The organism is Desulfatitalea alkaliphila (assembly GCF_022968795.1).
Lineage (GTDB): Bacteria > Desulfobacterota > Desulfobacteria > Desulfobacterales > Desulfosarcinaceae > Desulfatitalea > Desulfatitalea alkaliphila.
In genome coordinates, this window is sequence record NZ_JALJRB010000007.1 from 57,672 (window position 1) to 115,342 (window position 57,671).

General features: G+C 60.7%; 48 protein-coding genes and 1 tRNA gene (2 of these 49 cut by a window edge). 35 read left to right on the plus strand and 14 right to left on the minus strand.

Going from position 1 to position 57,671, the window contains the following annotated elements:
- On the minus strand, positions 1–1,406 hold the 5' portion of the coding sequence (cls, locus tag MRX98_RS08175; protein WP_246905237.1) for a cardiolipin synthase. It extends 106 nt beyond the left edge of the window; only the first 1,406 of its 1,512 coding nucleotides appear in the window; the start codon lies at positions 1,404–1,406; its stop codon lies beyond the left edge, outside the window.
- Between the two features lie 51 nt (positions 1,407–1,457).
- Positions 1,458–4,175 (minus strand): cation-translocating P-type ATPase, encoded by a 2,718-nt coding sequence (locus MRX98_RS08180; RefSeq protein ID WP_246905241.1) that lies wholly within the window; start codon positions 4,173–4,175, stop codon positions 1,458–1,460.
- Positions 4,176–4,881: 706 nt separating this feature from the next.
- Between MRX98_RS08180 and glgX the strand changes: the two genes are divergently transcribed.
- From glgX to malQ, 6 genes are all read left to right on the plus strand, one after another.
- Positions 4,882–6,987, plus strand: a complete 2,106-nt coding sequence (gene glgX, locus MRX98_RS08185) for a glycogen debranching protein GlgX (protein ID WP_246905242.1) — start codon at positions 4,882–4,884, stop codon at positions 6,985–6,987.
- 17 nt (positions 6,988–7,004) lie between these two features.
- On the plus strand, positions 7,005–8,249 hold the full coding sequence (locus tag MRX98_RS08190) for a glycosyltransferase (protein ID WP_246905244.1): 1,245 nt from the start codon (positions 7,005–7,007) through the stop codon (positions 8,247–8,249).
- Between the two features lie 79 nt (positions 8,250–8,328).
- Complete coding sequence (gene treY, locus MRX98_RS08195) at positions 8,329–11,007, plus strand: malto-oligosyltrehalose synthase (protein ID WP_246905247.1); 2,679 nt, start codon at positions 8,329–8,331, stop codon at positions 11,005–11,007.
- A gap of 4 nt (positions 11,008–11,011) precedes the next feature.
- Complete coding sequence (treZ, locus tag MRX98_RS08200; protein ID WP_246905250.1) at positions 11,012–12,805, plus strand: malto-oligosyltrehalose trehalohydrolase; 1,794 nt, start codon at positions 11,012–11,014, stop codon at positions 12,803–12,805.
- Positions 12,802–13,371, plus strand: coding sequence for a glycogen-binding domain-containing protein (locus tag MRX98_RS08205; protein WP_246905253.1), 570 nt, complete (start codon positions 12,802–12,804; stop codon positions 13,369–13,371). The genes treZ and MRX98_RS08205 overlap by 4 nt, the downstream gene beginning before the upstream one ends.
- A 9-nt stretch (positions 13,372–13,380) precedes the next feature.
- Positions 13,381–14,892, plus strand: coding sequence for a 4-alpha-glucanotransferase (gene malQ / locus MRX98_RS08210; protein WP_246905255.1), 1,512 nt, complete (start codon positions 13,381–13,383; stop codon positions 14,890–14,892).
- On the opposite strand, the gene recD is transcribed toward malQ, so the two are convergent.
- The 4 genes from recD to fliK are packed head-to-tail and all read right to left on the minus strand — an operon-like array spanning position 14,877 to position 21,886.
- Positions 14,877–16,712 (minus strand): exodeoxyribonuclease V subunit alpha, encoded by a 1,836-nt coding sequence (gene recD / locus MRX98_RS08215; RefSeq protein ID WP_246905259.1) that lies wholly within the window; start codon positions 16,710–16,712, stop codon positions 14,877–14,879. The two genes, malQ and recD, sit on opposite strands and share 16 nt — an antisense overlap.
- Positions 16,705–20,298: an exodeoxyribonuclease V subunit beta gene (recB, locus tag MRX98_RS08220; RefSeq protein WP_246905260.1), complete on the minus strand. Its 3,594-nt coding sequence runs from the start codon at positions 20,296–20,298 to the stop codon at positions 16,705–16,707. Before recB ends, recD begins: the two co-directional genes overlap by 8 nt.
- Positions 20,295–20,564: an EscU/YscU/HrcU family type III secretion system export apparatus switch protein gene (locus tag MRX98_RS08225; protein ID WP_246905273.1), complete on the minus strand. Its 270-nt coding sequence runs from the start codon at positions 20,562–20,564 to the stop codon at positions 20,295–20,297. The genes recB and MRX98_RS08225 overlap by 4 nt, the downstream gene beginning before the upstream one ends.
- Entirely contained in the window at positions 20,561–21,886 is a 1,326-nt protein-coding gene (fliK, locus tag MRX98_RS08230; protein ID WP_246905276.1) for a flagellar hook-length control protein FliK, read from the minus strand. The genes MRX98_RS08225 and fliK overlap by 4 nt, the downstream gene beginning before the upstream one ends.
- A 316-nt stretch (positions 21,887–22,202) precedes the next feature.
- Here fliK and MRX98_RS08235 point away from each other — a divergent pair, with 316 nt between their 5' ends.
- On the plus strand, positions 22,203–22,607 hold the full coding sequence (locus tag MRX98_RS08235; RefSeq protein WP_246905279.1) for a helix-turn-helix domain-containing protein: 405 nt from the start codon (positions 22,203–22,205) through the stop codon (positions 22,605–22,607).
- A gap of 134 nt (positions 22,608–22,741) precedes the next feature.
- On the opposite strand, the gene MRX98_RS08240 is transcribed toward MRX98_RS08235, so the two are convergent.
- The 4 genes from MRX98_RS08240 to MRX98_RS08255 form a co-directional block, all read right to left on the minus strand.
- Positions 22,742–23,791 carry a hypothetical protein gene (locus tag MRX98_RS08240; RefSeq protein ID WP_246905282.1) on the minus strand — a complete coding sequence of 350 codons (1,050 nt, stop codon included), beginning with the start codon at positions 23,789–23,791 and terminating at the stop codon, positions 22,742–22,744.
- Between the two features lie 162 nt (positions 23,792–23,953).
- Positions 23,954–24,379, minus strand: a complete 426-nt coding sequence (locus MRX98_RS08245; protein WP_246905285.1) for a hypothetical protein — start codon at positions 24,377–24,379, stop codon at positions 23,954–23,956.
- Positions 24,380–24,826: 447 nt separating this feature from the next.
- Positions 24,827–25,546: an enoyl-CoA hydratase/isomerase family protein gene (locus tag MRX98_RS08250; RefSeq protein ID WP_246905288.1), complete on the minus strand. Its 720-nt coding sequence runs from the start codon at positions 25,544–25,546 to the stop codon at positions 24,827–24,829.
- A gap of 36 nt (positions 25,547–25,582) precedes the next feature.
- Complete coding sequence (locus tag MRX98_RS08255; protein ID WP_246905289.1) at positions 25,583–26,197, minus strand: acyl carrier protein phosphodiesterase; 615 nt, start codon at positions 26,195–26,197, stop codon at positions 25,583–25,585.
- A gap of 174 nt (positions 26,198–26,371) precedes the next feature.
- Here MRX98_RS08255 and MRX98_RS08260 point away from each other — a divergent pair, with 174 nt between their 5' ends.
- The gene (locus MRX98_RS08260; protein ID WP_246905292.1) at positions 26,372–27,130 is read left to right on the plus strand and encodes an N-acyl homoserine lactonase family protein; all 759 of its coding nucleotides are present in this window, start codon (positions 26,372–26,374) and stop codon (positions 27,128–27,130) included.
- Positions 27,131–27,158: 28 nt separating this feature from the next.
- Positions 27,159–27,359 (plus strand): glycosyltransferase family 9 protein, encoded by a 201-nt coding sequence (locus MRX98_RS08265; protein ID WP_246905294.1) that lies wholly within the window; start codon positions 27,159–27,161, stop codon positions 27,357–27,359.
- Between the two features lie 233 nt (positions 27,360–27,592).
- On the opposite strand, the gene MRX98_RS08270 is transcribed toward MRX98_RS08265, so the two are convergent.
- The gene (locus MRX98_RS08270) at positions 27,593–28,546 is read right to left on the minus strand and encodes a threo-3-hydroxy-L-aspartate ammonia-lyase (protein ID WP_246905297.1); all 954 of its coding nucleotides are present in this window, start codon (positions 28,544–28,546) and stop codon (positions 27,593–27,595) included.
- Between the two features lie 268 nt (positions 28,547–28,814).
- Here MRX98_RS08270 and MRX98_RS08275 point away from each other — a divergent pair, with 268 nt between their 5' ends.
- From MRX98_RS08275 to MRX98_RS08290, 4 genes are all read left to right on the plus strand, one after another.
- A complete protein-coding gene (locus MRX98_RS08275) occupies positions 28,815–29,846 on the plus strand; it encodes a TAXI family TRAP transporter solute-binding subunit (RefSeq protein WP_246905300.1) in 1,032 nt (343 codons plus the stop codon).
- Positions 29,847–29,988: 142 nt separating this feature from the next.
- Positions 29,989–31,962: a TRAP transporter large permease subunit gene (locus tag MRX98_RS08280; protein WP_246905303.1), complete on the plus strand. Its 1,974-nt coding sequence runs from the start codon at positions 29,989–29,991 to the stop codon at positions 31,960–31,962.
- Between the two features lie 3 nt (positions 31,963–31,965).
- Complete coding sequence (locus tag MRX98_RS08285) at positions 31,966–33,750, plus strand: gamma-glutamyltransferase family protein (RefSeq protein WP_246905315.1); 1,785 nt, start codon at positions 31,966–31,968, stop codon at positions 33,748–33,750.
- 23 nt (positions 33,751–33,773) lie between these two features.
- Positions 33,774–34,319, plus strand: a complete 546-nt coding sequence (locus tag MRX98_RS08290; protein ID WP_246905318.1) for a nuclear transport factor 2 family protein — start codon at positions 33,774–33,776, stop codon at positions 34,317–34,319.
- Positions 34,320–34,445: 126 nt separating this feature from the next.
- Here the strand turns inward: MRX98_RS08290 and MRX98_RS08295 are convergent.
- Positions 34,446–34,532: transfer RNA gene (locus MRX98_RS08295), tRNA-Leu, on the minus strand.
- Positions 34,533–34,638: 106 nt separating this feature from the next.
- Between MRX98_RS08295 and MRX98_RS08300 the strand changes: the two genes are divergently transcribed.
- The 21 genes from MRX98_RS08300 to aroQ all read left to right on the plus strand — a co-directional run bounded on the left by MRX98_RS08300 (position 34,639) and on the right by aroQ (position 55,134).
- Entirely contained in the window at positions 34,639–35,580 is a 942-nt protein-coding gene (locus tag MRX98_RS08300) for a bifunctional riboflavin kinase/FAD synthetase (RefSeq protein WP_246905320.1), read from the plus strand.
- A gap of 28 nt (positions 35,581–35,608) precedes the next feature.
- On the plus strand, positions 35,609–36,727 hold the full coding sequence (locus MRX98_RS08305; protein WP_246905322.1) for a lysylphosphatidylglycerol synthase transmembrane domain-containing protein: 1,119 nt from the start codon (positions 35,609–35,611) through the stop codon (positions 36,725–36,727).
- Positions 36,714–37,232, plus strand: coding sequence for a peptide deformylase (gene def, locus MRX98_RS08310; protein WP_246905324.1), 519 nt, complete (start codon positions 36,714–36,716; stop codon positions 37,230–37,232). The genes MRX98_RS08305 and def overlap by 14 nt, the downstream gene beginning before the upstream one ends.
- Entirely contained in the window at positions 37,229–38,170 is a 942-nt protein-coding gene (gene fmt / locus MRX98_RS08315; protein ID WP_246905326.1) for a methionyl-tRNA formyltransferase, read from the plus strand. The genes def and fmt overlap by 4 nt, the downstream gene beginning before the upstream one ends.
- Positions 38,167–39,528, plus strand: coding sequence for a 16S rRNA (cytosine(967)-C(5))-methyltransferase RsmB (gene rsmB / locus MRX98_RS08320; RefSeq protein WP_246905328.1), 1,362 nt, complete (start codon positions 38,167–38,169; stop codon positions 39,526–39,528). Before fmt ends, rsmB begins: the two co-directional genes overlap by 4 nt.
- A 55-nt stretch (positions 39,529–39,583) precedes the next feature.
- Positions 39,584–40,816, plus strand: coding sequence for a type II secretion system inner membrane protein GspF (gene gspF / locus MRX98_RS08325; RefSeq protein WP_246905333.1), 1,233 nt, complete (start codon positions 39,584–39,586; stop codon positions 40,814–40,816).
- A gap of 131 nt (positions 40,817–40,947) precedes the next feature.
- Complete coding sequence (gspG, locus tag MRX98_RS08330) at positions 40,948–41,394, plus strand: type II secretion system major pseudopilin GspG (protein WP_246905335.1); 447 nt, start codon at positions 40,948–40,950, stop codon at positions 41,392–41,394.
- A 179-nt stretch (positions 41,395–41,573) separates the two neighbouring features.
- Complete coding sequence (locus MRX98_RS08335; protein ID WP_246905341.1) at positions 41,574–42,131, plus strand: pilus assembly FimT family protein; 558 nt, start codon at positions 41,574–41,576, stop codon at positions 42,129–42,131.
- Positions 42,116–42,547 carry a type IV pilus modification PilV family protein gene (locus tag MRX98_RS08340; RefSeq protein ID WP_246905343.1) on the plus strand — a complete coding sequence of 144 codons (432 nt, stop codon included), beginning with the start codon at positions 42,116–42,118 and terminating at the stop codon, positions 42,545–42,547. Before MRX98_RS08335 ends, MRX98_RS08340 begins: the two co-directional genes overlap by 16 nt.
- A complete protein-coding gene (locus MRX98_RS08345; protein WP_246905345.1) occupies positions 42,537–43,244 on the plus strand; it encodes a prepilin-type N-terminal cleavage/methylation domain-containing protein in 708 nt (235 codons plus the stop codon). Before MRX98_RS08340 ends, MRX98_RS08345 begins: the two co-directional genes overlap by 11 nt.
- Before the next feature lie 5 nt (positions 43,245–43,249).
- The gene (gspK, locus tag MRX98_RS08350) at positions 43,250–44,371 is read left to right on the plus strand and encodes a type II secretion system minor pseudopilin GspK (RefSeq protein WP_246905347.1); all 1,122 of its coding nucleotides are present in this window, start codon (positions 43,250–43,252) and stop codon (positions 44,369–44,371) included.
- Positions 44,372–44,495: 124 nt separating this feature from the next.
- Positions 44,496–45,938, plus strand: coding sequence for a type II secretion system protein GspL (gene gspL / locus MRX98_RS08355; RefSeq protein ID WP_246905351.1), 1,443 nt, complete (start codon positions 44,496–44,498; stop codon positions 45,936–45,938).
- A complete protein-coding gene (gspM, locus tag MRX98_RS08360) occupies positions 45,935–46,507 on the plus strand; it encodes a type II secretion system protein GspM (RefSeq protein ID WP_246905365.1) in 573 nt (190 codons plus the stop codon). Before gspL ends, gspM begins: the two co-directional genes overlap by 4 nt.
- A gap of 40 nt (positions 46,508–46,547) precedes the next feature.
- Positions 46,548–47,420, plus strand: a complete 873-nt coding sequence (gene gspN / locus MRX98_RS08365) for a type II secretion system protein GspN (protein ID WP_246905368.1) — start codon at positions 46,548–46,550, stop codon at positions 47,418–47,420.
- A 4-nt stretch (positions 47,421–47,424) separates the two neighbouring features.
- Positions 47,425–48,309, plus strand: a complete 885-nt coding sequence (gspC, locus tag MRX98_RS08370) for a type II secretion system protein GspC (RefSeq protein ID WP_246905371.1) — start codon at positions 47,425–47,427, stop codon at positions 48,307–48,309.
- Positions 48,310–48,483: 174 nt separating this feature from the next.
- Complete coding sequence (gspD, locus tag MRX98_RS08375) at positions 48,484–50,817, plus strand: type II secretion system secretin GspD (RefSeq protein ID WP_246905384.1); 2,334 nt, start codon at positions 48,484–48,486, stop codon at positions 50,815–50,817.
- A 4-nt stretch (positions 50,818–50,821) separates the two neighbouring features.
- Positions 50,822–52,549: a type II secretion system ATPase GspE gene (gene gspE / locus MRX98_RS08380; RefSeq protein ID WP_246905386.1), complete on the plus strand. Its 1,728-nt coding sequence runs from the start codon at positions 50,822–50,824 to the stop codon at positions 52,547–52,549.
- A gap of 50 nt (positions 52,550–52,599) precedes the next feature.
- Positions 52,600–53,019 (plus strand): membrane protein insertion efficiency factor YidD, encoded by a 420-nt coding sequence (yidD, locus tag MRX98_RS08385; protein WP_246905399.1) that lies wholly within the window; start codon positions 52,600–52,602, stop codon positions 53,017–53,019.
- 1 nt (position 53,020) lies between these two features.
- Positions 53,021–53,965 (plus strand): tetratricopeptide repeat protein, encoded by a 945-nt coding sequence (locus MRX98_RS08390; RefSeq protein WP_246905402.1) that lies wholly within the window; start codon positions 53,021–53,023, stop codon positions 53,963–53,965.
- 25 nt (positions 53,966–53,990) lie between these two features.
- Entirely contained in the window at positions 53,991–54,650 is a 660-nt protein-coding gene (gene rpe, locus MRX98_RS08395) for a ribulose-phosphate 3-epimerase (RefSeq protein ID WP_246905408.1), read from the plus strand.
- A 10-nt stretch (positions 54,651–54,660) separates the two neighbouring features.
- Positions 54,661–55,134, plus strand: a complete 474-nt coding sequence (aroQ, locus tag MRX98_RS08400; protein WP_246905419.1) for a type II 3-dehydroquinate dehydratase — start codon at positions 54,661–54,663, stop codon at positions 55,132–55,134.
- A 7-nt stretch (positions 55,135–55,141) separates the two neighbouring features.
- On the opposite strand, the gene MRX98_RS08405 is transcribed toward aroQ, so the two are convergent.
- Complete coding sequence (locus MRX98_RS08405) at positions 55,142–55,342, minus strand: cold-shock protein (protein WP_246905422.1); 201 nt, start codon at positions 55,340–55,342, stop codon at positions 55,142–55,144.
- Positions 55,343–55,372: 30 nt separating this feature from the next.
- Positions 55,373–57,025 (minus strand): FAD-dependent oxidoreductase, encoded by a 1,653-nt coding sequence (locus MRX98_RS08410; RefSeq protein WP_246905424.1) that lies wholly within the window; start codon positions 57,023–57,025, stop codon positions 55,373–55,375.
- Between the two features lie 580 nt (positions 57,026–57,605).
- On the opposite strand from MRX98_RS08410, the gene MRX98_RS08415 reads away from it, so the two are divergent.
- Positions 57,606–57,671, plus strand: the beginning of a protein-coding gene (locus MRX98_RS08415) for a gluconeogenesis factor YvcK family protein (protein ID WP_246905427.1). The gene runs 948 nt beyond the window's last position; the window shows 66 of its 1,014 coding nt (coding positions 1–66); the start codon lies at positions 57,606–57,608; its stop codon lies beyond the right edge, outside the window.

Consider the following 57,671-nt stretch of genomic DNA (forward strand, 5'->3'; position numbering starts at 1 on the left):
TCCAGAAACATCGCCTCCACCTCTTTGGCGAAAGCGGCATCGCGCACCAGCAGTGTCAATTCGAAATTGAGGCGGAAAGAGCGGTTGTCGAAGTTGGCCGTGCCGACGGCACTCACATCCTCGTCCACCAGCATGGCCTTGTGGTGTAGAAAGCCGTTGCCATGGCGGAATATTTGCACACCCACCATTTCCAATGGCGCCACGAAGGACCATCCCGCCAATCGCACCAGCATGTGATCGCAATCCTCGGGCACCAGGATGCGCACATCCACGCCCCGCATGGCCGCCAGTTGCAATGCGCTGACGATCTGTTGGTCGGGCACGAAGTAGGGGCTGGCGATCCAGAGCCGACGCTCGGCCCGTTGAATGGCGTTCATGAAGAACAAGGCGCAGGTGTCGTAGCGATCGGCCGGACCGGTGGGCAGGCTCAGCACGGCACTGGAATCGCCGGAGGGCGCGGTTTGCACCGTCCAGTCCAGATCCAACAGCTGGCCGCTTGCCCAGAACCAGTCCTCCAAAAAGGGCACCTGGACCATCTGCACCGCCGGTCCCGTCACCTTGACCATGGCGTCCAGCCACGGGGTCAGACGCGGGTGGCGCCCCATGTATTCATCGCCCACGTTGGCGCCGCCGACCCAGGCATGCCGACCATCGGCCACCACGATCTTGCGATGATTGCGAAAATTGATCTGGAAGCGATTGGCGCGCCCCTGGGTGCTGTTGAAGGCGTGGACCACCACCCCCGAGCGGCGCAAATCTTCCAGGTAGCGACGGGGTAGTTGGTAACAGCCGATTTCGTCATACAGAAAGTGCACCTTGACCCCACGCGCGGCGGCGGCCGTGAGACGCTTGTGAAACTCCCGACCCAGGGCATCGTCGCGCACGATATAGAATTGGGCCAGCAGATAGTGCTCCGCCGCGTCGATCCCTTCAAAAATCGATGCAAAGATGGCCTCGCCGTTGCGCAATAAAGCAACCGCATTGCCCATGGTGGCCGGCAATTTGGCCAGGCTCTCCATCAAGGGCATGGCCAGCGGTTCGGGCACCACCAGCTGAGCCGCCCGCAGCTGATCGACCAGATCGCGCACCAATGGATCGGTCTCTTCGATCTTGTCTTGCCGTTTCTTGACGTAACCGTTGAACTTGGAACGGCCGAAGGTGAGGTAAAGGGGCACGGCGACATAGGGGATGGTGTTGAGGGAAACCGCCCAGGCCACGGCGCCCTGGGGGGTGCGAGTCTCCAGGACGGCGTGGACCGACGCCAGGCCGCCGGAGATGTGCGCCACGATCACCAGCAAGGCCACAAACCGTTTGCGACGCGGCCGCACATAGGCGGCACACCGATCAAGCGGCGAGGTCCCCCGCGGTTTATTGTCTTTTCGGAAACGTGACAAGAGCTTGCGCATTCGGCACCTGGACCTCGTGTTCGGAGTGGTGCGATACCGGGGTGGTTGAAATTACCGGGCCTTCCGCCAACGCCGCACCACCGCCTTTTCCAACTCCACGATAAAGAAAACCGCCACTCCCGCACCCAATATCAATAGCCAATCCACCGGTCGGATGGCTTCGGTGCCGAACCAAAGTTGAAAAGGCGGTAGATAGGTGAACATCAGTTGGAAAAGGGTCAACAGACCGACCGCCATTAAAGCCGCCCGGTTGCTCAACAAACCCTTGAGGGACAGGGAGGATTGCATGATGAAACGACTGTTGAACAGGTAAAAGAGCTGACCGGCCACCAACACGTTGACGGCCATGGTGCGGGCCGACAGCAACGAAACGCCGTTGTCCAGCTCATAGAAGAAAAGACCGATGGCAAAACAGGCCACCAACACCGAAACGAAGCCGATGCGCCAGAGCAGATAGCCCGACACGATGGGTTCGTTGGGATCCCGCGGGGGCCGCCGCATGATACCCGGTTCCGAAGGCTCGAACGCCAGGGCCAGCGCCAGGGTGACCGCCGTGATCATGTTGACCCACAGGATTTGCACCGGCGTGATGGGCAACTGGTTGAAAGCGAACAACACCGTGGCCAATACGATCAGTGCCTCGGCACCATTGGTCGGCAGAATGAAAAGAATGGTCTTCTTCAGGTTGTCGTAGATGGTGCGGCCCTCTTCCACCGCATGTTTGATGGTCGCGAAGTTGTCGTCGGCCAAGACCATGGCGGCGGCCTCCTTGGAGGCCTCGGACCCCTTGATCCCCATGGCCACACCCACGTCGGCCCGCTTGAGGGCCGGTGCGTCGTTGACACCGTCACCGGTCATGGACACCACTTCACCATGGGATTGCAAGGCCTCCACCAGGCGCAGCTTGTGCTCCGGGCTGGAGCGGGCAAAGACATCATGATCCAGTACCGCTTGGCGCAATTGTTCGTCGTCCATCTCCTCGAGCTGTCGCCCGGTAAGTGCCTTCTCCCCGTCGCCGATGCCCATCCGGGCACCGATGGAGCGCGCCGTCACGGCATGATCGCCGGTGATCATCTTGACCCGAATGCCGGCTTGGCGGCACTCTTCGATGGCCTGGATCGCCTCGGGCCGCGGCGGGTCGATCATCCCCACGCAACCCATCAGGCTCATGCCGTCTTGCACATCTTCGAAGGAGATGGTGTCGTGGTCCGTTTCCTTGCAGGCCACCGCCAGCACGCGATACCCTTTTTCGGCCAGGACATCGGTACGCTCTTCCCAAAAGGCTGTATCCAAGGAACCCGCATCACCTTCCAATCCTTGTCGCTCACACAAGGGCAGCACCGCTTCGGGTGCCCCTTTTAGATAAATCAGGCGGCCACCTTCGGGGTTGTCGTGGAGGGTGGCCATAAAACGGTGATCCGATTCGAAGGGGATGACATCGACACGGCGCCGCTCGCGCTGCAGTTGGTCGCGATCCAAGCCCGCCTTCATCCCCAGAGCCACCATGGCCCCCTCGGTGGGATCGCCGTCGACGATGTACCCTTTCTCCGGATCCTGTCGTACCTCGGCGTCATTGCACAGCACGCCGGCGAGAATCAAAGTGTGCAAGTTCCGCTGCGCCGCGGGGTCGACCGGTTGCCCATCCTGCTCGAAATCGCCTTCGGGGTCATAGCCGGTACCGGAGACCGCCACATTGCCGTCGGGCAACACCACCTCCGTGACGGTCATTTCGTTGCGGGTCAGGGTGCCGGTCTTATCGGAGCAGATCACCGTCACCGACCCCAAGGTTTCCACCGCCGGCAACCGCCGGATGATGGCGTTGCGCTGCGCCATGCGTTGAACACCCAGGGCCAGGGTGATGGTCATGATGGCCGGCAATCCCTCGGGGATTGCCGCGACCGCCAGGCTGACCACGATGAGGAACATCTCCACCACCGAAAAACCACGCAGCCCCAAACCGAAAAAAAAGACCACCAGCGCCACGCCCAGAATCACGGCCGACAGCAATTTGCCGAAACGGTTGACGGCCCGCAGCAACGGCGTGGTCAACTTCTCGACCCGCGCGACCATCTCGCCGATGCGCCCGATTTCGGTGTGGCGTCCGGTGGCCGTCACCACGCCGGTCAACCGGCCGCTGGTCACCACCGTGCCGGAATAGGCCATGCAGCTGCGATCCCCCAGTTCGGCCGTGGGTGCCACCGGATCGGTCTGCTTTTCGACCGGTAGGGACTCACCGGTCAGGGCCGCCTCCTCGACGCGCAAATTGCGTGCCTCGATGATGCGCACATCCGCCGGCACCCGATCCCCCGACTCCAGATAAACCACATCGCCCGGCACGATCTGATCCGCTTCCACGGTCACCCGGCGGCCGTCCCGCGCCACCAGGGCATTGAGGGACAACATCTTGCGAATCGACTCCAGGGCCGCTTCGGCCTTGCCTTCCTGGACGAATCCGATGACGGCGTTGATCAGCACCACCGCCAGAATCACGCCCGTATCGATCCATTCACCCAGAAAGGCGGTGATTACGGCCGCCGCCATCAGAACGTAAATCAGAACATCGTTGAACTGGCGCACAAAGCGGCGCAACAGCCCCTCGGGCGCCTCTTGGGGCAATTGGTTGGGGCCGTGTTCGGCCAGCCGTTGCCGGGCCGCCTCACTGGTCAAACCCGCCTCGGAAACCTCAAATGCTTGTAAAATTTCTCCCACCGGTTTGCTATGCCATGCCCCTTCGGGCACACTCACATCCGATCTCGATTGAGGTTCCATCGCCACCTTCGTCCCTCCAATACGCCGGCACCGCTCTTGCTCCGCTTGTTGGACTATGACGGCGCTCTATTTGTCATTGCCAGTAGCCGGACAATACATCAGGTCAAAACGACAGGCAAGGACGAGAAATCCAGTCGCAGTGCATGGAGCAGCTGCGCCGGTTGCCAGGGAAGGGAACGATGGCGGGTCGCCCGAAGCGGCATGCAATGCATTGGACGCGGGTGGCACTGGCAACGGGTTGCCAGTGTTGCGCAGCAACAAGAGGTCATGCGCATCACTGCCGCCACCGGTAAGGTGGATAGCGTTCACGCCACATACACAAACAATCCTGATCAAAATCCTTTCCACTTGATTTCTACATGCGATTGCCCTGGATGGAAACGCGGCGCACGGAATGTTAAGGGCACACGAAAAACGGCTTGCCACAGCTTGCTCATTGACAATTCAATCAAGTACCAATAGATTTTTAATTAAGACCCGGTGCTCTTCCGGAATGCACATGAAACCGCGGCCCTTTCAACCGCCGGCGCGAGCTGCATTGGATAGAGCGTGGCCACTTCAGCAAGCCGCCAAATGCCGTTTCCGGTCCGGGCACCCATTGCTTCGATGCGCTCTGCCGCCGCGCTTGCGCTCATCTCTCTCTGTTGTGTTCAGCGGATCTGCCCATCGCAACCCCTAACGCGGTTTCACGCAGGAGGAACCGTCCGTGAAAATCTTCCCGGGCACGCCTTATCCCCTTGGTGCCGTCTACGACGGATACGGCACCAATTTCTCCCTATTTTCGGAAATCGCCGAACAGGTGGAGCTGTGCCTGCTGGACGAAGACGGCGGCGAAACCTGTTTGGCCATGCCCGAAGTGACCGGGTATTGCTGGCATGCCTACCTGCCGACGGTGGGCCCGGGCCAGCGCTACGGATACCGCGTGCATGGTCCGTGGGATCCGGCCAACGGCCATCGGTGCAACCCGGCCAAGCTGTTGATCGACCCCTACACCAAGGCCCTCGAAGGTCAGGTGCGCTGGGACGAAGCGGTCTTTCCCTACCGCTTCGCCGAGGGCCCCGATGTGCGCAACGACACCGACAATGCGCCGTTCATGCCCCGTTGCGTGGTACACCAGCCCCACTTCGACTGGAACGGTGATCGTCGCCTGCAAATTCCCTGGCACGAGACGATCATCTATGAAACCCATGTCAAAGGATTCACCGCCCGCCACCCGGACATTCCCGCAGAGATCCGCGGCACCTATGCCGGCCTGGCGCACCATGTGGCCGTCGATTACCTCAAACACTTGGGCATCACCGCGGTGGAACTGCTGCCGGTACACCAGTTCATCCACGATCAGCATCTGGTGGCCAAGGGGCTGCGCAACTACTGGGGTTACAACTCCATCGGCTACTTCGCCCCCCATAACGAATATGCCAGCGACAAACGACCGGCGGCGGCGGTGGCCGAATTCAAGCAGATGGTCAAAACCTTGCACGAAGCCGGTATCGAAGTGATCCTGGACGTGGTTTACAACCACACCGGTGAAGGCAACCATTTGGGCCCCACGTTGTGCTTCAAGGGCATCGACAACGCCTATTACTATCGTCTGACCGAAGATGCGCGCTACTACATGGATTACACCGGTTGCGGCAACAGCTTGAACATGCGCCACCCCCACGTGTTGCAGCTACTCATGGATTCGCTGCGTTACTGGGTGCTGGAGATGCACGTGGACGGCTTTCGTTTCGATCTGGCATCCACCCTGGCCCGCGAGCTGCACGATGTGGATCGCCTGTCGGCCTTTTTCGACCTGATTCAGCAGGATCCGGTGATCAGCCAGGTCAAATTGATCGCCGAACCGTGGGATGTGGGCGAAGGGGGTTACCAGGTGGGCAAGTTCCCACCCCTCTGGACCGAGTGGAACGGCAAGTACCGCGATTGCGTGCGTGATTTCTGGCGTGGCCACGAACAGACCCTGGGAGAGTTCGCCTCCCGCTTCACCGGCAGTTCCGACCTCTACGAAACCACCTCCCGCCTACCCTATGCCAGCATCAATTTCATCACCGCCCATGACGGCTTCACCATGCGCGACCTGGTCTCCTACAACGAAAAACACAACCTCGCCAACGGCGAGGAGGGAAGGGACGGCGAAGATCACAACCGTTCCTGGAACTGCGGTGCCGAGGGCCCCACGGACGATCCCGGCATTCTCGCCCTGCGCGGCCGCCAGCAGCGCAATTTGCTCGCAACGCTGCTGCTTTCCCAAGGGGTGCCCATGATATCGGGGGGCGATGAAATCGGCCGTACCCAACAGGGCAACAACAACGCCTATTGCCAGGACAATGAAATCTCCTGGTACGACTGGGACAACATCGACGAACCGCTGCTGCTCTTTTGCCGGCAGTTGATCCACCTGCGCGCCGAGCATCCGGTGCTGCGCCGGCGCGGCTGGTTTTTGGGCAAACGGATCCACGGCAGCGAAGTAAAAGACATCGCCTGGTTCTCTTCCGACGGCACGCAAATGGCCGAGGAGGATTGGGGTACGGGGTTGGTCAGCACGCTGGGTGTTTTCTTGAATGGCGAAACCATCCCCAACCCCCACCCGCGCCGGGATCCGGTGACCGACGACAGTTTCGTCATCCTGTTCAATGCGCACCATGAATCCCTCGTTTTCACATTGCCGGACGCGGCATGGGGCGCCTGTTGGTCGGTGGTGATGGACACCGGCAAAGTAGGATTACCGAACACCGACCGAAGGCATCCATCCGGCGGCGTCGTGGAACTGGCCGCCCGCTCCGTGGTGGTGCTGCAACGCTGCAACACATAACGACAGGAGATCGATTGATGGAACGACTGGGGGTGATGACACCCATCGAAAAGTACGCCGACCTCATCGGCCAAGCGGCCCTGGATCGCATTTTCGCCAAGGCCCGACCCATCTTCGGCATGCGGGTGGTGCACATCAACTCCACCTACAACGGCGGTGGTGTGGCCGAAATGCTCGATCCGCTGTCGATCCTGATGAATCAGGTGGGCATCGAGACCGAATGGCATCTGCTCCAGGGAGAGCTGGATTTCTTCAGCGTCACCAAGAAGATGCACAATGCTTTGCAAGGCGCCGAAATCCACCAGACCCAGCGTAAAATGCAAATTTACGAAGAGGTGCTGCGCAAGAATGCCGCCCGCATGCATTTGAACCGATTCGACCGGGTGGTGGTCCACGACCCGCAGCCCCTTTTTTTGATCAACCATTACACCAAGAATTGCCCTTGGATCTGGCGTTGCCACATCGACCTGAGCCGGCCCAACCCGACCCTCATGAACTATTTGATGCCCGTCATGGACAAATACGACGCCGTGGTGGTCAGCGCCGAACAATACAAACAGCGACTGCAAGTGCCGCAGCGCATCTTCATGCCGGCGATCAATCCATTTTCCATCAAGAACAAGGAACTGACCGAGGATGAAGTAGATGAACGGCTTTGGCACTACGGTATACCAACCGACTTGCCGCTGGTCGTGCAGGTATCCCGGTTCGATATCTGGAAAGATCCCCAGGGGGTGATCGATGCCTTTAAAATCGCCCGTCGCCAGGTGAACGCCACCCTTGTTCTTCTGGGCAATGTGGCCACCGACGACCCTGAAGGGCCCGCCATCTACAAAAGCCTGCTGGACCAGCAGGAGGATCGGATCATCCTCATCTCCAAGGACGACACCTGTTTGGTCAACGCGCTGCAACGCAAGGCGGCGGTGGTGCTGCAAAAATCGCTGCGGGAAGGATTCGGCCTCACGGTAACCGAGGCCATGTGGAAAGGCACCCCGGTGATCGGCGGCAACGTCGGCGGCATCCCCTTGCAGATCGAAGACGGCGTCAACGGCTTTCTGGTCTCGGATGTCGAAGAGGCCGCAGACCGCATTGTCCGACTTCTGAAAGATCGTCGGCTGCGGGAACGGATGGGGCGTCACGCCAGGCAAACGGTAATCGAAAAATTTCTTCTGACACGTCTCCTTGAGCAGTATATCGACCTTTTTCGCGCCTTCGAAACCCGGTTCTTCTTGAAAGATCAGGGCCCGGGAGATCGAGCATAGATCCCCCCGCGCCGGCATGCCGCGAGCATCGATGCCGCAAGGTGCGACAACAGAGCGTGCGCAACCCCATGGAGAGCCCATGGCCGACACACCGCATACAGAGCCCGTCGCCACCTATCGAATGCAGTTGCGCAACGGCTTCGATTTTGCGCAGGCCGCCGACATCGCGCCCTATTTGACCGCGCTGGGGGTCAGCCACTGCTATCTTTCCCCTTTCCTGGCCGCCGCCGAGGCCAGCACACACGGCTATGACATCGTGGATCCCACCCGGGTGGACGGGGCGCTAGGCGGCGCAACGGGGTACAGTCATTTGTGCCAAGCCTTGCAAGCCGAGGGCCTGCGCCAGATGATCGATCTGGTTCCCAACCATATGGCCATCGGTGCTCCGGACAATCGCTGGTGGTGGGACGTTCTCACCCATGGCCGCCAAAGCCGCTACGCCGGCTGGTTCGACGTGACCTGGCCGACGGAAGGGCCGTTCGCCGGGAAAGTCCTGCTGCCCGTATTGGGCGACCACTACGGCCGGGTCCTGGAAAACGGCGAACTGCGACTGTGCCGTAACCGGGGAGGCTTCTCCCTGACTTACCACGATCAGCGTTTCCCGGTGAACCTGACCGGCCTGGGCGATTTGCTGCGCAGGGCGGCGGCCGCAGCCGATTCCACCATGTTGGCCTTCCTTGCCGACTGCTGCGCCGGCTCCCACCAATCATGGGATGCAAACGGCGGCTCCAGCGACAGCCGCCGGGGCACCTACGACGGTGTGATTCAACAACTCCTGGAACGTCTGTGCCTTCAAAACGCAGCCGTCGCCGGTGCCATCGACCGGGAAGTGGCACACCTCAACACCCACCCCGACGCCCTCGACGCCCTCATTGGTCGGCAACACTACCGTCCGGCCTTCTGGCGCTGCAGTGGCGATCAACTCAACCACCGGCGCTTTTTCGACATCGACAGCCTCATCGGCGTGCGGGTGGAGCTTTCCGAAGTGTTCAACGCCACCCATCAATTTCCGCTGCACTGGGTGCGCGAAGGGCATGTGCACGGACTGCGCATCGACCATCCCGACGGCCTGTGGGATCCCACGGGATATTTCCAACGATTGCGCGCCGCCTGCCCCGACACTTGGATCCTGGCCGAAAAGATCCTGGAACCGGGCGAGCCTTTGCCGGCGCAGTGGCCCATCGACGGCACCACCGGTTACGATTTCCTCAACCAGGTAGGCGGTCTGTTTGTGGACGGTGACGGATTGATGGCCCTGGGCGCGGTTTGCGCCGACTTCACTGGAGAGTCGCTCCGATATGCCGATCTGGTGGCCCAATGCAAGGCGCTGGTGCTCGACCAACTGTTCGGCAGCGAAATGGGGCAATTGACCGACCTGCTGGTCGCCGTCTGCCAAAAACAGCGTCGCCACCGGGACTACACCCGCCGCGAACTGACTGCGGCCCTGGCCCGCGTCGCCGTCCGCTTTCCGGTCTACCGCAGCTATGGACGGGTGTTCACGGCCGCCGGCCGCGTAACGGTGTCGGAAGAAGACGCGGCGCGCATCCGCCAAGCGGTCGACGGCGCCCGGGCCGATTGCCCCGAGCTCGACCCTTCGCTGTTCGCATTCCTGGCCTCCTTGCTGCTGCTGGAAATCAACGACCCCGCGGCGATCCGGCTGGCGCTGCGGTTTCAGCAGTTCACCGGCCCACTCATGGCCAAAGGGGTCGAGGATACCGCTTTTTACCGCTTCCACCGCCTGGTCGCCTGCAACGAGGTGGGGGCCGATCCGGATCGCTATGCCGTCACACCCCAAGCGTTCCACCGCTTCTGCGCCGACACCCTCGCCCATTATCCGCGCACCCTTCTGACCACTTCCACCCACGACACCAAACGCAGCGAGGATGTGCGCGCCCGCCTGGCGCTGCTCTCGGAAATCCCCCGGCAGTGGGCGGACGCCGTTGGGCGCTGGGCCGATCACAACCAAAACCATCGAAGTGCCGCGGGCCCGGACAAGGCCGCCGAGTACCTGTTCTACCAAACCCTGGTGGGTGCCTGGCCCATCGAGGCTGACCGCTTGACCGCGTTCATGACCAAAGCGGTGCGGGAAGCCAAGTTGTATACCAGTTGGACACAGCCCGCCGAAGACTACGAGGCGGCCGTGGACCAATTCGTCAAGGCGGCCATGGCCGACGCCGGCTTCACCGATGATGTGGCAGCATTCGTGGCTCCGCTGGTGCGGCCCGGTCGCATCAACAGTCTGGCCCAGACCTTGATCAAGCTGACGGCCCCCGGCGTGCCCGATATTTACCAGGGCACGGAGTTGTGGGACTTGAGTCTGGTGGACCCGGACAACCGGCGTCCGGTGGATTACCAATTGCGACAACGCCTGTTGCAAGAATTGGACGGATGCGCCGTGGAGACCATCATGGAACGCATGGACGAAGGGTTGCCCAAACTGTGGCTGATCCGCCAGGCTTTGCACCTGCGACGCCGTCGACCCGTCCCGTTCGGCAGCCAGGGCGATTACCGGCCCCTGACGGCCGAGGGATCCAAGGCCGATCATGTGCTGGCCTTCGCCCGCGGAGATCAGGTGGTGACCATCGTGCCCCGCCGTATCATGGGGTTGGCTAATGACTGGTCCGACACCCGCATCCAGCTGCCGCCGGGCCGCTGGCACAACCGGCTCGGCGATGATATGATATTGGAAGCAGCGTCCATCCGACTGGCAGACCTGCTGGAGCGCTTTCCCGTCGCCCTGCTGGTCAAGGAGGAGTGAAGCGATGACCGCTATCCATTTATGGGCGCCCGATGCCGCCAGGGTGGAGATCTTGTTGCGCGAGCAACGGTACGCCTTGACCGCCGGCGACAGGGGCTGGTGGACACTTGCCAATCCCCAGCCGCACCACGGCGACGACTATTACTTCTTCCTCGACGACCAAGGTCCTTTTCCCGATCCCCGTTCGCCCTGGCAACCTGCCGGCGTCCACGGTCCATCCCGTTGGATCGACCACCGGCAACACCGCTGGCAAGACGACGGATGGCAGCCGCCACCCTTGACGGCAGCTGTGATTTACGAATTGCACATCGGCACCTTCACCGCCGAGGGGACTTTCGACGCAGCCATCCAACGGTTGGACGCACTTGTGGACCTGGGCATCACCCATGTGGAGCTGATGCCGGTGGCATCCTTTGCCGAAGAAAGGGGCTGGGGGTACGACGGTGTGGCCCTCTATGCGCCCCATCACCACTATGGCGGTCCCGAAGGCCTCAAACGGTTGGTGGACGCCTGCCACCGGCGCGGCCTGGCCGTCCTGCTGGATGTGGTCTACAACCACCTGGGGCCCTCCGGCAACTACCTGGGCCGTTACGGCCCCTACTTCACCGACCGTTACAACACCCCATGGGGCGATGCCGTCAATCTGGACGGCCCGCACAGCGACACGGTGCGCCGCTTTTTCATCGACAACGCCCTGATGTGGCTGCGCGACTACCACATGGACGGCCTGCGCATCGACGCGATACATGCCTTCGCCGACAATTCGGCAACCCATTTTCTTGAACAGTTGGCCGATGCCGTGGGGTCCCTCCAAGCCCACCTGGGCCGTCACCTGGTACTCATCGCCGAAAGCGACCTGAACGATCCGCGGGCGGTGCACCCTCCCGCTGTGGGCGGTTACGGTCTGGATGCCCAGTGGAACGAAGACTTCCACCACGCCCTGCATGCCGTTTTGACCGGCGAACGCCAGGGTTACTACCGGGACTTCGGCCGTTTGGCCGATCTGGTGGCCGTATTGACCCACGGATGGCGCTATGACGGGCGTTTCTCTCAATTCCGACAACGATGCCACGGGCGACCGGCCACGGGATTGGCGGGTCATACCTGGGTCGGCTGCATGCAAAACCACGATCAGGTGGGCAACCGCGCCCGGGGCGATCGCCTCTCCCAAATCCTCTCCCCGGAAAGGGTGATGATCGGCGCCGCCTTGTTACTGACCTCTCCCTTCGTTCCCATGCTCTTCCAAGGAGAGGAGTGGGGCGCCCGCACCCCCTTTCTCTATTTCACCGATCACCAGGAACCGGAATTGGGCGAGGCGGTGCGCCGTGGCCGTCAAAAGGAGTTCGCCGCCTTCGGCTGGGATCCCGATCAGGTGCCCGACCCGCAGGATGCAGCCACCTTCCGGCAATCCAAACTGGCATGGGACGAGATGGATCGAGCGCCCCACAAAGCGCTGCGGCAATGGTACAAGGCATTGATCCGCTTGCGCCGACAACACCCGGCCCTCAGCGACGGGCGCCTGGAAGCAATCCGGGCGCGCTTCGACGAGGACGCCCGCTGGCTGGTGATCGCCCGGGGCCCGGTGGTGCTGGTCTGCAACCTGGCTGACAATGCACAGCGTATTGCGGTTACCGGTTTGGGCGATAAGCAATTACTGCTCGCCTCTGCACCGCAGGTGCACCCCGATAACGCCGGCGTCCTGTTGCCGGCCGACAGTGTCGCCATATGGGCGGATGGGACATCCGCCATCGACGATTCGATGCCCTTTTCATTTTCTAACAAGGAGAACAGCCCATGAGTTCGCACAAGGAACGTGTCACCTTCACCCTGATGGCCCCGGATGCCCGGGAGGTTTATCTGGCGGGGAGTTTCAACGATTGGACCCCTGAAAACGACAAAATGAAACAGAACCGTTCGGGCCTGTGGCGGCGGGATAAAAAGCTGCTCCCCGGCACCTACGAATACAAGTTCGTCGTGGACGGCGACTGGGTGATCGACCCCGATTGCCCCACCAGCGTGCCCAACCCTCATGGCACCGCCAACAGTTGCATCGAAGTCGTGAGCGGCAGTACAACGGAGAACAAACAAGCCGCCTATGTGTCCAAAATCAAAGAGAAGTTGGACAAGTGGCAGCGGGAGATCGACAAACTGGAAGCAAAGGCCGAAAACGCCAAGGACGCTTCCAAGGTCAAATATCAGAAACAGATCGCTGCGTTGCGGGAAAAGGCCGGCGAATTCGAACAGAAACTGGAAGCGTTGCACCGCTCCGGCGGTAAGGCATGGGAAGATCTCAAGGATGGGATTGAAAGCGCCTGGAAATCGTTGAGCGACAGCATCAAGTCGGCCAAGTCCAAGCTTAAATAGGTTGCCGCGATGACCACCATTGCGCGCTGCGCCGGTGTCGTGTTGCCCATCCCCTCGTTGCCCTCGCGGTTCGGCATCGGCGACCTGGGGCCGGCGGCACGTCGCTTTGTAGACTTTTTGCAGGCGGCCCGGCAGCGGCTGTGGCAAATACTGCCGCTGAACCCGATTGACGCCAGGGGTGATTTTTCTCCCTATGACAGTTGGTCCGCCTTTGCGGGCAACACCCTGCTGATCAGCCCGGAGGACCTGGTCAAGGATCGATTTCTGGCGGACAGGGACTTGAACCCGCTGCCCCGTTTCGATACCAAGCAAGTGGATTATGCCGCCGCTGTAAGCTTTAAAGAATCCCTGTTCGATATTGCCTTCAAGCGGTTCCAGAACACAACGACCCGCGGCAACCGCGAGGCCTTCCGCCGTTTCCGCCGCGCAAATGACGGGTGGCTCGACGATGCGGCCCGCTTCAAAGTTTTAAAGGATCACCTCGACGGCCTGCCCTGGCAACAATGGCCCGCCACCTTCAAACGGCCTTCGCCGGCCGCCTTGCGCCAACTCGATCAACAATTCGGGGAAGCACTGGAAAAAGAGAAATTTCTTCAATTTCTCTTCGATCGGCAGTTGCGCGCCTTGCGCCGTTACTGCTTATCGAAGGGGCTGCAGCTCTTCGGCGACATCCCCATCTATGTCAATGCCGACAGCGCCGATGTGTGGGGCCATCCCGACATCTTCCAACTGGATCGGGACGGCCGACCCGTTTCGGTCTCCGGCGTACCCCCGGATTACTTCAGTGTTACCGGCCAGCTGTGGGGCCACCCGCTCTTCAATTGGCAACGGCTGCAAGCCACCGGTTACGAATGGTGGCTGCAGCGGATCGGCCACAACCTGGAGCGCTTCGATTGGCTGCGCATCGATCACTTCAGGGGCCTGGTGGCCTTCTGGGAGGTGCCGGCCCATCACACGTCGGCCATCGACGGCCAATGGACCGCGGCTCCGGTGGACGATTTCCTCACCTGTCTGCTGCGCCGCTTTCCGCTGCCCCCCATCGTGGCCGAAGATCTGGGCGTGATCACGGCCGATGTGCGCGAAACCCTGCGGCGTTATCGAATACCGGGCATGCGCGTGGCGCTGTTCGCCTTCGGATCTGATTTTCCGCGCAATGCCTACCTGCCCCATGCCATGGATCCCCACTGTGCCTACTTCACCGGCACCCACGACACCAACACCGTCCGGGGGTGGTTCCGGCATGAAGCCAAACCTGCGGAGAAACAGCGCCTGCAGCGCTATGTGGGCCACACCATCACCGAGAAAAGCGTGCATTGGGACCTGATCCGGCTGGTCATGCAATCCCCGGCCCGCATGGCCCTGGTGCCCATGCAGGATCTATTGGGCCTCGGCCGATCCGCGCGCACCAACCGTCCGGGACAAGCCCGGGGAAACTGGCGCTGGCGCCTCGATCAGCGCCGCCTGACGCCCCATCTGGCGCGGCGGTTGGCAACCATGACCACCACCTACGGGCGCGATTGATGCGCCCACAAGGCTTCGCGCAATCCTGAGCTGCGCTGAATCCGGCGACCGACCGCCAAGTCGAGCAACGGGGGCGGCGCCAGGATGTGAAGGCTTTTGCGGGCGCGGGTGACGGCGGTGTAAACCAGCTCGCGGGTGAGCAAGGGTGAATCCTGGTCGGGCAGCACCAGCACCACATGGTCGAATTCGGATCCCTGACTCTTGTGCACCGTCATGGCGTAAACGGTCTCATGGTCCGGCAATTGGTGCGGCGCCAGGGACCTGAACGCTTCCCGGCCTTCGGCGAAGACCACCCGCAGTGCATCCGGACCGCCTTCCGGATCGTGCATGGCCACACCGGCATCCCCGTTGAACAACCCCTGGTAGTAATCGTTGCGCCTCACCATCACCGGTCGCCCCGGATACCAGCTCGAATGAACGCTTGCGGCCGGCGGGATGCGGCCGTGGGAGCGCAGCAGGCCGGTCACGTATGTATTCAGTGCTTCGACGCCGAAGGGACCTTGGCGCACGGCGCATAGGATCTTGAACCGGTTGAGGCCCGTCAAAGCCATTCCGGGCGTCGGCGCTTCAAACAGCGGCGCAAAACCCTCCAGAACCGATGCTTCCAATGCCGCTGCCAACCTCTCCCGATCCGTCAGGGGGGTCAAACGGATGCCGGTGCGGCCCTCGTCCGCCAACAGGGCGCGCACCGCATCGGCCTGCCCGGCATTGATGGCGCGGCTGAGGGCCGCGATGCCGCCGCCGGCCTCGAAACGGTAGGTGCGATCCAGAACGACGATATGGTCGGCCAAGGAAGCGGACGTCTCCTGTCCGGCGTTGTCGGCGTCCCGGCCGCGGTCTGTGGCGGCCCTATTGGACTGCGGGTCGAGACCGTAGCAGATATCCCCCAACACGGCCCCGGCTTCCACCGACGCCAGTTGATCCTTGTCCCCCACCAGCACCAGCCGGGTGTGGGGCGCCAGGGCCTCCATCAGGCGCACCATCAGCGCCAGATCGATCATGGAGGCTTCGTCCACGATGACCGCATCGGAGGGCAAGGGGTTGTCCGCGTTGTAACGGTACCGTCCCCGGGCCGGCATGAACCCCAGCAGGCGGTGCAGGGTCCGGGCCTCGTGCAGCCGCAGGGCATCGCCGGCGCCCGGATCGCCCGCCCCGGCCAACAGGTCTTGCACCGCCCCCTGCAAGCGAGCGGCCGCCTTGCCCGTGGGCGCAGCCAAATGAATGGTCAAGGACCGATCCGGCTGCAGATGGTGCAGTAGTTGGATGATACGGGCCACCGTGTAGGTCTTGCCCGTCCCGGGCCCGCCGGAGATGACACTGAAACGCCGGGTGGCCGCCACCTGCGCCGCCCGCCGCTGACCCCCATCGTCATCGCTGAAAATCGCCGCCGTGGCCACTGACTGGGTCGTTTCCGACACCGCCGCCGGTGCCCGGCAACGTTCGCGGATGGCGCGGGCCAGGGTGTGTTCATAGGCCCAGTAGCGTTGCAGGTAAAGCCGCGCGCCCTCCATAATCAGGGGCCGGAAGGCCCCCCCCTGCCCCACCGCGGCGCAGGCTTGCAGCCGTTCGCGCCAGCGGCGCGGCGAATCGGGCGCCGCCGCGCCTTCCCAACGCGGAAAGGCCGACAGCGCCGCTGCATGGGCCAGGTCCAAATCGAGACAGACGTGCCCCTGGCCGGCCGCCCGGCTGACCAGGGCCGCGGCCAAACCCACCCAGGGATCGGCGCACCCGCCCAGGCGCTGGACGGTCTTGGCGAAAACCCGGTCGATGGCCCGCAAGGGTTGCTCGTGGGCGGCGCGCAAAAGGTAGGGATCATGCATGGGCCTGGTTTCCGTCGGATGTTTCGATGGGGGTGACGATGCGGCGCAAATCGGCGATCAACCCTTCATCGGGCAGGTCATGGTAGACACCGTGGACGGGTCCTTCCACACCCCGTATAAACAGGTAGTAAACGCCGCCGAAGTGCCGCTGGTAGTCGTATCCCGGCAACCGCCGGCGCAGCAGCTGATCCAGCGCCAGCACATAGAGGTGATATTGCAGAAAGTAGTACGATTCGGCCATGACCCGCGCCAGCCGCGCAACCGTGTAGTCCGCCGGGGTGTCGCCCAAGTGGTTGGATTTCCAGTCCACCAGATAGTAGCGCCCCTCATGGGCAAAGAGGGCGTCGATGAACCCCCGGAGATAACCGTGCATGGACGCGAAGGTGAGCCGCTCCAAGGGATCGACCGGCAAATCGGCCATGTGGGGCCGGCCATGGGCGGCGAAACAGCTTTGCAGACGCTCGGGCGACACCCGGTTGAGGGGTAGATAGAAATCCATTTCGTCCATCCGACGCCCCCGCGGCACATCCGCCAGGCGCAACGGCTTTGTTTGCGGCGCCGTCGGCAGGGGCGCCGCCGCCAGATGGCTGAGCATACGATCCACCACCTCCGCCCACCGCGCATCGAAACCGTGGGCCGCCAAGGTTGCGTTCACCAGGGCAGTACGCGGCGCCCCCGGTCCTTGTGTAAAATCCCAATGCTCCAGCAGGTCATGAAAGAAAAGCCCGGCGGCGGTACCCTTGGGAAAATCGGCCAGACGACGGAAGTCGAGTGCATAATCGGCGGCGGGAGCCGTCGCCGACGGCACATCGTCCCGGTCCGCTGGATCGGACACTCCCGGCGAATGGTCGGCGGTCATGGCGGAGAAGCTGGCCACGCGCCAGCCACCATCGAAAGTGCGGGCGAACGTCCGGCGCGTCAACCGAACCGGCGCGCCTTTGCAGTCATCGAAGGTTGCGGCGCCGGCCTCCGGCAGCGACGCCACGGCGATGGTGCCCTCGGAGCGACCTGCCAAGGTCTGGAGCTCGGCCACCATTTCGCTGTCGGTCATGGCTTTCATGCGGGCATGCAGGGCGGCCATCCAATCTTGCCCCATGTCGGGCGTTCCGTGCAGCAAATAGGCGGTGGCCGACAGTTCGGTATCGCGTATGGCGCCCCACACCATGTAGCAGCGGCGACGGGCACGCGTCACGGCGACATAGAACAGCCGCAGGTTTTCCGACAAGGCCTCGGCCGCGGCCTGCCGTTGCTGTTCGGCGGTCAGGCCGGGGCCGATGGCCAGGGTCAGTTGATCGTTAACCGCCGGATCGTGGAACACTGCCGCGTCGTCCGTCACCTTGACACCTTCCCAGGTGAAAGGGCAGAAAACCACATCGAATTGCAAACCCTTGCTTTTGTGAATGGTGATGACCCGCACGGCACGGGCATCGCTTTCCAGGCGCAGCATTTCGGTATCCGCCGTGGCGGCGTCGCTCTGCCGCTGGTCGGCCAACCACTTGAGCACCCCTTCCGGCCCGGCGGCGTGATACCGGTCCGCCTGGTGAAGCAATTCGGCCAGGTGCAGCAGATTGGTCAAACGCCGCTCGCCGTCCGCCAGGGCGCGCAGCCGCCCCTTGATGCCCTCGCGCGCCATGAAATGGCTGAACATGCGGAAAAAACCGTACCGCTGCCAGACCTGATGATAGCCATGGCAGCGCGCCCACCAGGCCTGCCAGGTCGCGGATGCGTCGTCCATGGTGGCGCACAAAACGGCTGCGTCGGCACCGAGCAAGACGGTGGCCAAGGCGGTGCGCACCTTTCGGGGATCGGCGGGCGCGGCCAAGGCATCCAGCACGACGGCCAGCGCTTCGGCTTCCGGAGTGTCGAATACCCGCCCGGCGCTGTGCAAAACGGCCGGCACCCGCCGCCGGGCCAAGGCCGACTTGACCGCCTGGGCTTGATGGTGGGTCCGGGTGAGTACGGCGATTTGCTGCGGCGCCACCGCCTCATCCGCCAGCAGACGGACAATCTCCTCGCCCACGGCATCCACGATACGCGGCAGTGCCGCATGGCGCGGTATGGGACGGTGCAGATCGGCCGTGTCATCGCGGGTCAGATGCCATAGCACAAACGGAGGGGATGCTGCCTCCGTCACGGTGTCCGCCGCGATGGCCCGTTCGTAGGGAATCTGTTCGAACCCGAATGGGCGCGGATGGTGCGCGAACAGAGTGTTGAGCGCATCGATCAGGGGCGCTGTGGCGCGCCAGTTGCGCGTCAAGGTGTGCCGGCGACGGGCATTGCGCCGCGCCTGCAGGTAGGAGAAAAGATCGGCACCGCGAAAACTGTAGATCGCCTGCTTGGGATCGCCGATCATGAACAGCAAGGGATGGCGGTCGGCAAACAGGGCATGGAAGATGGTGTATTGCAGTGGGTCGGTGTCCTGGAACTCATCCACCAGGGCCGCCTGGTATTGCCCACGGATGGCGGCCACCAGACCGGCCCGGCCGTCACCGGCCAAGGCATGGTGGACTTGCAGCAGCAAGTCATCGTAAAACAGCACATTGCGGCGCTGCTTCTTGTCCCTCAAGCGCCCTTCGGCCTGCTGCAGGAAACGGATTTTCAGATAACGCAAATAGGCGGTCAACTGATCGGCCAACGCCACGTGGCAGGCCAGGGCATGGTCGCACAGGTCCAGGAAAGGATGCTGCGGCGCTGCATGGCCCTTCTTGGTGGCACCCGCGACACGCGCGGCGGTCAGTTTCTCGAACCCTTCCCAGAGGGGATAGTCACCCGGCCACTGATCCATGGCGGCCGTCAGATCGGCCACCTTGCGCTGGCGGCGCGTCATGCCCGGTCGCTGCGGATCCGCGGTGTTGCCGCCGTAAACCGTACCGCTCAAGGCAGGCGAATGCAGCAATGCCGCCACCGCCGACCGCGCCGCAGGCCACTGGGTCACCACCTGATGGGCGGCCCGGCGCCACGGTGCGATGGCGCGCGGCGGCGGTTTGCCCCCTTCCGGCAGCAGTCGCAGCCCCGGGAAACGGCTGTGCTGCATCAGTGCCGCCAACCCGCGCGGTCCCTTCAAGTGATCCGTCACAAAACAAGCCAACTCCATGGGCGCCCGGCTCACATTGCGGCGCCAGAAATCGTCGGCCGTCTCTTGCACCAGGGGCTGGGCGTCCTGAACCAGTTCGGCATCGAACAGATGGCCCGTTTCGAAGGCGAAGTGGTGCAGCACCCTTTGGCAGAAACCGTGAATGGTGAAAATGGCCGCCTGGTCGAAATCGACCAGGGCATCCTGAATGCGATCCAGGGCCTGCCGAACGGTGACGCCGTTGCGGCACATGGCGTCGAACAGCGGCTCGGCGGGCTGCTGCCCGTTCAACACCGCCTTGGCGCTGAGCAACCGGCCACGAATGCGGCTTTTGAGCTCTTCGGTGGCCGCTTTGGTATAGGTGACCACCAGGATCCGATCAATGGACACGCCCCGTTCCACGATCAGCCGCAGGAAGATCCCGGCGATGGTGTAGGTCTTGCCTGTGCCGGCGCCGGCTTCGATCAGATGAACCCCGTCGAGGGGGGTGTTTTCGAGGTCGAAAGGGGTCATTGCTGTTGGTTCATGCGATAGACGAAAACCAGCACCTCGGCCACGGCCTGGTAGAGAGTGGCGGGAATTTCGGTGTCGAGATCCAGGGCTTCGAGCATCTGCACCAGGTTGCGGTCTTCCACCAAAGGCACCTGGTGCTCCCGGGCCAGGGCCACAATCCGCTCGGCCATCTTGCCGCGCCCCTTGGCCACCACTTTGGGGGCGTGGTCGCCTTTGGTATCATAGCGCAAGGCGGCCGCTTTCTTGGGTTGCTCGGGTGTTTTCACGCTTTGATGTCGATCCGGCCGACGGCCGGACCCTCCTGGTCCTCGGTGCCGAAACGGGCGATGGCCTCCCGGGAGACCCGGGCGGTGACCTGCACGTGATCGAAATGGCCCGCCAAAGCATCGACCACGGCATTGGTGTGGGTTTCGATCCGTTGCTTCACTGCTTCATCGCGCACATGGAACTGAATCCCCAGATCGTTGGCGACCATGGTCAGATCCACCCGCACCGGTCCTAAACGATCCATGTCCAACAGCAAAGCGATGCGATGGCCGGGTGTCCCGTCACCGCCGCCGCGTTTGGGATAGTACACCTTGAACGCCACGGGCCGCCGCCCCTCTTCCATGGGCACCAGATGTGCCAACACATGGAACAGTTCGCCGCCGCCGGCCCGCTGCACCGCACGCTCCTGTTGGTGTTCCACATGGTGCAACAGTTGGGACACCGTTTGGCGCAAAAAGCTGACCTCCTGTTCCTTGAGACCGAAAGAACGGGAAGCGGCCCGCTCCGGCTCACCGAGAAACGATTGCAGCAGTAACAGTTGCGGTTTCAGATCGCGCAAGAAGATGGACTGCACGGCCCTGGCCAGGGCATCGGGGCCGGTGGCGGCTCCGCGCACGGGCCCTTCCGGGATATCGGCGGGCGCAACCCCTGTCCGGTTCTCGGCGACGATGCGCGGTTCGCCCGAGGGCGCCTTGGTGGCCAAGGCCTCCGCCAGTTTGACCTCGAACAAAACGCCCCGGTCCTCGACGACCGTCCGCACCCACTGCTGCCACTGTTGGGCCGATGATTCGGTGGGCGCGGCGGCAAAGAGCCCCTTGAGTTGTTCCAGGGCATGGGCCACCGCTGGGGTCATCTGCCCCTGTGCCGAGGCCGTCGACGGAGTTGACGCTGTCGCCGCCGTGGCACCGACATCCGACCGGGCGTTGGCTACCGCCCCGCCGGCCTTTGCGTCGACTGCGGTGCGAGGGAGAGCGGTCAGAAGGCGGTCAACCACCCCCGCCAGCCGCTGCCGATCCCCCTCGGCAAGCAGCGTGCCCAAGGCCAGCCGGGGCAGTGGTCGCTGATTCGGCAAAGTTTCGACGCCGTCCACCTTCAGTTGCAGAGGCACTCCGCTACGCGCCACCTTCAGCGACATCACCTGGCCCGGCTGCACCGGCATGGTGGTCCGGGCCAGGGCACGAAAACGGCCCAAATCGATCAAGACCCGTCCATCGGCTTCGAGTTGCAACACCCGACCGGTCAGACGATCCCCCACACGCAGCCCGTTGAAGGCATCCTCCGCCGCAAGTCTTTGCCCCGGCGCCTGAACCACATTATCCAATAGCGCGGATAACTCCATCCAACCCCCGTCTTCTTCCAACAACCGGAAAGCTGCGCTTTCGGCCACCTTGCCGGCAACATATCACAATCCCACCACAACACCCAATACCCGGTCTGCCAAACCCCAGGGCGGGTGCCCTGGGGCAGTTTTCAGTGTTAAGCCTTGCTCAACCCAACCCGGAACGCTTAAACCCGTCGCCTGCACATGATCGTCGCATCGCTTGCAACTTCCCGCCGTTTTTGCGATGATGCGCCCTGATCGGAACCAACACACAACGCTTGTCGATGATCCGGGACAGAGCGAAAGGAGCATACCAATGTCGAAGACCGATGCCATTTTGACCACCCAAGCGTTTGCCGAGCAGGCGGGGGTCTCCGCATCCACCGTGTCCAAGTGGCTGCGTGAAGGCAAAATCGAAGGTTTTAAACAGGGCAACAAATGGCAAGTACCGGCCGACCAACTGGCACGTGTAACGGAAGCGCCCGCCGGCGCCGCGTACCAACAACCGGGGAAGGCCGGCCCCGACACCCCGCCGGCGGCCGACAGCGGCCAAACCTACTCGGTGGAAGCCTTTGCCGAACGGACCTATTTGACCGTCGCCGGCGTGGAACGCTGGCTCAAGGAAGGTCGCCTGAAAGGCACCAAGGATCAGAGCGGCAAATGGCGGGTGGATGGAACCAATCTGGCGCGCAGCGCATTGCAACACCTGATACGTCGATAATCGCCGATTGCACATCGGTTGGACATCTTGAACCGCACCCGGAATGCTGGCCGATGAACGGGTCTTCAAGGTTGGTGGAGACCGGCACCGCTGCTCGAAACCCGAAGTTCAGCCGCCGGCCTTTCCCCTGCACTTTACAGGATAATGCCTTTGAAGAGAAAGTAGCCGTAGGCGCCGGTGAGCAGCAGGCCCACCAGGCGGGGCAGGCGCCCCCAAAAGCCGATCAGTGCCAAGTGGAGGATACCGGCGCCCATGATGATCGCCACGCCCAATTCGAAGTAGGCGGGCATGCGAATATTGCTGAACAAGGCGAACAGCCCGATGCACATGGGAATGCAGATGTGGCCGTCTCCCACCTGGGAGCTGTAGACGATGTCCGCCCGCAGCCGCGAGGCATAATAAAAGGCCAGCAACGCGTTGGGAATCACCATGAGCAGGCCGCTGAGCCACCCGATGTTGTCGAACACAAGCAATCCGGATCCGGTGCGCGGTAGCCAAGCCACCAGACCGTCGATGGCCTGGTAGACGACCACGCCCGCCATCACCACCAATGCGCCGTCGGCCAGCATGGACCATTGCAGCCGCCGCCCCCGGTACACATTCTGCTTGAGCACATCGTACAATTGGAACAGTTGCCAGAAAAAAAACAAACCCACCAACACCAGCCCGTCCCGGAAATCGAGCACCCCGTCTCCGGCCAAGGCCCACAGCGTCCCGGTGAAAAAAAGGACGGCTACCAAAGTCAGTTGCAAGGAGAGGTGGTTCAAACGATGGCTGCGACGAACCATTGCCCCTGCACCGTTGGCGCGTCGATCCGGAAAAACGGCCAGGCCCGAAATACCGGCGGGAAGCCCGATCAGGAGGGTCAGGTTGGTGACGTTGTTGACCAGGCAGTTTTCCAGCACCAGAATGCCGTCGCCACCGGATCGGCCGAGGATGAAGGCGAACATCAGATTGGAAAAGCCCGAGGCATAGGGCATGATCACCGTGCCCAGGGCCGTGCCCTCCAACCCTTTGCGTTCGAGGGCGCCCAGGCGCCATATCATCAACCAGGAGCCTCCCGCAAAGAACAGCAGGAGCAGTAAGGGATCGGCTGTGGCAACCCAGCCGACGGCCTGTTGCCAATGCACCGTCACCCATTGCCACCATCGGGCCCAGTGGGCTGCGGGATCCAAGGCGGTCATCGGCGGCGGCTCCGTTTTGGCCCGCGAAAGCTACCGGGGTCGCGCTGGTGCATGCAGCGGGACATGTTCATGCACCAACCTGCCGCGGCAGACGCGATGCGCATGTCATCCATGGCGACGCCCGGTGTTCCACACCGCTTGCACCCTTTTGCCGTCCCGGGTTCAATGACCGGCCACCAGCTGCCGCCACCGTTCAGCCAATACACGATGGTCGGCCACCAACGCTTCGAGTCGATCCACATCTTTGCGGGGAACATCCAATTTTTCAGCGTAGGCGTAGACCCGTTGCCGCTCCGGCAAGGAGAAGTTGCGGTCCAGGGAGGCCAACACAATCGCATCCCGCAGAATCATCAAGGCGGTGAGACGGGACACCTTCTGCTTTTCGATGCCGAAATGTTTATCGGTGTGCTGGATGAACAATTCGGCGTCGGCCCCCAAACGCCGGGCTTGCTCTTTAATGAAAGCCAACTCGCGGGGTCCGTTTTCCCGATCCGCCTTGGCAATGGCCACCAAAATGCGCAGATAGTTGTCCACTTCGAAGTCGGGTGTGCGGGCATCGACAAAGGTGGGTTCAAAGATCGCCTGCATATAGCGTTTCGCCTCCTATTGCGCGGCTCCGGCGCCGCCTGCGGTCCATTCTGGAAGATGCCCGGTACCATCCCCGGAGCGACAGTCGGTTGGAAGTTTGCCTTCCCTGGAATGTTATCGGCCGTTGCGAACCTGAGATTAGAAAGAATTGGTTAGAAGGGGATTCATTTTTTTGCATAACGCAATTTGCAATTTGCATCTTGCAATGCAAATTGGGACTTCCCTCCCATGGCCCTGCATTGCATGATTTTTCCCAACTTATTGAATTAATGAATAAATAAAATTTTTCAGGTCGATTTTAAATTTTGGCATGCAAGATGCTTAATTTCATGTCGAAGCCTAACTTTTTCATCATCTTCCTCTCTTGCTTGCAGGGTGGCGCCAAGCGCCACCCTGCAAGTACCCCTCTTAAAAAACCGAACTCAAAACCATCGCGCCAAATGCAAATTACAAGCCATCGGGGATGTGCGTTTTGGCCGTCAAAGCGTTGATGGTTTCATCGATAACCCGCACGATGGGTTGGTTGGTTTCCAGTTTCATTTTGTGAATGATCTCCCTTTTCTTGTTCAATGATTTGGCAAACCCGACAGCCTCCTCCAGCAGGTGCTCCAGCGCACAGGCCTTGCGGATGATGTGGAAAGCCAAGCACTCATCGGCCGTCAAGCGCCTTGCGGTATACTCCATCTCCTCGAGCAGGTGCATGGGCAGCACCCGGCGCGAAAAGGCCAGGAACACCTGGCCCAGCGGAATGCCCAGATCCACCTCGGGCAGGCAGATCCATCCCCGATCGTTGCGCATGAAACGGAAGTCGTGGGCGAAGGAGAGAAACGCCCCACCGGCGAAGGCATGCCCGTTTAGGGCCGCAACGGTGGGCATGGGAAAGGTGACCAGGCGCCTGAACAGCCCGAACATTTCGACGCGGAAACGGTCCATCAGCCCTTCGCCCTCCTTTTGCACCGCCGGCAAAAGCCAATCCAAATCGATGCCGTTGCACCAGATCTTTTCATGGGCGCTGGTGACCACCAGGGCGTTGACCTCGGTCTGTTGCTCGATTTCGTCCAGCACCGCCCCGAAAGCACGCAAGGAATCGAAATTGAATCGATTCTCGCCGTTGTTCATGGTCAGGACCGCCACATTCTCATCCACCTTGTAAGTGTACATGGCCATTGCGCTTCCTTTCTGATTGCACATCATTTGAAAAAATTATGTTGCCGTCACCGTAGGCCAATAGGCCGGGTTTTGCTTGAAGTGCCGCCCGAAATCGAGCAAATCGGGGAAAAACGATTCAAAATCCTGTTCCAGCAGGGCATAGGCGTTTTTGATCTCCCCTATGCCCCCTTTGAACCGCTCGCCGCGGGTCAACCTTGCCGCAATGCGATCCAGCGCCAGGCCCAACCGCTCCAAATCGCGGTACTGGCCCAGCCAGTCATTGGTGGTCATCTGTATCAACACCCAGCGCAACCGGGCGGGCAGCGCAACGTCGGTCGCTGTGCGCAATCGGCCATAGACGCGGCGGGTAAAAACCGGCAACGGCTCGACGCTGAACCGTCGCCAGTGCACCGCAAGGAAATGGTCGTGGCACATATCCACCATCACGCCTGCAAAACGGCGACGCCGCGCGCTGAACCGCCGGCGGCTGGCCCGCACGACCGGATGGTGATCGGCGAAGGCATCGATGCGCCGATGGAACCGGATGGCGGCAGCGATCCGGGGGCCGTACCAGCGTTCGGGGTTACCCTTGATAAAATCCCCCAGCATCTGCCCGATCAGCGAATCGTCGTTGGCATCGGCCAAATAGAGGTGGGCAAGAAAGTTCATGGTTGCACGCTCCAGGCACCATTTAGCTGCACCACCTGCCCCTGATCAACCTTTTTTTGCCAATCGGCCACCCGTGTGGTATGAGCGACACTGCCATCGGGCATTGCACATGATCCACAAGCATTTGCATCCATCGATGGTTTTCGCCTTGCAGGCCGACAGGAGGTCGAAACGATGCACACCTACACCATTCACCCCATCGTCATGGGCACCAAGGTGTTCGACCAGGGCATGATGACCCATCAACACGCCTATGGCCGCCCGTACACCATCCCCATCTATTGCTGGTACCTGCAAGGGGGTGACGAAAACATTCTCGTGGACACCGGCGAAATGCATCCCATTCAGTCACCGGACCGCGAGACGGCCATCGGCGGCAGGATATACACCTTTGAAGAGGGACTGGCCAGATGGGGGCAGACGCCCGATCGGATCGACGTCGTGATCCACACCCATCTGCACAACGACCATTGCGAGAACGACTTCAAGTGCACCAACGCCGTTTTCTACGTTCACGAACAGGAGCTCACGCGGATTCATGACCCGCACCCCCTCGATTTCCGCTACCTGGAGGATTACATCCTGGAAATCGAAGAGCGCGGCCAGATCCGCGCCCTCTCCGGCGATGCGGAGATCCGCCCGGGCATATCGGTGCTGCACACGCCGGCCCACACGCCCGGTGGTCTCTCGGTGGCCGTGGACACCCCGTCGGGCAAGGCGATCATCACCGGGTTTTGCGTGATCGACGAAAACTTTCACCCTCCCAAGGAGATCCGCGCCATGGAAATGGAGGTGATCCCGCCGGGCACCCATGTGAACACCTACGAGGCCTATGACATCTTGCTGCAGGTGAAACAGGCGGCCGATATCCTGATCCCTTTGCACGAACCCCGTTTCGCGGCTATGGAGACCATCGGCGCACAGAAATCATAGGCCTGTGCCCACCGGGCGGGATACGGCTGTGGCGCCGACCAAGCTGCTGGTGATCAAACGCGGCGCTTTCGGTGACATGGTGCAGGCAGACGGCGCGTTGCGCGATATCCGTGCCGCCTTTCCAAGCGCCGAAATCGTGCTGCTCACCACGCCGCCCTATGCCAAATTGATGCGTCGCTGCCCCCACATCGATCGCCTGCTGATCGATCCGCGCTTGCTTGACCTGTAGAATGGTGATTTTGTCGAGCAGCTCCCCTGCCCCGATTATAATCAAAACCGTACTGGATTTGTCTTCCCCCATTGCGCATCCCGCCTTTGCCTGTAGGCTTGTGGCGGCCCAAGGCCACCACCCCTTGTTGTCTTGTACTCCACCAAGACCCGCAGAGGTATCACTTCTACGCCCACGGCGCAAGCAGCGCCGGATGGACGAGAAACGGCCCTGAGCATCCGCGCACCGGTGGATCATGGCGATGCGGACGACAGCAGCTGGATCATGGTCGGACCGTCGATGTTCCCCCCGCTCAAGATGACCCCGACACGCCCCCGGCCTTTGACGGCGCCGCTGAGCAGGGCCGCCACGCCCAATGCGCCGGAGGGCTCCACAACGATCTTCAAGCGAAAAAACAGAAAACGCACCGCCGCCATGATGGCCGCTTCGCTGACCGTGCGCATATCGCTGGCATGCTTCAAGACGAGCGGGAAAGTGATCTTGCCGAGGGAGGGGGTGCGCGTGCCGTCCGCGATGGTGGGGGGATGGTGCACGCTTTGCAGGGTTCCCGTACGGAACGAGCGGGTGGCGTCGTCGGCGACCTCCGGTTCGATACCGATGGTGCGGCAACCCGGCGAAAGCGACCCGGCCGCGATAGCCGACCCGCTGAGCAAGCCCCCGCCGCCACACGGCACGAGCAACATGTCCAGCGCACCGACCTGCCGGCACAATTCCAGGGCCGCCGTTCCCTGCCCGGCAATCACGTCATGGTGATCGAAGGGGGGAATCAGGCTGTAACCGTGTTGCTGCTGCAACGCCGCGGTCAAGGCTTCCCGGGAGGTGGCCATGGGATCGTAGGCGATCACTTGGGCGCCGTATTCTTCGGTGGCCTGACGCTTGATGACGGGGGCGTCCTCGGGCATCACAATCACCGTGCGGATACCCAGCATGCGACCGACCAGGGCCACCGCCTGGCCGTGGTTTCCGGATGAGTATGCGATGACCCCTGCGGCGCGCCGGGCGTCGCCCAGTCTGGAGATCGCGTTGTAGGCACCGCGGAATTTGAAGGCCCCCATGCGCTGGAAATTCTCGCACTTCAAATACACCCGCGCCCCGGTCGTCCGGTCAAGGGTGCGCGACGTCATGACCGGTGTCACGTGGGCCACGCCGTCGAGCCTTGCGGCGGCGGCTTCGATCTGGTCGATCATGCCTTGCTCCCTGCGGCGACTGCTCCGGAGCCCGTTGAACTTCCTTGACATCGCCCTGGTCTTTTGACAAATATGATTTATTTTCTGACCATTGATATTGTTGACAAAGCGTATCATGCAAGCCCCGAAAGCCCAATTGCCGTGCTTCAAGGGCGCGCCGGTTTTCATCGCCACCCGATCAATCGCCAGTCCCGTTGCCGAATGAAATGCGCTCGTTCATGCAATGGTTTTCATCATACTATCAAAGGGATCGAAGGAGGGTCGGAAAATGAAGAAATCAATCGCCTTTTTTATTATGGTCGTTATGGTCGGATGGGTGTTCGGCGCAGCAGCACCCGCGCAGAGCCAGGTCACAGATATTTCCTGGGGCACATCCGCCGTTGGATCGGCAGGGCATCGGGCCCTCGTCAACCTGGCTGCCATGCTCAACCGGGAAATCCCCGAATATCGGATCATGGTGCTGCCGACGCCGGGTGCGATCGTATCCGTAAAAGGATACGCCACCGGCGAATTCGACGGCTATTACGGCGCCGACATCGCCTTCTACGAACTGGCCAACGACATTCAGCGCTTCAAAGGCTTCAAACCCAACATCAAACGGCAGCCCGTGCAGTCTTTCTGGGCCTACACCATGGAAGTGGGCATCGGTATCCACACCCGCGACCTGGGCAATTTCAAACAGTGGCGCGATCTTTCGCGGCAAAGAATGTTCACCGGACCGATGCCCTGGGATGTGCGCGCGGCCCTGGAGCGGGGAATGGAAGCCATCGGCGTCAACCATCAATACATGGAAGTGGATCTGTCCACGGTGGGATCGCTGGTCGATGCCGGCCGGTTGAAAGGCTTCATCGCCTACACCAGCGCCGAAGCCACGCCGGCACCCTGGATCGTGGAGCTTTCCCTGGCCACCGACTGGGCCATCCTCAACCCCAGCAAAGAAGAGATGCAGATGCTTCGCGACCAGGGGATCGAACCCGTCCAGGTCTCCAAGGATGTGTTCAAGAAGGATGTCAAGGTGGACAGCATTACTTTGCTGCCATTTTTCTATGGGTTCCATGTCGGCCTGGAGGTGCCCGAGGAAGATATGTACCGGATGCTGGTGGCCATTGAAAAGAATGCCGATGAATTGGTCAAGGCGGATGCCGGGTTCCGTCAGATTCAACAGAACATGCCCGAACTCCAGCGCCGGGGTGTCGCCTCATCCGCCGCGTTCGTGCCCATTCACCCGGGACTCGCCAAGTACATGCGGGAGCGGGGGGTGTGGAACGACGCCTGGGATGATCGCGTCGCCAAACCGTAGATAGCGGATATCGGGGTGCTGTCGACGGTTCGCCGATCCTGCACCCCGTTCCTCGCACAATGATCCGGCCCCGTCCCGGGCACCACCGGGGCGGGGTGTTCGCCACGGCCGACAATTCCCAAAAAAGGCAGCCTCCGGTCCCATGAACACGCCCACCCAATCCCAGTCCTCGGACAGCGGCGGCAACGGTGTCACAGCTGTCACCATTCTCTTTTATCTCTTTGCCGGCGCATTCTTCCTCTACCTGTTCCGTTACTACATGACCGGATTCGGCGGCCCGACCCTGGTCGCCGTAACCTTGGTGCCGGTGACCTTCATTATCTTCTGCCTTGGCGAAATGCGCGACCGCGGTCTCTACCCAAAGCTGGGGCGCACGGCCAACCGCATCATCTGCGGCGTCTACATCCTCATCTGCCTCGTCTGCAGCATTTATCTGACCAAAGAATTCACGGACATCCGCATGGTGCGGGCGGGCATGTGGAACCGCACCGATCTGACCATCGGCGGTCTCATGTTTCTGCTGGTGATGGAGTATGCCCGCAAACGACACCCGCCCCTGTTCGTGATCAACCTGATCCTGATCGCCTACACGGTCTACGGCTACATTGTGCCGGGCATGTTCTGGCACCCGGGTTTGAGCTGGACCCGGGTGGTGACGGCCATGAGCGTCGAGATGACCACGGGTGTTTTCTCCCATTTGTCCCAACTGGCCCTCACCCTGATCGGCTCCTTCATTCTGCTGCTCAGTCTGCTGCGTGCCTTTGGCTGCGTGGAGTCGATCATCAACGCCGCCTCGCAGCTGGCGACCAAATCAACCCGCGCCTTGCCCCAGGCCGCCGTGCTCGGATCCATCGGCGTGGCCGCCATCAGCGGCAGCGGTGCCGCCAATGCGGCCACCACGGGCTCGGCCACCATTCCCTCCATGATCGGCAGCGGGCTTCCCCGGGCCAAGGCCGCCGCCATCGAAACCGCCGCGTCCTTGGGCGGCCAGATGATGCCGCCCATCATGGGCATCACCGCCTTCATCATGGCTGAATTCCTGGGCACCAGCTACTGGGAGGTGGTTGCCCGCGGGTACGCACCCGCTTTGGTGTATTATGTCGGTGTAAGCCTCAGCGTGTACATCATCTCCGTGCGTTTCCAGACCGGCCGCCCTGATTTTACAGTCTCCCGGCTCACTCCCTTCGACAAAATCAACCTTGTCGTTTACTGCGTCGTCATTATGGGGTTGATCTTCTTCATGGGCGTCTTGCGCCAGCCGGCCATGATCGCCGCCTTGCGCATTTTTATCGCAGCCGCCATCGCGGTTACCGTGATCTTCGTGATCCTGACCTACCGCGCCCACGCCGGCTGGCACGGCAAGGCCTTGGCGGCGCCTTATCAGCGTTTCGTCGAACAGTTCGCCACGGTCACCGCCGACCTCACCTTGCTGCTGGCGACCCTCTCCATTCTGACAGGCGTGTTTGTAATCACGGGCATCCCCACAAAAGTGGGCTTCCTGCTGATGGAGGCCGCCGGCCTTCACATAGCGGCCATGGCGCTGGTCGCTTTTCTGTTCGCCGCCATGGTGGGCACCGGCCTGCCGCCTGCGCCGACCTACATTCTAACCGCCCTGGTCATCGCACCGCCGATGATCAAGGCCGGCGTGGATCCATGGGTGGTGCACTTCTACGCCTTCTTCCTCGCCGTCTGGGGAGAGTTGACCCCGCCCACCTCCGTGGTGGCCGCCGTCACAGCCAAAATCGCCGACGCCTCCTTCATGGCCACCCTGTTCCATGCCCTCAAGATCTGTGTGGGATTGTTCATCCTCATGGCCGGCGTTTTCGCCAATCCCGAGCTGGTGCTCTCACCCGGCCTGGCCCAACTTGCAGCCATCGCCATCCTCACCGTCGGCACGGTGGGGATCGTCTTCAGCATGAACGCCAACTTCACGCCCAACAGGTCCGTGGACGTTCCCTTCCGCATCTTGCTTGCAGTATTGTCCTTCGTCGTCCTGTTTCATCCCGGAACGGCTACCACCATAGGCGCCATCGTGCCCATCACCGCCTCAGCCATCTACTGGTTCATCAAATGCAGAGACAAAGAAGCGCGCCCATTGGCAACAGGAGGCAAATGATCCATGTCCGACGATAAAGTCTTTTCCCAATATGAACAGACACGGCTTTCCATGCGACCGGCGATCATGGGCCGCCACGGCATGGTTGTCTCCGGCCATTCCCTGGCCAGTCAGGCCGCCATGCGCATCCTGGACCGCGGCGGCAATGCCGTGGATGCCGGCGTGGCCGCCGGCATATGCCTGGCGGTACTGCAGCCGGACATGGTCAACTTCGCAGGCGTTGCCCCGATCATGATCTTTGACGCGGCCGGCAACGAACTGACCACCATCAGCGGCGTGGGCCCCTGGCCCCGTGCCGCATCGGTGGAATTCTTCCTTGAACAGTGCGGCGGAAAATTGCCGGAGGGGATATTGCGCACGGTGGTGCCGGCGGCGCCGGACGCCTGGATCACCGCCTTGATGCGCTACGGCACCCTGCGCTTTGCCGACGTGGCCGCGGATGCCATCGACCTTGCGGCCAACGGCTTTCCCATGCACGCCTTTCTGTACAACAGCCTGGTGGAATTACGTCAAAAATACTTGCAATGGCCCGAAAACGCCGCGATTTATCTGCCCCGCGACGGCATGCCCTGTGCACCCGGAGAGCTGTTCCACCAGAAGGATCTGGCCGCCACGATGACCACCATGGCGGCGGCGGAGCACCGCGTTCGTTTCTCCGGCCGTCAGGCGGCGCTGCAAGCGGCGCGGGATGAGTTCTACAAAGGATCCATCGCCCAAACCATTGTCGCCTATCATCGCCGGAACGGCGGATTGCTCACCGCCGAAGATATGGCCTCCTTTGCGGTCAATGTGGAATCACCGCCCAGCGTGCGCTACAAAGACTACGACGTTTACGCCTGCGGTGCCTGGTGCCAAGGACCCGCATTGCTGCAGGCGCTCAACCTGGTGGAGGGGTGGGACCTCAAAGCCCTTGGCCACAACAGCGTGGCATACATCCATGCGCTGAGCGAAGCACTGAAACTGGTTTTTGCCGATCGGGAACGCTTCTACACCGATCCCGACCATACCGCCGTTCCCCTGCAGGGGCTGCTCTCCAAGGCCTATGCCGCCGAAAGGCGCGACGCCGTGGACATGAACAAGGCCTGGAAAGAGATGCCCCCTCCCGGCGACCCGTGGCGGCATGAGACCGGACTGCTCGCAGGGACCCCGGCCGGCGACGCGGCCTACCGCCCTCCCCGTCCCAACGATGCGCCCAACGACCATCTGGACACCAGCTATGTGTGTGTCGTGGACCGCCATGGCAACTGCTTTTCGGCGACGCCCAGCGACATGTCCTACACAACGGAAGTCATCCCCGGCACCGGCCTGGCGGTCTCGTCGCGGGGCTCTCAGTCCTGGGTGGACAAAGATCACCCCTGCGCGGTGGTCGGCGGCCGACGCCCGCGCCTGACCCCCAATCCGGTCATGGTTTTCCGCGACGGCAAGCCCTGCATGGTGATGGGTACCCCGGGCGGCGACACCCAATGTCAAACCATGTTGCAGACCTTCTTGAACATCGTCGAGTTCGACATGGAACCTCAGCTCGCCGCCGAAGCGCCGCGCTTTGCCACCTTCAGTTTCCCCAACTCCTTCTACCCCCACGATTATCATCCCGGACTGCTGCGCATGGAGAAAAGAATACCGGACGCGGTGGTCAAGGGCCTGACCGACATGGGCCACCGGGTGGAACGCTGGCCCGACTGGGCCTGGAAAGCCGGCGGCGTCTGCCTGATCACCATAGACAGGGAACAAGGCGTGCTCACCGGCGCCGCCGACCCGCGCCGCGAATCCTACGCCGTTGGCTGGTAATAATATTTCATCGGAGAGGTTTCATGCGCCGCAGCCCATCATCCACAGCCGAAATAATTATGCGCAACTACTTTCATGCCAAGGACGAGAACCGCCCTCACCTGTTGAACCGGGTCTTTACTCAAGATGCCACATTACAGGTCATCAACAACACAGCGACTATTTCCTTCCCATCCAAATCTCACGGGCGCGATGCAATCGCCGACGCCCTGGTCCGTGGTTTCGGCCGGACGTACGAAAACGTCTATTCCTTCTATATGTCCCGCCCCCAAACACCCATAGCCCCATTCTCTTGTGATTGGCTGGTCGGCATGTCGGAGAAAAGCAACAGACATGTGAGGGTGGGCTGCGGGCGCTATGATTGGGCATTTGAGCAAGTGGCGCCAAACCTGGCAAGCCGCCTGGTCATCACCATCGACACCATGCAAGTACTACCACCGGACCAGCTGCCGGCCATAATGCAATGGTTGCAACGGCTGGCCTATCCTTGGACATCGCCGGCGGCTGTCATGGAAACGGCCCCGGGCATCGGGGCACTTGAACCGGTACTGAACCTCATCGCTAAATAAACGATCCGTCCCTTCTCCATCACCATCGTGCCCATAAACAGATGCGACCCGACTATCCGCTATCAGCCGCAACCAGTAAAAAAAGAGGGGCTGTAATCGAAACGATTACAGCCCCTTGTCCTTTTATGGTGCCGAAGGGGAGACTCGAACTCCCACTGGGAAACCCCAACTAGACCCTGAACCTAGCGCGTCTACCAGTTCCGCCACTTCGGCGTTTTTCCGCACACCGGTTGAAGGTTGATTTCGTGCGGAAGATGCATTAGATATATGGATTCATTTTCAGTGTCAAGCACAAATTTGGACTTTCCGGGCGATCATCATGGAGATAGTAAGCACATTCGAGGCCATCGAAAAACCGTACAAAAATGCGGTTATAACCATCGGTAATTTCGACGGGGTGCATATCGGGCACCAGGCATTGTTCCGAACCGTTATCGATAAGGCCGAGGCGATCCATGGGACCGCGGTGGCCATGACCTTCGATCCCCATCCCTTGCGGGTGCTTTCCCCCAACAGCCATCCGCCGATGATCACCATGCCGGAGCAGAAGGCGGAGTTGATCGCCAAGACCGGCATGGAGGTATTGATCCGCATTCCTTTCACCCGGGAATTCGCCGCCATCTCGGCCCGCGACTTTGTTGAACGGCTGCTGATGGAGCGCATCGGCATGCGCGCCATGGTGGTGGGCAATGATTACGCCTTCGGCCGCAATCGGGAGGGCAATCTGGCGTTGCTGCAACAATGGTCGGAAGAATTGGGGTTTGATGTGTTGGTGGTGGATTGGGTGCACACTGCCAATGGCATGAAGGATCGCATCAGCAGCACCCAGATTCGCGAGCAGGTGATGGCCGGGGACATGACGGCCGCCAAGCGGATGCTCGGCCGCCACTACCAGATTCGAGGTGTTGTGGCGACCGGACGCAACCGGGGTGGACGCCTGTTGGGGTTTCCGACGGCCAATATTCTTATCCAGGACGAGTTGTGCCCCAAGGAGGGGATTTACGCCGTGACGGTCGAGCACGACGGTCAAACCTTTCCGGGAGTGGCCAACATCGGCTACAGCCCCACCTTCGACGATCATCTGTTCACCATTGAAGTCCACCTTCTGGACTTCGATCGCAACATCTACAATGATCCCATCCGCGTCAATTTCATCCAGCGGCTGCGGGATGAAATCAAGTTTGACAGCCTCGATGAATTGACCGCCCGAATCCGGCAGGATGTCGTCCAGGCCCGCCAAATCTTGTCCGGCATGCAATAGACGGGGGCCAACCGGGTTCGGTAGCACAATGTCCAAAAAACTCATGATATCCCTGCTCATCGGGTCACTTCTGTCGGCCGCCACCCTTTATCTGGCCTTTCGCAATGTGCCCCTGGGCGAGCTGGTGACCTATCTGGGCACCATATCCTATGTCTGGATTTTCCCTTCCGCTGCACTGGTGCTGCTGACCTTTGTGCTGCGCGTGTTCCGCTGGCGGATCATCTTGAAGGAGGCGCTGCCGGTCGGTTTCTGGCCGGCTTTTCATCCGCTGATGATCGGTTTCATGGCCAATTCCATCCTGCCCGGCCGCGTCGGTGAAATCGCCCGGCCGGTGTTGCTCAAAAAGCAGCAGGGGGTGCCCATGACCACCGGCCTGGCCACGGTGGCCGCCGAGCGGGTGATGGACATGATGATGCTCATCGCCCTGTTCACAATGGTTTTCGGCACGGCCACCAGCCAGCCGGACCTGGAGGTCTCCTTCGCGGGCTATCGCCTCGACGGGCGGACCTTGCAAACCGCGGCCTGGGCCATGATCCGGCTCAGCCTGGTGCTTTTGATCGGTTTGGGCGCCCTCGCCTTTTCGCCCACGCGCCGCTGGATTCTCAAGGCCATCGAAATCTGTGCCGCCCTGGTGGGGCGGATGGTGCCCCGAATTGAAAAACCGGCTGCCCGCTTCGGTCGACTGTTGCATCAAATCGTGGAGAACGTCGGCTTGGGATTGGCGCTCGTGGGCCATCCGCGACGGGTTGCGGCCTGCACCGGCTTGACGGTGGCGATCTGGGGCGTTACGATTCTTTCTTATTATGTGTTCGCCATGGGGTGCCCGGGCATCGAGATCTCTTTGGTACAAATGACCACCGTGGTGGTCATCACCTGCTTTTTCATCGCATTGCCTTCGGTCCCCGGTTTCTGGGGGGTGTGGGAGGCGGGCGGCATCTTCGCCCTGTCCTTGTTCGGCGTCCCGGCAGGCGATGCGGCCGGCTACACCCTGATGAACCATGCGGTGCAGATGTTTCCAGTGATCCTGGTGGGGCTGGGCTCCGCCCTGGTCACCAGCGTCAACATCTGGCAACTGGCATCGCTTAAAAGCGACAACGGCACACCGCAAGCCGACGATACAAGGAGTGTTGCCCGTGAATCCTCTTGATATAATCACCTTTCCCGATCCGTTTCTCAAAAATCCGGCCCATGTGGTGGAAAATATCGATGGTGACCTGCAACAACTGATCGACCGGATGGCCGAGACCATGTACCAGGCACCGGGAGTGGGCTTGGCGGCTGTTCAGGTCAACCAGGACAAGCAATTGCTGGTTTACGACATCCGCCCCAAGGAGGAGGGGCGCGAACTGCATGTGCTGATAAATCCGGAGATCGTCGAGCGGGAGGGCCGCATCGTCTCGGAAAACGAGGGCTGCCTGAGCGTTCCCGACTTTCGTGCCGATGTCCAGCGTGCGGAGCGCATCCTGGTGGCGGGGGTGGACCGGGAAGGCAAGCCCCTGCGCATCGAAGCCGAAGGCTTTTTGGCCATTGTTCTGCAGCACGAGATCGATCATCTCAACGGCACACTGTTCATTGACCGCATCAGCGCACTGAAGCGCCAACTGTACACCCGCCGCGTCCTCAAACAGCTCAAACAGCAAAATTCGGAATGATGAAGACTTCCATTGTGTTCATGGGAACCCCCGATTTCGCGGTGCCCTCCCTGGAGGCACTGCACGCCGCGGGCTTCGCGCTGCCGTTGGTGGTGACCCAGCCGGACCGCCCCAAGGGGCGGGGCCGGACGCCGACGCCGCCACCGGTTAAAGTGGCGGCCCAGCGTCTGGGATGCCCCACTCTGCAACCCACTACGGTGCGCGATGCGGCCTTCGTGGACCGGTTGCGCGACCTGAACCCCGATTTTCTGGTGGTCGTGGCCTTCGGCCACATCCTGTCCCGGGAGCTGCTCGCTTTACCGGCACGAACAGCCGTGAACCTGCACGCCTCCCTGCTGCCCAAGTACAGAGGCCCGGCGCCCATTCAGTGGGCTTTGATCCGGGGCGAGACGGAAACCGGCGTGACCACCATGCTCATGGATACCGGCGTGGACACCGGCGACACTTTGCTCAGCGCCCATACCCCCATCGGGCCGGAGGATACGGCCCAAACCCTGCACCACCGTCTGGCGCGTTTAGGCGCCCCCCTGCTGGTGGAAACCGTGACCCGTCTGATGCGCGGTGATCTCTTTCCTAGGGCACAAAAGCATGCCGATGCCACCTATGCGCCCATGCTGTGCAAAGCCGATGGCCGCATTGCCTGGGAACAGTCGGCCCGCCGGATCGATGCTCTGATCCGCGGGGTGACCCCTTGGCCCGGGGCCTTCTGTTTCAGGGACGACCAACGCCTGAAAATCATCAAAGCCCACCCCCTGAGCGCCTCGGCCGGCGATGCGGCGCCGGGGACGGTGGTGGCCGGCTTTCCCGATGAATTACGAGTGGCCACCGGCGACGGTTGTCTGTGCATCGAGGTGATCCAGGGTGCATCGGGCAAAAAGCTGTCCGTTCAGGACTACCTGCGCGGCCACCCCATGCCGGTGGGCACCCGATTGCAATGAGCAACGCCCGTCAAATCGCTTTCGACCTTTTGTGCGGGGTGCAGCAGGGCGAATACCCCCTCGATCATCTGCTCGACGCCGCCGCGGATCGGTTCGAAGACTTGTCCCGGCCCGACCGGGCCTTGGCCCATGCCCTGATTTACGGCACTCTGCGTTGGCAGGGACGACTGGACCACGTCATCGATTTCTGGGGCAAAAAGCCCGAGAAGATCGACCCCCGTGTGCGCATCGTCCTGCGAATGGCCCTGTTTCAATTCCTCTTCATGGATCGCGTGCCGCAACGGGCCATCGTTCACAGCGCGGTGGAACTGACCAAACGCAATGGCCGTCGCTATGCCGCAGGATTCGTCAACGGGGTGTTGCGGCGCGCCTTGGCGGCGCCCGAGCAGGTGGTCTGGCCTGACGCCGCGCAGGACCCCGTGGGGTGGCTGGCCACCCACCACGCCCTGCCTCCCTGGCTGGCGCGCCGTTGGATCGAAAGATGGGGATTAACCGAAGCCGAGGCACTCTGCACAGCCATCAACACCATCCCGGAGGTGACCCTGCGGGTGAACACCCTGAGAACCGATCGCGACGCCCTGTTGCAGGCACTGGGACAGGATACGGAACAGATCCGGACCACACATCACAGCCCCGAGGGCATCGTGGTGGCCGGTTTCAAGCGATCCCTCACACAGTGGTCTTCTTACCAAGCCGGTCTGTTTCAGGTGCAGGATGAAGCAGCCCAGCTGGTCACCCATCTCGTGGCCCCACAGCCGGGCGAAACCATTTGGGACGCATGCGCCGGACTGGGCACCAAAACGGCCCACCTGGCCCAATTGATGGATCATCGCGGCACCCTGCTGGCTGCCGACCGTCAGGGCACCAAACTGGACCGTCTGGAAAACGAGATGACGCGCCTGGGCATCACCATGGTGCGGCGACAGGTCATGGATCTGGAGATACCCAATGCGGCCGACGGCCTGCCGAGCTTCGACCGCATCCTGGTCGACGCCCCCTGTTCGGGGCTGGGCGTGTTGCGCAAAAACCCCGACGGCAAATGGCACACCCGGCCTGCCGACCTCGCCCGTTGCCGTCAACGGCAACTGACCTTACTCAACAGCGTAGCAGTGCATGTGCGCAACGGCGGCCGCCTGGTGTACGCCGTGTGCAGCATGGAACCGGAGGAAAACGAGGGGGTTGTTGAACAGTTTTTGCAAAACCGCTCGGATTTTGCTATCTATCGGCCTGAGATGAATGAAGTGGCTTCACCTGAAACCTTCCTGACATCCGAAGGCTATCTGAAAACCATGCCCCACCGGCATGGCATGGATGGTTTTTTTGCTGTATGCTTGGTGAGATCGGCAAGTTCGCTTTGAATCCAAACCTCCGCAGCGCCTGCGACACATGCACCGCCGCTGAAGGGTGACCGCGATGCCTGTTTATGACTACACCGCGCTGGATGGCAAAGGCAAAACCGTCACGGGCATCATCGATGCCGATGGTGCCGCTGCGGCACGGCAGAAAATCAGGGCCGAAGGCAAGTTTCCGGTAAGTCTGCGCGAAGTCAAAAGCGCCCTGCTCCATGAAGGGGCCGAAAAGCAGCGTCTGGACCTTTCCCGGTTTTTCAGCCGTATCCGACCGGCGGAAACGGCCATCATGACGCGCCAGCTTTCCACCCTGATCGGCGCCGGTTTTCCTCTGGTGGCCGCTTTCGATTCGCTCATGGCCCAAATCACCACCCCGGCGCTGAAAAAAACCATCGCCGGCATCAAGGCCTCGGTGACCGAGGGAAGCTCCTTTGCCGATGCGCTAAAAAAATATCCACGGGTCTTCACGCCGATCTACATCAATATGGTGGCATCGGGAGAATCTTCCGGCACCCTGGAAATCGTCCTGGCGCGACTGGCGGAGATCATGGAAAAGTACGAAGCGTTGAAAAACCGGCTCGTCACCGCCATGATCTACCCGCTGCTGATCTTGATGACCAGTGTGCTGGTGGTCACATTCATGTTGATGTATGTCACCCCTAAAATCATGTCCATGTTCGACAACATGAAACAAGCGCTGCCCCTGCCCACCCGGATTCTGTTGTCCATCAGCGACTTCATGCAATCCTACTGGTGGGTTCTGGTGCTGCTGTGCATCGGCTTTTTGTTGGTTTTGCGCGCCATGCGCAACACACCGAAGGGGCGGGAGCGGCTGGACACCATCATCCTGCGCCTGCCATTGATCGGCGAACTGGTGCGCAAGTTGGCCGCCGCCCGTTTCGCGCGCACACTGGGGTCGCTGTTGGACAACGGCGTCTCCATGCTGCCGGCCTTGGGCATTGTGGAAAACATTGTGGGCAATGTGCGCATCGCCCAGGCCGTTGCCAACGCATCGACGGAGGTGGGCAAAGGCCAGGGCCTGGGAAAAACCCTCGGCGCCGGCGAAACCTTCCCTCCCATGGCGATTCAAATGATCCAAGTGGGGGAGCAGAGCGGCAATTTGGAGGAGATGCTGGCCAAGGTGGCCGATGTTTTCGAAAAGGAGGTGGAAAACAGCGCAATGCGAATGTCCGCGCTGATCGAGCCGGTGATGCTCCTGGTCATGGCCGTGGTGGTGCTTTTCATTGTGCTGGCCATTTGCCTGCCCATCTTCGAGATGAACCAGATGATCCGCTGAAGCACCGGAAAGGCTTGAAAGTCAAATCGATTCCGCCTATACTGCGCCAGGCTTCGCAGTGAGGATCGCAATGGACATGCACAATCGCACGGATGATGACAGGTCAAGGGCAAGGGAGGCGAAACAAGGCAATGAAAAACCAGACCATTAACAACAAGGGCTTTACACTCATCGAACTGCTGGTGGTGATTCTTATACTGGGGTTGCTGATCGGTATCGTCGGACCACGGGTCATCGGACGCACCGACGACGCCAAAGTCAGCGCGGCCAGAATCCAAATCGAGAGTCTCATATCCGCGCTGAACATGTATAAATTGGACAACGGCGTCTATCCCAGCACGGAACAGGGCCTGCAGGCACTGATATCCCCTCCCCAAACCGGCAATGTGCCTCGGAACTGGCGCCAGGGCGGTTATTTGGAACGCAACCAGGTTCCCAAGGATCCTTGGGGCAACGACTACGTTTACCTATCGCCCGGAGCCCACGGCGACTTCGACCTGGTCTCCTACGGAGCGGACGGACAACCCGGTGGCGACGGTTACAACAAGGATATCACCAGCTGGGAGCTGGACGGGTAGGCCGTTGGCGCAACACGCTGCAAGCGATGGCCGATGAGGACCGGCGACCATTCACCACCCGTTCAAAATCGTCTCCTGCGCCATGCGCCTCGCCGGTAGGTCCCCGTCATTGCGCCGGAACTTATGATCGCAACGGCGCCCACTTGAATTCATATGCCACTGATACCCGGGTTGGAAGCATGCCGATGACCTTCCACGCCATCTCTGATCGCCAGGGTGGTCGACCCGCCCCGGATGATCGCGGTTCGCATCTCAGCGGTTTTACCATGATCGAACTGCTGGTGGTGATGTTGTTGATCACCATCCTGCTCTCGGTCACCATCCCGCGGTTCGACACCGGTATCCTGCAGGATCCGCAAAAGCAGCTTACACGCTGGATCACTCACACCACGCGAGCCTTGCGCACCGCGGCCATCGAGACCCAAAACGTGCATACCCTGGTGGTCGATTTAGACGACAACCGCATGTGGGTCGTACACACCGCAATGGAAGAGGAGGCCTTGGCCGCGGCCCCGGACAAGGCCTTCAAGCCCGGAGGCTCCATTCGTTTGGTGAATGTTCAGTTCCCCGAACAGGACAGCATGACGCCGGGAACGGTGGAAATCCATTTTCACCCGGCCGGTTTCTCGGATCAGGCAATGATTCATTACACCATAAATAATTCGCAACGTTTCACCTTCCAGGTGGAACCGTTGCTGCCCAAAGTGAGGTGGTTGGAAGGATGGCCCTCCTACTGATCCGGCATCCATCAGAACCGGCCGCCACGCTCACGCGGCCGGCAAACAGCGGGGGGTTCACCTTGATCGAGGTGCTGGTGGCGTTAACCATCCTGACCGTGGCGCTGACCAGTATTTACCGACTGCAAAGCGACACTTTCCGCATGAGCGACGACACCCGTTTCTACACCCTGGCACCCATGCTGGCGCAGCAGAAATTATCGGAAATCGAACGCCAAGGTCTTTCCTTGGCGGCCGGTGGATCCGGCGACTTCGGTCAGGATTTGCCCGGGTACGCCTGGTCCCTGCAAATCGAAGATGCCCAGTCGGACTTGATCAAGAACCCGAAGCACCACCTTATCCGTCTCGACCTGGAGATCACCCGGGACGAGATCCGGCGCTACACCCTGAGGACCTATCGTTTTTATGTGGATTGAAGCGTCCCACACCATCGACCGCCGGTGCTCCCGGGGTTTCACCTTGTTGGAAATCCTGGCGGCCATCTTCATATTCTCCATCGTCATGGGGTTGGTATTCGGCACCTTCGGCGGCGTTTTCTCGAGTGCCGACCGCGTAGGTGCCGCCAGCGACCTACATGAGATGGCCAGCGCGTGCCTGGTGCGCATGGCGACCGACCTGAAGGCGATCCATGTCGCCCGGGAACCCCGTTACAAGGCACCCGATATGGATGATCCACCGGACCCCTATCGTGTGGAAGGCGGCACCGAATATCTGGGGGGCGAACTGTTCTCGCGCCTGCGCTTCACATCCCTGGCCCATCTGCCCATCGGCCGGCAACCGCGTGAGGGCATCGCCCGGATTGTCTACTATCCCGAAATGAAAACGGAAGGCGAACGTATTCTGCGCCGCGCCGACAACCTCTTCCCTTATGACGACTTCACGCCTTCGCCCACCGATCCGGTCATTTGCGAACAAGTGCTCTCTTTCAAAGTGGTCTATTTCGACAAAGAGGGGCGCGACACGGAAGAGTGGAATTCGGAGTCCGACCTGTACGAACACAGCACACCCCGGGCCGTGGGGATCGAATTGACTTTGGGCGACGAACAGATGTCCTACACCTTCGTAACGGAAGTGGATTTGCCGATGGTCCGATCCATTTCAAGAAGGCGGTGATCGCGATGCAATCGACAATCCAGCGGATGCGCAGGTGGCTCGATCCGCGCAACATCCGTCTGATCGGAAAAGGCGACGAAGGCCGACGCGGCATCGCGGTTATCCTGGCCTTGGCGACCATGTTGGTGGTTGTCAGCGTGGCACTTGAATTGCATATCACAGAACGCAATAACATGATCGGCGCTGCGGTCACCCGGGATCGGATCACTTTGCAACAGATGGCCGCCTCGGGCGTCCACATCGCCATGGCGGTTCTGCTCAAGGATCGACAGGAAACGGAAAGCGTCTCGCTGCAGGAGGATTGGGCCGATGCCGAAACCATGGCGGCCATCGTGGAAACCTTCCCTTTTGAAGCCGGCAAGCTGGAGGTGGCCATCATCGACGAGATGGGCAAGATTCAAATCAACGCCTTGGTCCAATTCCCGGACGGCGGGAACTTCAACGATTCCCACCGCCTGCTGTGGGAGCGGTTCGCGCAATTGGCCATCGCCGCCGATGAGGAACTGCAGCACGACGATATGTTGACACTCATTCACGCATTGAAGGATTGGTTGGACGCGGACGACAATATCACGGAGTTGAGCGGCGCCGAATCGGACTATTATCAAACCCTGGACCCGCCCTACGAAGCCAAGAACGGCCCCCTGGATCACTTGTCGGAACTGCTACTGGTCAAAGGGGTCACCCCTGAAATGTATCATGGAATGGCCGGCATCGGCGGCCTGAGCCAATACTTGACCGTCTTCGGCGCAGAGAAGATCGGCGACCAACAGTTCACTTTTCCCGGCAAAATCAACATCAACACCGCCGAGCTGCCCGTGCTGACCGCCATGTTGCCTTTCGAGTACGCCGAATTCGCCCCGCTGCTGATCGAACACCGCGAGGCCACCAGCGGGTCGGTCTTCACCAACGACCTGACCCGCCAGGATTGGTACAAACAGGTACCCGGCATGGCCGGGGCCACCATCGATCCCGGACTGTTGACGGTATCCAGCGACATTTTCCGAATCATCGCCGGCGCCGAAATCAACGGCGTGCGGCTGACGACCACAGCGGTCGTCGAGCGTATCAAGCCCTCGGAAATGGACCCATGGCAATGTAAGGTCTTGAAATGGGAGACAGAATAGGATATTCTGAAGCGTCAGATCAAAAAAGTTGGCTTCACAACGATCTGTATTTGCACAATAAACGTGCCGCTGATATCCACGCGGCCCGTCACTCGAATTGCCTGATGCAAACTGAAGGACCGGCATGAGCCGACAAATCATCGCCATCGACATTCGTGCCACCTCCATTGTCGGGGTGCTGTTGACCACGGGCCTGAAAACCAACGTGATCGAGGGATGTGCCGAAATCCCACTGGTGACGTCGGAGGCAAATCAGGATCCGTTGCTGAACGCTCTGACCGAATTGCGCCGGCAACTGGCATTCGACCATGCCGGCGCCGTGATCGGTCTTCCGGCCGATCACGCCCTTTTTCGCACCATCAGCGTGCCTTTCAATGAGGACAAGAAGATCCGCCAGATTCTGCCCTTCGAACTGGAGCCGACCTTGCCTGTGCCGGTGGATGACCTGGTGATCGACTACCAGAAGGCTTGGGAGGGCGAATCGACGGGATTGCTCACCATTGCCATTGAACGCCGGGAACTCGAAAACATCATGGCTACAATGACCGAGGCCCGGATCGCTCCCCAGTTGGTGGTGCCGGGCGATTTCGCCTCGGCACTCTGCCTGACCCATCATGATCAGGGGTTACCCGAGCATGCGTTGCTGCTGAATGTGGGGCTCACCAAAACGACCTTGTTCACCCTGGTCAACGGCAAAATCGCGCTGGCGCGCTGTCTCGCCTCCGACGTCGGCACCGAGGCCGGGGTGGAAATGCTAACCCTGAAAATCCGGCAAACCCTGACCGCCTTCGCCGACCGCCAACCAAACGGATTCGCACCCACTACGGTGTATCTCAACGGCCCCGCCCTGGATGACGAAGCGGCGGCGGCACGCCTGATCCAAGCCATGGAAATTCCATCCCAGACCGTCGACCTGCGCACCATGGTCCACAAACTGGACATGGCCGAAACGACCCAGTGGCGCCCCTGCGTTATGAACGGCGCCTTGGCCTTGGCCCTGGTCGAGGCCGAAGGGCGAAACTGCCCCAATTTTCATCGCACCCGGTCGGTATTCAAAAACTACTGGACCACCTATCGCCCCTATGTGCGGGGTCCGGCCATCGTGCTCGGCATCGTGCTGCTGCTGGGCATGGGAGGCGTCCTGCTGGAAAACCACCTGCTGCAAAAACGCCTGGACCATATCCACCATCGGATGGAGGAAATTTTCGCGGCCACCTTCCCGGGCAGCCGACGGGTAGGCGACGCCCTGAACCAAATGAAGAGCGAGATTAGAGGCGCCCAGGGTGGCAACATCGATGCCGGCCAGGCGATCCCCCAGGTGCGCACCGTGGACATTCTGCAGCAACTCAGCACCTCCATTCCCAAAGAGCTGGATGTGCTCTTCAATCGCCTGGTCCTGGGCAGCGATGATCTGACGGTGGCCGGTGAAACCACCGGATTCAACGTCGTGGATGAGGTCAAGAACCACCTGGAACAGAAGGGTCTATTCAAACAGGTAACCATCGCATCGGCCAACATGGACCGATCGGGAAACAAGGTGCGCTTCAGCCTGAAACTGGAACTATGACTTTTTTCTCACTCAAACTGCTGCCATTTCGATCCTACGCTCTGCCAATCAACCTGCAACGGCGCGACAAGATCGCCTTGATCGCGGCAGGAGTGGCCTTGGGGATCTTTCTTTTCTTCCAGCTGATCATTTTCCCGCCCCTGGATCGCAGAACACGGCTGCAACAACAAATCGTCAGCCAAACCCGTGCACTGCAGGAGATGCAAATTTTGGCCGCCGAGCACCGAGTCGGGTCGCAAACGGCCTTCGCCACCGAAACCCGGTTGAAAGAGCGTCCCCGGGGCTTCACCCTCTTTTCATTTCTCGACAACTTGGCGGGCCAAGGCGGCATCAAGCAAAACATCGTCCATATGCGGCCATCGACAACCAACCTCAAGGGCAGCCCCTACTCCCTGTCCTTGGTGGAACTTCGGATCGATGGATTGACCATGGAACAGCTGATCGCTTTTCTGCACGGCGTGGAGACCGCTCCACACGCCGTTTGGATAAGGCGTATTTCGCTCTCGCGCGGTGAGAAGGAACAGGATTTGATCAACGTCATCCTGCAAGCGGAAACGTTCCAATTATGATGACCATGCGACCGATCAAGGCGAAACAGGTGTGCCCATCATGAAACGCACCAGCAGAATTCTTCTCTACGGCATCTACGCCCTTCTGGCCGTTGGACTGTTCCTCTACCTGTTGTTCCCATCGGCTGTTGTACGGGACCTCGTCGTCGCCCAAGTCCGTCAAAGCCACCCTGCGGTGGATGTACGCATCGACGAGGTGCGACCGTCCTTTCCGCCGGGCCTGAAAATGTTTCCCCTGTCCCTATCCTATGCCGGGACGCAGGTCCTCTCCCTGCACCAAGTCAAGTTTCTGCCGAAGCTGACCTCCTTGCTGGGCAATGAAAAGCAGGTCGCCTACAATGGATCGATCCAAGGCGGCGGCGGCCTTGAAGGATATGTGCGCATGCTGCAGGAGGCGCCCCGGCAGAAAATCAGCGGCACTTTGAATGTGACCCAACTTCCCATCGAAAACATCGCACTGCTCAAACAGATCTCCCAAGTGGCCGTGGCCGGCATGCTGACCACCTTTGTCGACTTCGATACACACAAGGGCCCCGGCGGAACGGCCGACGTGAACATCGACCTTTCACCGGTGCGTGTCCATTTCACAACACCTTTGATGGGTTTGGAGCAGTTGGACTTCACCCGTATCCAATCGGATCTGATCGTGACGCCCAGAATGCTGCAGATAAAGCAGATCGACGCCACCGGGGCCCAGCTCGAGGCGCGCATCACCGGATCGGTGGTGTTCCGGCTCCCGCTTCAGGAGAGCCGTCTGAATCTGTCCTGCACGGTCAAGCCCCAACCGGGATTTGTCGCCGAACAGAAGAACACGATGATCGGGGCCTTGCTGGCATCTTCAGCCGCACAACAGCGGGGGGTCATCATTCGGATCGCCGGCACACTGGCCAAACCCAATTATGTGGTACGCTAAGCTCATGACCATTCAACGGATCACCATTCTCGTCAACCTGGCGCTGCTCACCCTGGGTGCATACTGGGTGGTGAACACCTTCTACAAGGTGCTGGCGCTGCAAGTGCAGTCGCCGCCGCAGGCCGTGGAATCGACCGCCGACAGTCAACGTATACAAGAGACCCAACAAGCGCCGCCCTTGGCCCATTACACCCCCATCCTGGAACGGGATCTGTTCCAAACCAGCAAGGTCGCCGCCACCGACCAACCCTCCGGCGAGGATGTCAGCCTGGAGGGGCTGGAAGAAACCCAGCTCCAACTCAAGCTTTGGGGCACGGTATCCGGCGATACCGAAAACACTTACGCCGTAATCGAAGACACCCAGAAAAGGGAGCAAAGTCTCTACCGCATCGGCGATACCATCCAGAACGCAACGGTCAAAATGATCCTGCGGGAAAAGGTGGTTCTGAACGTGGAAAACCGCGATGAGGTGCTGGCCATGGAAGAGCCGGGCACCAGCGGTGGCGGCACCCCCATGCTGGCCGGTCGAGGGAGTCCCGCACCAATGGTCTCGACGGCCCCGGCCATGGAACAGCGCATCACCTTGCAACGCGCCATGATCGAAGACGCTTTCCAGGATGTCAACCGGCTCATGTCCGAGGTGGCCATCACTCCCTATATGCAGGATGGGCGGCCCGAGGGATTGGCCTTCAACAACATCCGGCCGAACTCCATTTTCCGGCGCATGGGTTTGCGCAACGGCGATGTTTTGCTGGGCGTCAACGGCCAGCAGATCCAATCCATGGAGGATGCCATGCAACTGTACAACGACCTGCGGTCGTCGGACGAGGTCCAATTGCAACTTATGCGGCGCGGTCAGGAACGCAACATCACTTACAACCTGCGTTGACGCGGCATTTGAAAATGAATCGACAACCACTGGACGCATGCTTCGATGCGGCCTGCAAACTTCCACGGGCCAAATACAAGCACCAAAGAGATTAGACGGATTCCTATGAGACTTGCCTTTCGCACTCCACTTGGTCTGGTGACCGGGTTCCTGCTGATCGGAGCCTGCCTCCTGATGGCCGCCACAATCGCCGCCGCGCAACCCTCCGGCGCGGACACCGCCCCCGGGCCTGCCGGCGGCGATCAACTGGTCTCCATCGATTTCAACAACGTGGACCTGGCCGTGTTCGTCAAGTTCATCAGCGATCTGACCAAAAAGAATTTCATCATCGACGACAAGGTGCGGGGCCGTGTCACGGTGATCTCCCCCGGCCGCATCACCGTTGCCGAAGCCTATCGGGTTTTCGAATCGGTGCTGGAGGTCAACGGCTTCACCACCGTACCCTCCGGAGCGGTCACCAAGATCGTGCCGGCCCCCGAAGCGCGGGCCAAAAGCATCAAAACCCGCATCGAAGAGGAATCGGGGCGGCCGGGCGACAATGTGATCACCCAGATCGTGCCCCTGCGCTATGCCGACCCCAACGAAATCAAAAACCTGTTCACGCCCCTGGTCTCCCGCAACAGCGTGATCCAGGCCTACCCGCCCACCAACACCCTGATCATCACCGATGTGCACTCCAATATCGTTCGCCTGCTGCAAATTCTCAAGGCCATCGACATCACCGGCGTGGGGCAGCAAATCGCCCTTATTCCGGTGCAGAACGCCAGCGCCGCCAAATTGGTGACCATGCTGGAATCGATTTTCCGCGCCGCACGGGAACGGGGTGCCTCGGAAAAAGACATCGTCTTCGTGGCCGACGACCGGACCAACACTTTGATCGTTCTGGCCAGCGAAGGGGACATCGACAACATCCGTCAGTTGGTGCGCAGCCTGGACAAGGAGGCGCCCAAGGGGCAAGGCAACATCAATGTCTACTACCTGGAGCACGCCTCTTCGGAAGATATGGTCAAAGTGCTCCAGGAAATTTTGCAACGCGGCGGTGAAACCGTCGACGAGGAGGGACGTCCGGTGGCGCCGGTGGTCTCCAGCCGGGTGCGCATCACGGCCGACAAGCCCACCAACAGTTTGATCATCGTGGCCGATATGGAAGAGTACATGGTCCTCGAGTCGATCATTCGCAAAATCGACATCCCGCGCGCCATGGTTTACATCGAGGCGCTGATCATGGAAGTCAACGTCAACAAGGATTTCCGTCTGGGCACCGAGTGGACCATCGGGGCCGAAACCTCCTACAAGGGCAAGGACGGCATCTACGGCGGCGGCTTTCGCGGTGAAGACCCCTTGGTCACCTTTGGCCAGGGACTCACAGCCGGATCGGTGATCCCCAATCTGCCCAGTGGTATGTCCTTCGGTATTTTCGGCGAATTCCTGGAAATCAGCGGCTTCACCTTTCCCAGTATTTCCGCAATGGTGCAGGCCTACAGCAAGGACCGGGACGTGCGCATCCTCTCCACGCCCCAGATCCTGACCACGGACAACCAGGAAGCCCGCATCTACGTCGGCAAGAACGTGCCTTTCCAGACCACGGCCACCGCCAGCACCACGGGCACCGAAATCTTCAACTCCTTCGAATACCGCGATGTGGGCAAAAGCCTGAAGATCACACCCCAAATCAGCAAAGACCGCATGGTGCGCCTGCTGATCTCCCTGGAGGTGACCGCCCTGGAAGGGGTGGCCACCACCCGGCCCACCACCCTCAAGCGCACCATCGAAACCACCGCCATCGTCCAGGACGGCCACTCGGTGGTGCTGGGCGGCCTGATCGATGACAACGAGGACGCCGCCCGCTACAAGGTGCCCTGCCTGGGGGACATCCCCGGTTTCGGCGCCCTGTTCAGCTCCCGGGCCTCCAACTTCGAAAAATCCAATCTCTATGTCTTTCTGACCCCCAGGGTGATCCAGGACAACGAGGAAGCCGCCCGCGTTTCGACCCGCAAACGGCAACAAATCGACGGTGCCCTGGAAGAGAACATCAAGCTCTACAATAGCGATCAGAACATGCCCCCGGCCGAAACCCTTCAAATCCCGGGCCCCCAGAGCGCAGCGCCCGCGGATACTTCAGAAACGGCGGCCGCCGACCGTGTGGTAACGTCCGGCGCCGTTCCCGAGGGCGGAAACGTCGGTCGCGGCGAACCATCCCGCGCAAACCCTACCGCCGACGCCGGCACCGTTCCGACGGCTGCGGTGGAACAGTCCACCCGCACCGGCAATTCCAATGTGGAAGGGTTCACCCTTCAAGTGGCCTCGGTGCAAAACCGGGAGCAGGCCGGCAAACTGCTCGATGCCCTGATCGCCGAAGGGCATGCCGCCTATATCGTGCGCTCGGAAATCGAAGGCGAAACCTGGTACCGATTGCGCATCGGCTACTTCGCGACCCCCAACGATGCCGAAGCCACCATCCGGCAACTCCGGGCGTCCCGGCACGATCCGATTCTCATCAAACTGTAGCGACATGCCCATGGAACTGGCCCACATCCTCAAACATCAATTCGCCCTGCCGGAAGATTCGCTGGCGGATGCCCAACACATCCAACAGGAAAAAGGCGGACGGTTGGGGGACATCCTGGTGCAACGCCAGGTGATTTCCGAAACCCAACTGCTCGAAGCGCTCAGCGTGCAGTACGGCATCCCGTTCTGGCCCGAGTTGCCCATGGAGAACATCATGGGCAACGACTTCGCCAAGAGAATCTCCATCCAATTTCTAAAACGGCACCATATCGTACCCCTGGCGGTGCCCGATCCGGCCGCCACCGAACAGTCCGACGATACGCCGGGCAAGCAGGTCCATATTGTGGCCATCAACGATCCGGCCAACTTCAACGCCGTGGATGATCTGAGTCGCATTCTGGGCCTCGAGCAATACAAGCTGGTGCTCTCCTCCAAACAAGCCATTCTGGGGGTCATCAACCTGGCTTTCGACCTGAACCAGGATTCGGCCGCCCAACTGGTGCAAGACATGGAGGACGAAAGCGACATCATCAGCCAGATCGAGGATACGGCCGACTTGCTGGACGACACCAGCGACGCGCCCATCATCAAGCTGGTCAACCACATCCTTTCCCAGTCGATCAAAGCCCGCGCCAGCGATGTCCACATCGAGCCCTATCAAGACAGTTTCAAGGTGCGCTACCGTGTGGACGGCATTCTTTACGACCTGCTGTCGCCACCCAAATGGATTCAACCGGCTTTGACGTCGCGCATCAAAGTGATGGCCAAACTCAACATCGCCGAGAAGCGGCTGCCGCAGGACGGACGCCTGGAGGTGAGAATCGGCAGCCAGATGATCGATGTGCGTGTCTCCACCCTGCCCACCACCTTCGGCGAACGCGTGGTGATGCGGCTGCTGAACAAGTCCAGCTCCATCTTCAATCTGAACGAAATCGGACTTTCGCCCGCTCAAATGAAGATAATGAAGGAGCTGGTGCACTCGCCCAACGGTATCATCCTGGTCACCGGCCCCACCGGCAGCGGCAAAACCACCACCCTGTACTCGGTACTGGCTTCCATCAACACCCCGGACATCAATATCATCACCATCGAGGATCCGGTGGAGTACCAACTCAAAGGCATCAGTCAAATCCAGGTCAACCCCAAGATCGAGTTGACCTTCGCACGGGGCCTGCGATCCATTGTGCGCCAGGATCCGGATGTTATCCTGGTGGGTGAAATCCGCGACCGGGAGACGGCCGAAATCGCCGTGCAGTCGGCCCTGACCGGCCATCTGGTCTTTTCCACGCTCCATACCAACGACTCGGCCAGTGCCATCACCCGGCTGGTGGACATCGGCGTGGAGCCGTTTCTGATCTCCTCTTCGATATTGGCGGTGATCGCCCAACGGCTGGTGCGGGTCCTGTGCGAACATTGCAAGGAATCGTACAAACCGGACATGGCGTTGCAAGCCCTCGGATTGCGTCCCGACCGGCTGCGCAAATACACCTTCTACCGGGCCAAAGGGTGCGATCAATGCTTCAATACCGGCTATCGCGGCCGCATCGGCATATATGAGATCATGATAATGGGGCAACAGCTCAAAACGCTGGTGCAAAAAACCTACGACGCTTACCAGATCAAACAGGAAGCGCTCAAGCACGGCATGGTCACCCTGCGCCGCGATGGACTGGAAAAGGTGTTGCGCGGCATCACCACCATCGAAGAGGTGGTGCGGGTCACCCAAAAATAGTACCGCTGCGCCGGTTGCCCCCTGACCGCCGGCCTATGGAATAAAACGGCATGTTGCTTTTCGCCCGACGGATGACACACTTGCGGATCTTCACCACTCTGGTGGTGTTTGTTCTTTTGCTGCCGCCGCTTGTGCAAGCCGATCAAACGCCCATCGCACCGGCCGCCGCTGCCGACGACAGACTGACCACCAAACACACCTTGCGACCGGACCGATCCCCCTTGAGGGTGTTGCTGGACTTCGTCTCCCGTGCCGATGGCGAACGATGTCCCATGTACCCCACCTGCTCCCATTATGCCCGCCAGGCCTTCGCCGAAAAGGGCCTGTTGACGGGCTGGGTGTTGACCAGCGACCGGCTGTTGCGCTGCGGCCGGGACGAAACCCGGCTGGCACCGAAGGTGCGCATCGATGGCGCAGTCCATGCCCACGACCCCCTCTCCGCCAACATTTTCTGGTGGGACAACCGCTGACATGAAACATCGACTCCTGTTGGCGGCATTGCTGCTGGGATTGTGCCTGCCGATCCCGGCATCCGTTCTCCACGCGGCGGAGCGAATCATAGACAGCCGGCAGCAACTGGCTTTTGCCGAGCACCTGTTCAACCAGGGGCAGTACCGGCGAGCGGCCGAGGAGTATATCCGTTACACCTTCTTTTTCCCTGGTGATCCGGACCTGGACCGAGTACGATTGAAAGCCGCCGAAGCCCATCTTTTGGCCGGCGACGGCGGCAGCGCATTGCAAGTCCTGCGCCCTCTGACGGAACGGGAACCATTGGATGCAGCGGCCGTGGATGCCTACCTGCTGACGGCCGAATGCCACTTGCAGCGCAACGATCCCAACCAGGCGGTGCTTCAGCTCAACAACCTGATTTTACTGACCGACGATCCATCGGTCAAGGATCGCGCCCATTTGCGCATCGGCTGGATTCATATCGAGCAGCTGGATTGGCAAGGCGGCCGACGGGCCTTGGCACGCATCACCGAGCCGGGCCGGCAACGCCATCAGGTGGATCGCATCGTGTCGGCACTTGACACTGCCGATCACCTGCCAGGCAAGAACCCCTCTCTGGCGGGCGCGCTATCGATCCTGCCCGGCGCCGGTCAGCTCTATGTCGGTCGCTATCAGGACGCCCTTTCCGCATTTCTCGTCAACGGCGGTCTTTTCTGGGCGGCCTACGAGTCCTTCGACAACGACCTGAACGTCCTCGGTGGGCTATTGACCGTAGTGGGCATCGGCTTTTACACCGGCAACATTTACAGCGCCATCAGCAGTGCGCACAAGTACAACCGAGCCGTGGAGGAAGGTTTCGTTGACCACCTCAAGCATCAAGTGATATGGGGAAGCGGCTTGGACGACGCGCATCGCCGGCACACCGCCGGCAATGGCCTGAGGGTTCGTTGGCAGATCCCTTTTTAACCTTGAACAGGCAGGAGTTTTCGTGATGCCCCTGATCGCCCCTTCTATTCTGTCCGCTGATTTCGCGCAATTGGGTGAAGAGATTCGTGCCGTGGAGGCCGCCGGTGCCGATTGGATTCACATCGATGTAATGGATGGTCACTTCGTGCCCAACATCACCATGGGACCGCTCGTTGTGTCGGCCGTGCGCCGGGTGACAACGCTGCCCCTGGATGTCCATTTGATGATCGCCAACCCGGACCGCTTTATCGAAGATTTCGCCAAAGCCGGCGCCGATTATATCACTGTCCAGGTGGAAACCACGCCCCACCTGCACCGCACCATTCATCTGATCCGCGATCAGGGGGTCAAAGCGGGCGCCGTTGTCAACCCGGGCACCTCATTGAATACGCTGGAGTGGATCCTGGATGACCTGGATCTGGTGCTAATCATGAGTGTCAATCCGGGATTCGGGGGGCAGGCCTTCATCCCCGGCAGTCTGGACAAGATCGATCGGTTACGCGCCCTGCTCGCCGTCCGGGAGGCCAAGGCGCTGATTGAGGTGGACGGCGGTGTCAATGGGCGAACCGCCGGCGCCGTAATCGCCGCCGGCGCCGATGTCTTGGTGGCCGGATCGGCCATCTTCGGCACGGCGGACTACCGACAGAGCATTGCCCGTCTCAAGAACGCCGATCCGGGCGATTAAGGGAGGCAGGGTGAGCGACACACCTCGACAGGCAACGATTCTAACGATCCATGGCCCCAACCTCAATCTGTTGGGCCAAAGAGAGCCGGAGATTTACGGCCGAACGGGACTGGCCGAAATCGACGCCAAACTCCGAAACCTGGGCCACCGGTGGGCGGTTGAAGTGCTCACGTTTCAATCCAACCACGAAGGGGCCATCGTTGATCGCATCCAGGAAGCCGCGGACCAGGTGGACGGCATCATCATCAACCCCGCGGCCTACACCCACACCAGCATCGCCATCCGCGATGCCCTGTTGGCGCTCAAGGTGCCCATTATCGAGGTGCACCTTTCCAACATCCACCGACGGGAACCGTTTCGTCACAAATCCCTGCTGGCCGATGTGGCCACGGGCCAGATCGTCGGCCTGGGGGTCAATGGCTACTACCTGGCCCTCCGCGCATTGGTGGACATCATCGGCACCGCTCCATCGACAACGGTCTAAAAACAGTCTAAACCTTGCGCACCTGGACCGCTTCGGGGCCCCGGCTGCCAGCCACCATCTCGAAGGTCACCTGTTCGCCCTTTTTCAGCGTGCGAAACCCATCCATTAGAATCTCCTTGTAATGGACGAACAAGGTGCCGCCATCCTCGCTATCGATGAACCCATACCCATTCTCTTCGTTGAAGCTTCGCACCACACCCTTCGGCATCCACACCTCCCGTCGACACATCCCCCATTCTCATGACGCCTTGGCTTTGCGCCACTCCTTGTGCTGTTTCCAGTAGGGATTGATCAAGTCCTCGAATATGGTCATGGCCGCCGCTGCGCCTTGCCCCGTGGCGGTGACGATCTGCTTGTAGCCGCCCTCCACATCGCCGGCCGAGTAAATGCCGGGCACATTGGTGCGGTGAAAGCCGTCGTGCTGGATGTAGCCGTCCGCATTCACGGCCACACCGATTTTCTCGGCCAAATCAACTGCGGGCGCATAGCCGATCGCAATGAACACACCTTCCACGGCCATCTCCGTCCGCTCGCCGGTTTTGTTGTTGCGCAGGATCACCCGCTGCACCCGCTCCTCGCCTTCGATGGCGTGCACTTCGGTATCCCACAGGACTGGGATTCCATTGGCCGCCAGTTGGTTGGCCAGCACATCCTGGGCCCGCAGCGCGTCCCGCCGGTGCACCAGGGTTACGTCGGCGCCCATGTGCTGCAGGTATAGCGCTTCGGTGACCGCCGAATTGCCGCCGCCCACCATGATCACCTTACGCCTTTTGAACAAGGGGCCGTCGCAGGTGGCGCAATAGCTGACACCCCGACCGGAAAACCGCTGCTCGCCCGGCACCCCCAGATGCTTGTGGCTCGCACCGGTGGCCAGCAACACGGTTTTGGTCAAAAATTTGCGCCGCGTGGTCATCACCTCCATGGGATCGCCGGGGCGAATGTCCAGCACCGACTCACCCTGGAAAATCTGCACATACTGCAGTGCGTGGTTGACCATAATGTCCACCAGTGTTTTGCCGCCCACCGTGGTAAAACCGGGATAGTTCTCCACTACGGGCGTCAACGCCACCTGGCCGCCCAAGGCGTCCCGCTCGACAACGGCGGTCTTGAGGCCGCTGCGCTCGGTGTAGATCCCCGCGGTCAAGCCGGCCGGTCCCCCTCCCACGATGACCACGTCGGTCTCCACCACCTTATCGGTGCTCTCGGGAATGAAAATGGTCTGGGGCTCCAGTTTGAGCAAGGACGAGAGGAACACCTCCTCCTGCTGCGCACCTTGACCGATCAACATGTCGTTGGCGTAGGCCTGGGGAACGCTGTGGGCATTGTACTGCTCGGCCAGGTCGGGCCGGCACTGGATATCGATGATTTCCAGGGAAATCAGGTCGGGCCGCTCGATGGCCGCCTTGAGCCCGTTGACCACCTGTTGCGGGCAATAGGGGCAGGAAGGGCTTACGAAAATCTTGATCTGCCGCGGGCCGTCCAGCCGCTCGATCACCTTCATCGATTGATCGCTCAGGTCGCTCTTGCCCATGCCCAACAGCATCATTGCTTCGAGGAAAGAACGTCCCTCCTCGCCCATGGGTGCCCCCAACCATCGGATTTGATACCGATCCGGATCGATCAGCAGGGTCGGCGAGCTCTCCACCCCCCATTTGGCGGCCAGTTCGTGATTCAGATGGTATTCCTTGAGGGTGATCTTGTCGGTCAACTCCCGGAAAGCCCGTATCACCTGGCGGCTCGCGTCGACAAAGACGTCGTCCTTGCCGCGTTGGGAAAAAAGAAACAGCGGTATCTGGTTGGGCAAGCCGGCGAAGGTCTGGCGCAGCTGCCGTACCAGTGCTTCCTGAGCCCCTCTGTCCATCTCATGGTTGTGTTCCGGTCCCGATGCCATCATCGATCTCCTTCCCTGTCTGCGCGTTTTAAATGAAATCAGGGATATAATGGGGTTGTTGGTGAATCTTGTCAACCTGTAAGCCAAACCTGTAAGCCGCACCTGTAAGCCGCGATGGGGCGGTGGGATGGGTATAGATAGTTTTAAGTTTTAAGTGTTAAGTTTTAAGTTAAGGAATGCTATCGATTTTAGGGGGATAGGGGTGGGCGAGCGGATAGTTCCTTTCACGCATCGTAGGGGCACGGCACGCCGTGCCCCTACAGGACGTACGTTGGCCATCGGTTTCAATTTCGACCAGCCCATAACCCATAGGATGCGCTGACGAAGGAAGCGCATCGTTTGCATTTGATCGTTTGAATTCGAATTGCACCACACCAAATGACCGATTGCCACCATTCCCACATACCCGGAGGGATATGTTTTTGCCCCCAACCCCTAAAATCGATAGAATTCATTAACTTAAAACTTAACACTTAAAACTTAACACTATCTTTTACAACCCCATTAATCCCGATCAACCCAATAATCACGATTATTTCGCCAATTGCATTTTCCACCCGAATAGGACAAAGTAGTTGCCATGGACTTCGAACATTCAACAACCGCGCCCCTGCAGGTGGTGACCATCGGTGGGGGCAGTGGTCAA

Bases quoted from the DNA above. Each gene is read 5' to 3' on its own strand.
- MRX98_RS08180 (WP_246905241.1), bottom strand. From the start codon at position 4,175: ATGGAACCTCAATCGAGATCGGATGTGAGTGTGCCCGAAGGGGCATGG.
- MRX98_RS08190 (WP_246905244.1), top strand. From the start codon at position 7,005: ATGGAACGACTGGGGGTGATGACACCCATCGAAAAGTACGCCGACCTC.
- treY (WP_246905247.1), top strand. From the start codon at position 8,329: ATGGCCGACACACCGCATACAGAGCCCGTCGCCACCTATCGAATGCAG.
- treZ (WP_246905250.1), top strand. From the start codon at position 11,012: ATGACCGCTATCCATTTATGGGCGCCCGATGCCGCCAGGGTGGAGATC.
- MRX98_RS08205 (WP_246905253.1), top strand. From the start codon at position 12,802: ATGAGTTCGCACAAGGAACGTGTCACCTTCACCCTGATGGCCCCGGAT.
- malQ (WP_246905255.1), top strand. From the start codon at position 13,381: ATGACCACCATTGCGCGCTGCGCCGGTGTCGTGTTGCCCATCCCCTCG.
- recD (WP_246905259.1), bottom strand. From the start codon at position 16,712: ATGCATGATCCCTACCTTTTGCGCGCCGCCCACGAGCAACCCTTGCGG.
- recB (WP_246905260.1), bottom strand. From the start codon at position 20,298: ATGACCCCTTTCGACCTCGAAAACACCCCCCTCGACGGGGTTCATCTG.
- MRX98_RS08235 (WP_246905279.1), top strand. From the start codon at position 22,203: ATGTCGAAGACCGATGCCATTTTGACCACCCAAGCGTTTGCCGAGCAG.
- MRX98_RS08240 (WP_246905282.1), bottom strand. From the start codon at position 23,791: ATGACCGCCTTGGATCCCGCAGCCCACTGGGCCCGATGGTGGCAATGG.
- MRX98_RS08245 (WP_246905285.1), bottom strand. From the start codon at position 24,379: ATGCAGGCGATCTTTGAACCCACCTTTGTCGATGCCCGCACACCCGAC.
- MRX98_RS08250 (WP_246905288.1), bottom strand. From the start codon at position 25,546: ATGGCCATGTACACTTACAAGGTGGATGAGAATGTGGCGGTCCTGACC.
- MRX98_RS08255 (WP_246905289.1), bottom strand. From the start codon at position 26,197: ATGAACTTTCTTGCCCACCTCTATTTGGCCGATGCCAACGACGATTCG.
- MRX98_RS08260 (WP_246905292.1), top strand. From the start codon at position 26,372: ATGCACACCTACACCATTCACCCCATCGTCATGGGCACCAAGGTGTTC.
- MRX98_RS08270 (WP_246905297.1), bottom strand. From the start codon at position 28,546: ATGATCGACCAGATCGAAGCCGCCGCCGCAAGGCTCGACGGCGTGGCC.
- MRX98_RS08275 (WP_246905300.1), top strand. From the start codon at position 28,815: ATGAAGAAATCAATCGCCTTTTTTATTATGGTCGTTATGGTCGGATGG.
- MRX98_RS08280 (WP_246905303.1), top strand. From the start codon at position 29,989: ATGAACACGCCCACCCAATCCCAGTCCTCGGACAGCGGCGGCAACGGT.
- MRX98_RS08285 (WP_246905315.1), top strand. From the start codon at position 31,966: ATGTCCGACGATAAAGTCTTTTCCCAATATGAACAGACACGGCTTTCC.
- MRX98_RS08290 (WP_246905318.1), top strand. From the start codon at position 33,774: ATGCGCCGCAGCCCATCATCCACAGCCGAAATAATTATGCGCAACTAC.
- MRX98_RS08300 (WP_246905320.1), top strand. From the start codon at position 34,639: ATGGAGATAGTAAGCACATTCGAGGCCATCGAAAAACCGTACAAAAAT.
- MRX98_RS08305 (WP_246905322.1), top strand. From the start codon at position 35,609: ATGTCCAAAAAACTCATGATATCCCTGCTCATCGGGTCACTTCTGTCG.
- fmt (WP_246905326.1), top strand. From the start codon at position 37,229: ATGATGAAGACTTCCATTGTGTTCATGGGAACCCCCGATTTCGCGGTG.
- rsmB (WP_246905328.1), top strand. From the start codon at position 38,167: ATGAGCAACGCCCGTCAAATCGCTTTCGACCTTTTGTGCGGGGTGCAG.
- gspF (WP_246905333.1), top strand. From the start codon at position 39,584: ATGCCTGTTTATGACTACACCGCGCTGGATGGCAAAGGCAAAACCGTC.
- gspG (WP_246905335.1), top strand. From the start codon at position 40,948: ATGAAAAACCAGACCATTAACAACAAGGGCTTTACACTCATCGAACTG.
- MRX98_RS08335 (WP_246905341.1), top strand. From the start codon at position 41,574: ATGCCGATGACCTTCCACGCCATCTCTGATCGCCAGGGTGGTCGACCC.
- MRX98_RS08340 (WP_246905343.1), top strand. From the start codon at position 42,116: ATGGCCCTCCTACTGATCCGGCATCCATCAGAACCGGCCGCCACGCTC.
- MRX98_RS08345 (WP_246905345.1), top strand. From the start codon at position 42,537: ATGTGGATTGAAGCGTCCCACACCATCGACCGCCGGTGCTCCCGGGGT.
- gspK (WP_246905347.1), top strand. From the start codon at position 43,250: ATGCAATCGACAATCCAGCGGATGCGCAGGTGGCTCGATCCGCGCAAC.
- gspL (WP_246905351.1), top strand. From the start codon at position 44,496: ATGAGCCGACAAATCATCGCCATCGACATTCGTGCCACCTCCATTGTC.
- gspM (WP_246905365.1), top strand. From the start codon at position 45,935: ATGACTTTTTTCTCACTCAAACTGCTGCCATTTCGATCCTACGCTCTG.
- gspN (WP_246905368.1), top strand. From the start codon at position 46,548: ATGAAACGCACCAGCAGAATTCTTCTCTACGGCATCTACGCCCTTCTG.
- gspC (WP_246905371.1), top strand. From the start codon at position 47,425: ATGACCATTCAACGGATCACCATTCTCGTCAACCTGGCGCTGCTCACC.
- gspD (WP_246905384.1), top strand. From the start codon at position 48,484: ATGGCCGCCACAATCGCCGCCGCGCAACCCTCCGGCGCGGACACCGCC.
- gspE (WP_246905386.1), top strand. From the start codon at position 50,822: ATGCCCATGGAACTGGCCCACATCCTCAAACATCAATTCGCCCTGCCG.
- yidD (WP_246905399.1), top strand. From the start codon at position 52,600: ATGTTGCTTTTCGCCCGACGGATGACACACTTGCGGATCTTCACCACT.
- MRX98_RS08390 (WP_246905402.1), top strand. From the start codon at position 53,021: ATGAAACATCGACTCCTGTTGGCGGCATTGCTGCTGGGATTGTGCCTG.
- rpe (WP_246905408.1), top strand. From the start codon at position 53,991: ATGCCCCTGATCGCCCCTTCTATTCTGTCCGCTGATTTCGCGCAATTG.
- MRX98_RS08405 (WP_246905422.1), bottom strand. From the start codon at position 55,342: ATGCCGAAGGGTGTGGTGCGAAGCTTCAACGAAGAGAATGGGTATGGG.
- MRX98_RS08410 (WP_246905424.1), bottom strand. From the start codon at position 57,025: ATGGCATCGGGACCGGAACACAACCATGAGATGGACAGAGGGGCTCAG.